At 60.8% G+C, this 47,412-nt stretch carries 40 protein-coding genes and 1 riboswitch; of the genes, 13 read left to right on the top strand and 27 right to left on the bottom strand.

The features are described 5' to 3' along the window. From PLJ71_13270 to PLJ71_13255, 4 genes are all read left to right on the top strand, one after another. Positions 1-477, top strand: a 477-nt coding sequence (locus PLJ71_13270) for a prolipoprotein diacylglyceryl transferase (GenBank protein HQM49652.1), incomplete at its 5' end; no start/stop codon positions are given. Positions 478-870: 393 nt separating this feature from the next. After that, on the top strand, positions 871-2,457 hold the full coding sequence (locus PLJ71_13265) for a cohesin domain-containing protein (GenBank protein HQM49651.1): 1,587 nt from the start codon (positions 871-873) through the stop codon (positions 2,455-2,457). 864 nt (positions 2,458-3,321) lie between these two features. Beyond that, on the top strand, positions 3,322-6,069 hold the full coding sequence (locus PLJ71_13260) for a chitobiase/beta-hexosaminidase C-terminal domain-containing protein (GenBank protein ID HQM49650.1): 2,748 nt from the start codon (positions 3,322-3,324) through the stop codon (positions 6,067-6,069). A gap of 149 nt (positions 6,070-6,218) precedes the next feature. Beyond that, the gene (locus PLJ71_13255; GenBank protein HQM49649.1) at positions 6,219-8,084 is read left to right on the top strand and encodes a chitobiase/beta-hexosaminidase C-terminal domain-containing protein; all 1,866 of its coding nucleotides are present in this window, start codon (positions 6,219-6,221) and stop codon (positions 8,082-8,084) included. Positions 8,085-8,136: 52 nt separating this feature from the next. Here the strand turns inward: PLJ71_13255 and larA are convergent, their stop codons facing one another. The 5 genes from larA to PLJ71_13230 form a co-directional block, all read right to left on the bottom strand. Further along, a complete protein-coding gene (gene larA / locus PLJ71_13250; GenBank protein ID HQM49648.1) occupies positions 8,137-9,435 on the bottom strand; it encodes a nickel-dependent lactate racemase in 1,299 nt (432 codons plus the stop codon). A gap of 16 nt (positions 9,436-9,451) precedes the next feature. Next, positions 9,452-10,201 carry a hypothetical protein gene (locus tag PLJ71_13245; protein HQM49647.1) on the bottom strand — a complete coding sequence of 250 codons (750 nt, stop codon included), beginning with the start codon at positions 10,199-10,201 and terminating at the stop codon, positions 9,452-9,454. Next, positions 10,185-11,270 carry a PilZ domain-containing protein gene (locus tag PLJ71_13240; GenBank protein ID HQM49646.1) on the bottom strand — a complete coding sequence of 362 codons (1,086 nt, stop codon included), beginning with the start codon at positions 11,268-11,270 and terminating at the stop codon, positions 10,185-10,187. Before PLJ71_13240 ends, PLJ71_13245 begins: the two co-directional genes overlap by 17 nt. Before the next feature lie 153 nt (positions 11,271-11,423). Further along, positions 11,424-13,691, bottom strand: coding sequence for a hypothetical protein (locus PLJ71_13235; protein ID HQM49645.1), 2,268 nt, complete (start codon positions 13,689-13,691; stop codon positions 11,424-11,426). 52 nt (positions 13,692-13,743) lie between these two features. Then, entirely contained in the window at positions 13,744-15,048 is a 1,305-nt protein-coding gene (locus PLJ71_13230; GenBank protein ID HQM49644.1) for a Gfo/Idh/MocA family oxidoreductase, read from the bottom strand. Between the two features lie 218 nt (positions 15,049-15,266). Here PLJ71_13230 and PLJ71_13225 point away from each other — a divergent pair, with 218 nt between their 5' ends. Beyond that, the gene (locus tag PLJ71_13225; GenBank protein HQM49643.1) at positions 15,267-16,835 is read left to right on the top strand and encodes a hypothetical protein; all 1,569 of its coding nucleotides are present in this window, start codon (positions 15,267-15,269) and stop codon (positions 16,833-16,835) included. A gap of 78 nt (positions 16,836-16,913) precedes the next feature. After that, on the top strand, positions 16,914-17,243 hold the full coding sequence (locus PLJ71_13220; GenBank protein ID HQM49642.1) for a (2Fe-2S) ferredoxin domain-containing protein: 330 nt from the start codon (positions 16,914-16,916) through the stop codon (positions 17,241-17,243). Positions 17,244-17,252: 9 nt separating this feature from the next. Here the strand turns inward: PLJ71_13220 and murB are convergent, their stop codons facing one another. Next, positions 17,253-18,125 (bottom strand): UDP-N-acetylmuramate dehydrogenase, encoded by an 873-nt coding sequence (gene murB, locus PLJ71_13215; protein ID HQM49641.1) that lies wholly within the window; start codon positions 18,123-18,125, stop codon positions 17,253-17,255. A 400-nt stretch (positions 18,126-18,525) separates the two neighbouring features. Between murB and PLJ71_13210 the strand changes: the two genes are divergently transcribed. The 7 genes from PLJ71_13210 to PLJ71_13180 all read left to right on the top strand — a co-directional run bounded on the left by PLJ71_13210 (position 18,526) and on the right by PLJ71_13180 (position 27,577). Continuing rightward, entirely contained in the window at positions 18,526-19,476 is a 951-nt protein-coding gene (locus PLJ71_13210) for a MoxR family ATPase (GenBank protein HQM49640.1), read from the top strand. Beyond that, positions 19,473-20,726, top strand: coding sequence for a DUF58 domain-containing protein (locus tag PLJ71_13205; protein ID HQM49639.1), 1,254 nt, complete (start codon positions 19,473-19,475; stop codon positions 20,724-20,726). The genes PLJ71_13210 and PLJ71_13205 overlap by 4 nt, the downstream gene beginning before the upstream one ends. Then, a complete protein-coding gene (locus PLJ71_13200; protein HQM49638.1) occupies positions 20,723-22,780 on the top strand; it encodes a transglutaminase-like domain-containing protein in 2,058 nt (685 codons plus the stop codon). Before PLJ71_13205 ends, PLJ71_13200 begins: the two co-directional genes overlap by 4 nt. Before the next feature lie 257 nt (positions 22,781-23,037). Then, complete coding sequence (locus tag PLJ71_13195) at positions 23,038-24,090, top strand: type IV pilus twitching motility protein PilT (protein HQM49637.1); 1,053 nt, start codon at positions 23,038-23,040, stop codon at positions 24,088-24,090. Between the two features lie 173 nt (positions 24,091-24,263). Beyond that, positions 24,264-24,935 (top strand): sigma-70 family RNA polymerase sigma factor, encoded by a 672-nt coding sequence (locus PLJ71_13190; GenBank protein ID HQM49636.1) that lies wholly within the window; start codon positions 24,264-24,266, stop codon positions 24,933-24,935. Between the two features lie 67 nt (positions 24,936-25,002). Beyond that, positions 25,003-25,644: a hypothetical protein gene (locus tag PLJ71_13185; protein HQM49635.1), complete on the top strand. Its 642-nt coding sequence runs from the start codon at positions 25,003-25,005 to the stop codon at positions 25,642-25,644. Positions 25,645-25,657: 13 nt separating this feature from the next. Beyond that, the gene (locus PLJ71_13180; GenBank protein HQM49634.1) at positions 25,658-27,577 is read left to right on the top strand and encodes a DUF4097 family beta strand repeat-containing protein; all 1,920 of its coding nucleotides are present in this window, start codon (positions 25,658-25,660) and stop codon (positions 27,575-27,577) included. Between the two features lie 54 nt (positions 27,578-27,631). Here the strand turns inward: PLJ71_13180 and PLJ71_13175 are convergent, their stop codons facing one another. The 21 genes from PLJ71_13175 to gcvT form a co-directional block, all read right to left on the bottom strand. After that, positions 27,632-28,453 carry a glycerophosphodiester phosphodiesterase family protein gene (locus PLJ71_13175; protein HQM49633.1) on the bottom strand — a complete coding sequence of 274 codons (822 nt, stop codon included), beginning with the start codon at positions 28,451-28,453 and terminating at the stop codon, positions 27,632-27,634. Positions 28,454-28,477: 24 nt separating this feature from the next. Further along, the gene (locus tag PLJ71_13170; GenBank protein ID HQM49632.1) at positions 28,478-28,834 is read right to left on the bottom strand and encodes a DUF488 domain-containing protein; all 357 of its coding nucleotides are present in this window, start codon (positions 28,832-28,834) and stop codon (positions 28,478-28,480) included. Between the two features lie 77 nt (positions 28,835-28,911). Next, positions 28,912-30,108, bottom strand: a complete 1,197-nt coding sequence (locus PLJ71_13165; protein ID HQM49631.1) for a hypothetical protein — start codon at positions 30,106-30,108, stop codon at positions 28,912-28,914. A 214-nt stretch (positions 30,109-30,322) separates the two neighbouring features. Next, the gene (locus tag PLJ71_13160; GenBank protein ID HQM49630.1) at positions 30,323-30,508 is read right to left on the bottom strand and encodes a hypothetical protein; all 186 of its coding nucleotides are present in this window, start codon (positions 30,506-30,508) and stop codon (positions 30,323-30,325) included. Between the two features lie 22 nt (positions 30,509-30,530). Next, entirely contained in the window at positions 30,531-30,680 is a 150-nt protein-coding gene (locus PLJ71_13155; GenBank protein HQM49629.1) for a hypothetical protein, read from the bottom strand. Further along, complete coding sequence (locus PLJ71_13150) at positions 30,677-31,546, bottom strand: hypothetical protein (protein HQM49628.1); 870 nt, start codon at positions 31,544-31,546, stop codon at positions 30,677-30,679. Before PLJ71_13150 ends, PLJ71_13155 begins: the two co-directional genes overlap by 4 nt. A 71-nt stretch (positions 31,547-31,617) precedes the next feature. Further along, complete coding sequence (locus PLJ71_13145; GenBank protein HQM49627.1) at positions 31,618-33,804, bottom strand: GH92 family glycosyl hydrolase; 2,187 nt, start codon at positions 33,802-33,804, stop codon at positions 31,618-31,620. 4 nt (positions 33,805-33,808) lie between these two features. Further along, complete coding sequence (locus tag PLJ71_13140) at positions 33,809-34,876, bottom strand: PilT/PilU family type 4a pilus ATPase (GenBank protein ID HQM49626.1); 1,068 nt, start codon at positions 34,874-34,876, stop codon at positions 33,809-33,811. A gap of 94 nt (positions 34,877-34,970) precedes the next feature. Next, entirely contained in the window at positions 34,971-35,954 is a 984-nt protein-coding gene (gene tsaD / locus PLJ71_13135; GenBank protein ID HQM49625.1) for a tRNA (adenosine(37)-N6)-threonylcarbamoyltransferase complex transferase subunit TsaD, read from the bottom strand. Further along, positions 35,951-37,603: a divergent polysaccharide deacetylase family protein gene (locus PLJ71_13130; protein ID HQM49624.1), complete on the bottom strand. Its 1,653-nt coding sequence runs from the start codon at positions 37,601-37,603 to the stop codon at positions 35,951-35,953. The genes tsaD and PLJ71_13130 overlap by 4 nt, the downstream gene beginning before the upstream one ends. Then, on the bottom strand, positions 37,603-38,406 hold the full coding sequence (murI, locus tag PLJ71_13125; protein HQM49623.1) for a glutamate racemase: 804 nt from the start codon (positions 38,404-38,406) through the stop codon (positions 37,603-37,605). Before murI ends, PLJ71_13130 begins: the two co-directional genes overlap by 1 nt. Further along, on the bottom strand, positions 38,399-39,082 hold the full coding sequence (locus PLJ71_13120) for a GerMN domain-containing protein (protein HQM49622.1): 684 nt from the start codon (positions 39,080-39,082) through the stop codon (positions 38,399-38,401). Before PLJ71_13120 ends, murI begins: the two co-directional genes overlap by 8 nt. Then, entirely contained in the window at positions 39,079-40,308 is a 1,230-nt protein-coding gene (locus PLJ71_13115) for an N-acetylmuramoyl-L-alanine amidase (GenBank protein HQM49621.1), read from the bottom strand. The genes PLJ71_13120 and PLJ71_13115 overlap by 4 nt, the downstream gene beginning before the upstream one ends. A 107-nt stretch (positions 40,309-40,415) precedes the next feature. Further along, positions 40,416-40,571: a hypothetical protein gene (locus tag PLJ71_13110; protein HQM49620.1), complete on the bottom strand. Its 156-nt coding sequence runs from the start codon at positions 40,569-40,571 to the stop codon at positions 40,416-40,418. A gap of 106 nt (positions 40,572-40,677) precedes the next feature. Continuing rightward, positions 40,678-41,094: a hypothetical protein gene (locus PLJ71_13105; GenBank protein ID HQM49619.1), complete on the bottom strand. Its 417-nt coding sequence runs from the start codon at positions 41,092-41,094 to the stop codon at positions 40,678-40,680. A 12-nt stretch (positions 41,095-41,106) separates the two neighbouring features. After that, the gene (locus tag PLJ71_13100; protein HQM49618.1) at positions 41,107-41,874 is read right to left on the bottom strand and encodes a hypothetical protein; all 768 of its coding nucleotides are present in this window, start codon (positions 41,872-41,874) and stop codon (positions 41,107-41,109) included. Between the two features lie 236 nt (positions 41,875-42,110). Beyond that, positions 42,111-42,866, bottom strand: a complete 756-nt coding sequence (locus tag PLJ71_13095; GenBank protein ID HQM49617.1) for a lipoate--protein ligase family protein — start codon at positions 42,864-42,866, stop codon at positions 42,111-42,113. Continuing rightward, positions 42,844-44,277, bottom strand: a complete 1,434-nt coding sequence (gene gcvPB / locus PLJ71_13090; GenBank protein ID HQM49616.1) for an aminomethyl-transferring glycine dehydrogenase subunit GcvPB — start codon at positions 44,275-44,277, stop codon at positions 42,844-42,846. Before gcvPB ends, PLJ71_13095 begins: the two co-directional genes overlap by 23 nt. A 25-nt stretch (positions 44,278-44,302) precedes the next feature. After that, the gene (gene gcvPA, locus PLJ71_13085; protein HQM49615.1) at positions 44,303-45,586 is read right to left on the bottom strand and encodes an aminomethyl-transferring glycine dehydrogenase subunit GcvPA; all 1,284 of its coding nucleotides are present in this window, start codon (positions 45,584-45,586) and stop codon (positions 44,303-44,305) included. After that, entirely contained in the window at positions 45,583-45,975 is a 393-nt protein-coding gene (gene gcvH, locus PLJ71_13080; GenBank protein ID HQM49614.1) for a glycine cleavage system protein GcvH, read from the bottom strand. The genes gcvPA and gcvH overlap by 4 nt, the downstream gene beginning before the upstream one ends. A gap of 13 nt (positions 45,976-45,988) precedes the next feature. Further along, a complete protein-coding gene (gcvT, locus tag PLJ71_13075; GenBank protein ID HQM49613.1) occupies positions 45,989-47,056 on the bottom strand; it encodes a glycine cleavage system aminomethyltransferase GcvT in 1,068 nt (355 codons plus the stop codon). A gap of 62 nt (positions 47,057-47,118) precedes the next feature. Further along, positions 47,119-47,208, bottom strand: a riboswitch (ZMP/ZTP riboswitch). Positions 47,209-47,412: the final 204 nt, after the last annotated feature.

The raw sequence follows: 47,412 nt of genomic DNA, 5'->3' as shown, positions 1-47,412 counted from the left end.
GCACTGATTGGTGCTTCCCTGGCTGCGTCAGCATTGAGAACGCCCATTCTTGCGGTACTGGACGCGCTCGTTCCCGGAATCGTCGCAGGGGGGGCCGTTGCTCGAATTGGATGTCTTTTCGCCGGCTGTTGCCGGGGTATCCCGTCTTCGACTCCCTTCTGGGGAATAATCCAAGTCTTTTACTGGTGGCCGGCGCTCGACATGGCCGCCTTGATGGCGGCATTGGCGGGTGTCATTTATTTGCGGGCCAGACAAAGCGCGAACCATTCTATTTGTGGAAGTGTTACGGCTCTCTTTCTCGTCGCATACAGTCTGCCGCGTTTCTTGCTGGAGTTTGTCCGCGATGCTCAGCACATTCTCTATCCCTTTACTTATGGTCACGTGATGGCAGGTGTCCAGATGATAGCCGGCCTGGGGCTTGTCTTATGGTTGCGCACGCAGCGTGCGCGCACTGGTCATCCCGGCCTCGATGCATAGTTCCAGAGGACGCATCAGGATAAGACCCTCAGGCCGGGCAGATTGGGCCGCGCGAGGCTTGCGAGAGGGGCCTCAGGGGAAGGAGGCGGTCCCTGGGGCTGATGGCGGCTCATCAAGCCCCGGTGTCATGAAATGGCCTCGCGGAATGTATTCTGTACGCAGGCGCCGCATATTCGACGCGATTTGGCGCCATGGAGAAGTCGGGAAATGGTATACTTCTCGCCGCATTGACACAGTCAACAGACCTGTGGGAGCCATTGATATGGCTATGTTTATACCAGCGCGCGCATTGAGGGCCGGCAGGGAAAACACAGTATGGGGCGTATGGCGGAGGCGGGTGGAGAATTCGTCTGTCGTCCCAGGGTTTCGCAAAGCTTGAGAACGGAGAGTGCCATGACGGATTTCAACGAAACGAGCCGCCACGCCGGAACCCTCGTGAGCTGTCTGGCTGTTTCCATAACGCTCATGCTCCTGGCTGCGGGAACTGCGTTCGGAGGGGAGGACCAAGGCCAAATCGAGATTCTTGTCGGGACCGCTTCCGGCGGTCCGGGAGATGACGTCGATCTTGGCGTGGAACTCGTAACGAATGGCGAACAGCCCTCGGTCATCGTGGCAAAGCTGGTATACGATGCGGTCCAGTTGAGTTTTGTCGATGTTGAAGCTGGGGAAGCCGCGACGCAAGCCGGCAAATCGGTCGCCTATGATAATAAAACCCCCGGACTCGTGAGTATCGTTGTCTTTGGGGGGACTTCCGCCATGGCCGACGGAAATCTCTTGACCGTAACCTTTGCCATAAGTGGCGCCGCGCCCCCAGGTGTCCTGACAATTGCGGGCGACGGTTCTGAAAGCGTTGCCGCGCCGGACGGCACGCGCATTCCTGTTGTCCTGGAGCAAGGCAGCATCACGGTGAGCAATTGCCCGGCCGCACCCGCGGGCGTGTCCGCGAGCGACGGCAAGTATACGAACAAAGTGCGCGTCACGTGGAACGCTGCCGCACGCGCCAGCCAGTACAGGGTCTATCGCGACGGCACGGCAATCGGCAACTGGCAATCCGCAACAATCTATGACGACTACGGCGCTCAAGCAGCCGAGGTGGTGTCGCGGTGTGGAGCCCAACCGGAAATCACGTATCACAAGCATACGTACGCCGTGAAAGCAAAAAACAGCTGTGGGGAGAGCGATTTCGGTTCGGCCGACACCGGCTATCGGGGCGCATCAAAGGCTCTCGACGCGGACCTGAAGGTCTACGAGGAGGCTCTGCCCTCTTCGAATATCACCCCGTTCTCGGAGCTGGCCGTCCGGCTGACCTCGGCCGAATCGATTGACCCGGCCACCGTGTGGGCCCGCGTCGAAGGGGATGGCTGGACCGAGGAAGGCGGTCTGTGGCGGCCCACAACTCCGGGCGACGATTCCGACGGCTGGGTGGTTTTTGCGCCCGCGGCGCCTTGGCCCGCGGATGAGACCGTGACCCTTACGGCAGGGGCTCTTGCGGTCACCGGCGTCGAGGTGGGTCCAATCAGCCGCGAATTTCACATTGGGACGGCCATTGAAGCCGCGGCATCTGGCGAGCCGACAATTGTGGAAATGAGCATCGAAGAGGGTCTCCCTGCGCTGGGTGCCGATGTGGTGTCGCCGGCCTACCGAATTGGCCCCAACGGCGTGTTCGGCCAGCCGGTCTCGTTCTGGATTCCGGTTCCCGAGGGCGCTGACCCGGACGCCCTGGAGATCTACTACTTCAGCGAAACGGAAGAGCATCGGGGCTGGTACCCGGCTGAGAATGTAATCGGCTGGATGGCGCCCGATAGCCGGGCCGTAGTCGAAGAAGACGGGCAGTTCTTCATCGAAATCCTGGTCAACCATTCGGGCATTGTTCAGCTTGCCGACGCCCAGAGCGCGAAGGTGCTGGCTGACGCCGGTATTCTCCTCGCATTTGTGGCGTTGTTGGGTATGAAACTCGCCCGGCCCAACCGAAACAAGTGAGCGCAAGCCTCCTGATGATAAGGCCAAATGGCGCGCCGCGCAGGTTGATCCCGGCGTGTGCGGCGTTGTTATTTGCGGGGCGTTTGCTGGATGACCAGACCTCTGGCGAGGCCAAGGAATTCTTGTTTCCTTACCAGGGTGGGGACTTTCGTGGAGTGTGCAGCGGGAGAAATGGCGGCACGGATGAAAAGTGCGCATTTTGTCATTCCCCACGATTGCCTTATCGCATGTTCCAACAACATGCACGGACATCTGTTACAAGATGGGGCGTGAATGTGTATTGTATGAGCAGAAACCCCATGTTCTGCAAAGAGTCCTTGATCCTGGCACTTGTCAGGAGTGGTATAATCGTGACATGTTATGGAGGGTGACGGGGCTGTATTCTCGATGCTTGGCATCGGATTGGCTCGGGAAGGGATTGTGATCCGTGGCGGAAGTGCAGAAAGGGCGCAGAATGTGCCCGGAGGGATGCACGGTTCATGCTCAAGGCAATCCTAAGTGTGAGAAATGGAGAAAGCAATGAAAAGTCCTAAGGAGACCCGGGGTCACGTCAGGTTTTTCACGTTCTCTTTGACGCTGATCGCAGCGCTGACATTCTTGACGGCCGGCCAAGCTAGTGGTGCAATACAGATTACCGTTGGGTCGGTTTCCCCCGCTGCTCCGGGAAGCAATGTTCAAGTTCCTGTGAATCTTATTGCAGGCTCTGAAGAGCCATCTACCATCGTATTGAAGCTGGAACACCACGCGAAGCTGACGTACAGGAGCGTTGTCTTGGGACCGGCTGCCAACAACGCTGGCAAAGCTGTCGAAGTTAATAGCAGCCCAGGTTTTCTGGGACTGGCTGTTTACGAGGGGAAGGCGTCAATGGATGATGGGCTTCTCCTCACGGTGACTTTTGCGGTAAGCAACGACGCAGCAGATAACGAGGTGTTGGATGTCGGCGGCACTGGTTCAGCTGCCAATCCCAATGCCATAGAAATCCCCCTTGTTTTGACGGGAGGCACGGTTACCGTAGAGGCGGTCGGCGCGGTAGCGACGCCCCAGTTCTCGCCTGCGCCGGGAAGCTATACCTCGGCGCAGAATGTGACGATCACATGCGCAACGGCAGGCGCGACCATTCGCTATACGACAAACGGCTCCGACCCCACGGAGAGTTCGACCGCCTACAGCAGCCCCGTGCCCATCAGCACCACCACCACCCTCAAGGCGAAGGCCTGGAAGTCCGGCATGACCGCCAGCGGCGTCCAGACTGGTGCGTATGCGATATCGCCCCCCGGCACGGTGGCGACCCCCGAGTTCTCCCCCCCTCCGGGAAGCTATACCTCGGCGCAGAATGTGGCGATTACATGCGCGACGGCAGGCGCGACCATTCGGTATACAACAAACGGCTCCGACCCCACGGAGAGTTCGACCGCCTACAGCAGCCCCGTGGCCATCAGCACCACCACTACCCTCAAAGCGAAAGCCTGGAAATCCGGCATGACGGCCAGTGGCGTGCAGTCCGGCACGTATACAATCACTCCCCCCGGCACGGTCGCGACGCCCGAGTTCTCCCCCCTGCCCGGAACGTATACCTCGGCACAGAATGTGACGATTAGCTGCGCAACAGCGGGCGCAACAATTCGCTATACGACTACCGGTTCGGATCCTACGGAAAGTTCGACGGTTTATACCGGCCCGGTGTCCATCGCCGCCACGAAAACCCTGAAGGCCAAAGCCTGGAAATCGGGCATGACCGCCAGCGCCGTGCAGAGCGGCAAGTATACGATCACCCCCCCGGGCACGGTGGCGACGCCTGACTTTTCCCCCCCGCCCGGAACGTACACCTCAGCACAAAATGTGACCATTACATGTGCAACGGCAGGCGCGGCAATTCGTTATACGACAAACGGCTCGGACCCCACGGAAAGTTCGACTGCCTACACTGACTCAGTCGTAGTGGCCATCACCAGCACGAAAACGCTCAAGGCCAAAGCATGGAAGTCGGGCATGACCGCCAGCGACGTGCAGTCCGGCATATATACCATCGCCCCCGCCGAGACCGTGGCGACGCCCGAGTTTTCGCCCGCGCCCGGAACGTATGACACGGCCCAGAGTGTGACGATTACCTGTGCAACCGGCGGAGCAACGATTCACTATACAACAGACGGTTCGGAGCCCACGGAAAGTTCGGCAACCTATGGCGCCCCGGTAGCCATTGCCAGCACAACCACGTTGAAGGCGAAAGCCTGGAAATCCGGCATGACCGCCAGCGGCGTACAGTCCGGCATATATACCATCACCCTCGCCGACACCGTGGCGACGCCCGAGTTCTCGCCTGCGCCGGGAACGTATGACACGGCACAAGATGTGACGATTACCTGTGCAACCGGCGGAGCAACGATTCGCTATACAACGGATGGTTCGGACCCCACGGAAAGTTCGACCGCCTACGCCAGCCCGGTAGCCATTGGCAGCACAACCACGTTAAAGGCCAAAGCCTGGAAATCCGGCATGACCGCCAGCGGCGTACAGTCCGGTACGTATACGATTACGTGCTCCGCGCCGTCCGCGCCGACCAACGTGTCGGCGACTGACGGAACGTTCACCGACAAGGTTCAGGTGACCTGGAACGCGGTATCTGGCGCGGACCAGTATCAGGTCTATCGGGACAGCACTGCGGTCAGCGGCTGGCAGTCCGGCTTGTCTTACGACGATACCGGGGCCCAAGCGCCCGTTGTGACACCCGCGAGCGGCTGCGGCGGCAAAGAGACCATCACCTACAAGTACCATAACTACCGGGTGAAGGCTAAGAACAGCTGCGGAGAAAGCGATTTCAGTGCAGCCAATAGCGGTCATCGAGGCGCTTCGAAGGCTCTGGACCCGGATTTGAAGATTCACGAAGAGGCTTTCCCCGCCTCGGCTGCCGACCCGCTTTCGGAACTGGCGCTCAGGCTGACTTCGGCCGAGCCCATAGATCCCGCCACCGTTTGGGCGCGCGCCGAGGGAGACGGTTGGTGCGAAGAAGGCGGATTGTGGCGGCCGACGGTACCCGACGACGATTCCGACGGCTGGGTGGTAGTTGCACCCGCAGCGCCGTGGCCCGCCGGCGGAACCGTGCTCCTTACTGCGGGGGCTCTCACGGTCACCGGCGCCGAAGTGGGTCCGGTCAGCCGCGCGTTCCAGCTCGGAGAGGAGAAGGAGGGCCTTGCGCCTGCCGAGCCCACAATCGCGGAACTGGCCGGGGACGCGGATTTGCCGGTCTTGCTTGCTGATGTGCTGTCGCCAGCTTACCGGATTGGACCGGACCGCGTGTTCGAGGAAGCGGCGCCGTTCTGGATTCCGGTTCCCGAAGGCGCTGACCCGAACACTCTCGAAATCTACTACTTCAGCGAGGCGGAAGAGCATCGGGGCTGGTATAGAGGCGAGAATGTGCTGGGATGGATGGCCCCCGATAGCCGGGCCGTTGTTGAAGAAAACGGCCAGCTTTTCATTGAAATCCAGGTTAACCACGCAGGGATCGTTCAATTGGCCGACGCCCAAAGCGTGAAGGTGCTGGCTGACGCCGGCGTTTTCCTCGCATTTGCGGCGTTGTTAGGCATGAAATTCGCCCGCCGCAACCGAAAGAAGTGAGCATAGGCCGCTCTCTCAGAAGCAGTAATTTGGTTGCGGCTGCGTTGCGAGGGGGGATATCCGCGGCCTATGGAGGCCATAGGCCGCAGAGGTATCATGGGCCTTCTAAGGGCCGAGGTAATCCCAAATGCAGACCAACGGAGAAAACAATGAAGGCTTCCTGTAAAGAGGTCCATGGGCGCGCCGGGCTTTTCACATTCTGTTTGGCGCTCGCGGCGGCATTCACGCTGGTAGCGAGCGGGCAAGCCGCCGGTCAGAAGGGCCCCGGCGAGGTTCAGATTGACGTGGAATCCGTGTCGGCTGCATTGGGGAGTTCCGTCAACGTCAATGTCAACATCGTCACGAACGGGGAACAGCCTTGCGCCGTCGTGCTGAGGCTGGTCTATGATACGTCGAAGCTGACTTTTGTGCGTGTCGCGTTAGGGGAAGCTGCCAGCCAGGCTGACAAGACTTTGGATTCTCTCAATAATTCCGGTGTCTTAGCGCTGGTTGTCTATGGAAAGACTTCTGTTATAGGCGACGGTTGTCTTCTCACCGTGACGTTCATGGTAAAAAACACCGCGCAGGCCGGGGAAAAGCTGTCCGTTTCGGGGGATGGTTCTGAGAGCGCCGCCGATCCCAACGCTGTCCAGGTCCCTGTCGTCGTGGAGGGAGGTTTTATCACAGTGCTGGATAGCGCGGGCATGGTCGCAACGCCGGAAATCTCGCCCTCGACAACCACCGGCCAGAGTTCATATCAAATCGTGTTGAGCTGCGCAACCCAAGGAGCAACGATCAGGTACACGATAGACGGTTCGGAGCCGCTAGAAACCTCGGCCGCGTATAGTGGCGCCTTCACGCTGGCTGGCGAACAGAACTCGCAGAAGACGGTGAAGGCAAAGGCTTGGAAAAGCGGCATGATTGCCAGCAACGTAGCTTCCAGAACGTTTGCCTTTTCGTGCTCGGCCCCGGCCGCACCTGCCGGCGTGGCGGCGACTGATGGAACGTTTGCCGACAAGGTCCGCGTGACGTGGAGCCCGGTGTCTGGCGCGGAGCAGTACAGGGTCTTCCGCGATGGCACAGCCATTGGCGACTGGCAGTCCGAAGCGTTGTACGACGATACGGGGGCCCAAGCCCCGAATGTGACGCCGGCGAGCGGCTGCGGCGGACAAGAGACCGTTACCTACAAGTACCATACCTACACCGTCAAAGCCAGGAATACCTGCGGAGAGAGCAATTTGAGTGCATCCAACAGCGGCTATCGCCGCAACGCAAAGGCTCTGGACGCGGATCTGAAGATTTACGAAGAGGCTCTGCCCTTCTCGAATGCCACCCCGTTTTCGGAGCTTGCCATCAGGCTGACTTCGGCCGAGGCCGTCGACCCGGCCACCGTGTGGGCCCGCGTCGAGGGGGACGGCTGGTACGAGGAAGGCGGCACGTGGCGGCCGACAGCCCCCGGCGACGATTCCGATGGCTGGGTCGTGTTTGCGCCTGGTGCACTCTGGCCGGCGGGTGAGACCGTGATCCTGACGGGGGGAGCTCTTACCGCCACGGGCGTCGAAGTGGGTCCCGTCAGCCGCGAGTTCCTGATCGGAGAAGAAAAAGAGAGCACCGCGCCTGCCGAACCCGCAATCGCGGAAATGACCGATAGTTCGGGTTTGCCGGTGTTGCTTGCGGATGTGCTGTCGCCGGCCTACCGGATCGGACCGGAAGGTGTCTTCGACCAGCCGGTGCCGTTCTGGATTCCGGTTCCCGAAGGGGCGGACCCCAATACTCTCGAAATCTACTACTTCAGCGAGGCGCAGGAGCACCGAGGCTGGTATAGAGGCGAGAACGTGCTCGGCTGGATGACGCCCGACAGCCGTGCCGTGGTCGAAGAAGACGGGCAGCTGTTCATCGAGATCCAGGTCAACCATTCAGGGATTGTTCAGCTTGCCGATGCCCGAAGTGTGAAGGTTCTCGCCGACGCCGGCGTTTTCCTCGCATTCGCGGCGCTCCTGGGCATGAGATTTGCCCGGCGCAACCGAAGGAAGTGACTGGGTATCCCACGACGCGCCTTGAGAGCCGATGGCGCCACGCGCGCGGCTTTCAAGTAATCTCAGGCAAGTCGTCCGCGAAGGGCACGGTGTACGAGGCGCTCGGCATGACGTAACAGGTGGGAGCCGGCACGCCCGCCGTGGCCAGTTCCTCGCGGGCGCGTTCGAGCGCATCCTGCAAAGACTCCGCCTTTCGCGCCCTCAGGAGAGCCACGTTCTGCGGCGCCAGATCGGTCACGAACCAGGTTATCGGGGCTTTCTGGATAGTCGAGAGCGCGGTCTGTCCGTTGATTTCGCTGCGGCGGCGCAAACCCTCGATAACAGCCTCGCGGCTGCCCAGGCGGAGCCATTTCTCGAACTGCTCGCCGCCCAGCCCTTCTTCGCACCGCGCAGCCAACACGATGCGGCCGTTCGGCTTCACCGCCTGATAGGCATTGAACAAGGCCTTGTGGGCCTGTACATAGTTCTTGGGAGGGCCCGCCGAGGCGATAACCAAGTCTGCCTTCTCCCCTATCCGGACCCCGAACATCCGCAATGCAAACGCCGCCGCCTTGCGGTGGGCGGCATCGAGTTCGCCCACGAACACGCCGGCGATTGCGCCGTCGCGGTTTAAAACGGTGTTGACTATACCGGCCGTCTTGATCATTCGTCCGGCTTCGAGCATGTCTTCGGCCACCGGATTGCCGTCGAGATGCCCAATCCGGACGTCGGGATTCAACTCCCCGCTTTTGGGATCCAGGTTCAGTGAATGGTTTTCGGAAATGGCCTCAACGGAGCTGATCCCGGGAAGAATGGACTTCCGCCCGCCTCCAAACCCCCCAAAATAATGCAACACGACGGCGCCGGTGACGAGCACATGGTCCGCCTCGAGCGCCGCTGTGTTGACCATCACCCTTGTTCCCCGCGAGGTGGTGCCCGCATAAGTCATCCGCGCGGCATCGTGGGGATCATGGCACGCGACCTGGTTCTTGAATCGTTGATACGTCTGTTCCCCGAGAAGCATGCGCAGTTCATCGCCGGCAGGCGGCCGGTGAATGCCCGTAGCCACAAGAAAACGAATGCCGGCGTCGCGAACCCCGCGTTCGCCCAAAGCATCAAGGAGGGTGGGCAGAAGCTGGTCCACGCAAGTTCGCCTGAAACTGTCTGATACGATGATGAGCACTCGCTGGCCGGGTCTGACGTGTTCCAGGAGGGGCGAGGATAGTCCGTGCGGACTCTTGAGGCCTTCTCGCAAGGCGGCGGCACTATCGGGCAGGGCTGGCGTCGGCGCCACATCCAATACGTCGAGACAGCGCCCCCATTCAAGGTTCGCCTCCACGGCGCCGTCGCCGTATGGAAACCGTATATGCATAAGCGCCTCGTACAAGTTAGAAATCGAAATCGTCGGTAGCGTCTTCCGATTCACGATCCATTATGCAGATAGCCCACGTGGCTGCGAAAATCACGCAATCCGCGAGCCCTCCCGGGATATCAATCAGCGGCCTGGCCCACAAATGGCCGACGGTTGCCGGCAACAGGAAAAACAGGATTACCACCAGCGCGCAACCGCTGAAGCCTACCAGAAGCAGGGTTGAAAATAATTGGCGGCCGAGCGGCGCCAGACTCTGGCCCAGTTCTTTCCATTTCAGTTCCCCGTGAAACATGATCGCCGCGCCGACCGGAATTGCGATGACCTGCAGGACCAGGAACAACAACAGCATAAACTGTCCCGTAGGATCGTCGTTGTCCGCGGCAAGCAGTTTGCCGGCGACGTTGCCCAACATAATGATCAGGAGGTTCAGCATCAGCCAGATCGAGAAGAACCGTTTCATGGCGTCGCCAATGCCTCTAATCCGCCACAGCGGCCGGTCCAGGTCCTGTCCCATCCAGGAGAATGCGACCGTCTGCGCGAACGCCCAGACCCCGGCAAGCACCAAGTCGGAGCAGAATTCGAGAAGCCGGATGGACAGTTCGGGGTCTTCGGGTATCGCGCTGCCGGTCAAAGCATACATGGCAGCCAGCTTCACACTGGAAACGCCCATGGTCAGGCCGGCATAAAGGCCGAGCGCGCGCGGGTTTCGCACAATGGCGCGAAAGGCTTCCGGGATAATGGCCAAGGGATCAGTGTTCCGGTTCATGGGCCTCTGACAGGTTCTGCTGACGCCGGATGATGTATCGTGCGATTTTGTCCCGCGTTTCGTCGTCTGTCGCGACGAAAGAAGCCCGCACGAAACTCCGGCCCCCAGAAATGGGTAGAGTCGACACGATTCGCGCGAAGATGTCGAACGGCTCCTGGTCGTCCAGTTCCAGTGCGATTCGAAGTAAGACCTGCCCGGGAATCGGTTGTTGCACCACGAGCGCGCATCCGCCCGCGCTCAGGTTGGTGATGCGTCCTCGCAGCTTTGTCACCAGCGGCCGCTCCGCCAGCCGTTCCAGTTCCTGATCATCCAGCGGCTTGCTGATCACGCCGATCGATGTCGTCTGTTCGTGCCGCATCCGGTAGTCCCGGCGGGTTTGCAGACGGTCCAGGGAAGCGCTGTGGAGAAAAACGAACGCGGGCGGTTCCTCGCGCAATCCCGCGCACTCGAGCGTGAACACGTAACGGGCATCGTCTTCCCGCCACAGACGAGCGCGCACCCCAGCACCGGCCCGGAGTTCCTTCAGCGAGGGCACCTCGAGGTCATCCAGCGAAATGTAGAGATACGCTTCATCCACGGATTCTACGCGCCCCATATGCCACCGGGGCATCGTATCCGAAGTCAATGCCAACGATACTATCTGGCTCGGTGACAACTCCCGGGTAGACTGTATGCGCTGTCCCAGCGGAACGTAATCCAGCGCCAGCGCCACGCGCACATCGTGCAACAGCGCCCCCATCTGGGAGTACTGCCCGCGATCCCGGGATGCGAGCAGCTCCCCCATGACTTGTTCCACGCATTGCTCGAAATGCTGGCGGACGGTGACGGCTCGCAGGGGCTCCTTGGGAGACTGTTTCCGGATCAGCGCGCGCAAGGCCTTTTGTTCCTCGGGCGTCAGTTCCTTGTCGCGAATGATGCTTTCGACGGTTTCCCATTCGTTAGCGCGCTGCAGACGGGTGCGTTTTCGCTGCCGAAGACGTTCGACAGAGAACGCCACAATAATCAAACCGGCGAAGAGACCCAGCCCCCAGAGCAATTGAGCGAGGGTGGCTTGGGGAAAATCGATCATGGACGGGTCCTTCCTGCAAAAGCTGCCGATTCCCTGCGGCGCTGATTATAGGGCGGCTTATGGCCAGATGCAATCATTGCCGGGAGTGAAGAAGACAAATACGGAGGCTGCGCCGGGCGAACGAAACCAATGGGCAAACGGTCTTCGCTCTTCCTACGCCATCACGTCCTCGTCGCCGACCGAACTCACCAGGATCGTTGTGGTTCTGTCAAGCAGCATGTTCTGGTATTGGCTGAACCATGCCCGCTCATGGCCCACGGGAGGCACTTCGAACCCCAGAAAGACGCAGTCCGCGTCGGAGGAATGCTGCCGCAAGACATCCGCGAACGGCTCCTCGCTCACGACCACCTCGACCTGTGCTTCCATCCGCGCATCCTCCAACAACTGATAGAGGTCCTCGCGGGCCGACTCGCGCCCGGCCTCGTTGCCGATCTGCCGGAGGAGGCGGATCTCGGTCTGCGCCCATTCCCAATTACGCGTCAACAGGTGCGCGAGGATGACCATTAATCCGCCGTTTTTGAGACCGCGCCACCAGACATCTACGCGTTTGGGCCCGCTGGGACACAGAATTCTTCCCTCACGAATGACCACCACGCTCAAGCCAAGGTTTTTGGCTCGGCAGAACTCGCGCAGGTGGGTTTTGACCCGGGCCGATTCTTCTGACCATCCGAAGATGGCCACGTTCGCGCGGATCGGTCCCGTGCTGAGGGCCTGCATCACGCTCGTCATGCCGTTTTCGAGATTGTCGTCAATGACCACGATAGGAAACGCGTCGATACTGCGCTTCCGGCAGAACTCGCGTAATTGCCGGACGGCGGTACGCCGGTGCGCGGCCAATTCCTCGAAGTTACCCACCAGAACATTCGCCAGAAACACCACGCCGCGTCCGGCTTCCATCCAGATTGCCAGCGTCACGAGGGCTTCGCGGCGTTCCGGACTGCTTGAAAAGACCACTGCTGTCGGACGCCAATTCCTGGGGGATTCTTCCATTTCGGCGAGGTGCAGCAGGTTGGCTCGCGCGGAACGGTATGCGAACCCGCGCCGCGCGTCGCCGAAAGTTGTATCGAGTTCCCGCCGCTCGATATGCCACACCAGTGCGCCCAGAAACAGAGTTGCCGCGACGGCTATCCACGGATTGATGAACAGCGCCGCCCCGAAACACACGACACTGCCCAGAAGCGCCGTGCTCCAGTGAAAGAACCGGAATCGTGGGCGAAACGACGGATTCCCGCTGATGCCCTGAATAAGGGCCGCTATGTTCAGCATCCCGTAGCTGTAAAGAAAAAACTCCGTAACGACCCGCGCCACCAAATCGAGGGCGCCGTCTCCTGCTGCCGTGGTAGCCCAGCAAATGACGCTGATGGTCATCAGACCGCACAGGACGATGCCGCGCCGGGGCTCGTCGTTGCCCCGCGAACCCTTCGCGAACGGCCGTAACGACGGAAGAACGCCGTCGCGCGCCGCCGCTTGGAGTACGCGCGGCGCCCCCATGAAATTCGATAGTCCGCAGGAGAGCGCCGCCGCGAATATCCCCGCCGCCACAAGGAACCCGAGTTGAAACAGGGCGTCTTCTTTCAGCGTGAGATAGGGTTCGGCCATCAGGCGCTCGCGCGCAAACGCGCCCCCCGAGATAAGAATCTGCATGAAATAGACCGCCAAACTCACCCCAATGGCCGCAAACGCGCCCCGGGGAAAACTTCTTGCGGGCTCCCGGAGGTCCCCCGATGCACCGACGCCTGTCATGATGCCCGTAACCGCGGGAAAGAAAATGGCAAACACTGCCCAGAACGAAACAGTCCCCTCGGCAGGATCGTCGTGCGAGATAGCCGTAAACCCGGGCTTGAGATTGGCCACGAAAGTGTCCGGCGAGAACCGAAGCGCCGAACCCGCCAGAAACACGAAGATGGATACCGCCAACACCGCCAGGATGCCGTACTGAGCCTTGGTGACCACCCATCCCGCGCCGACATATGTCGCCGCAAACAGGCAGGCCCCCGTAGCCAGCGCCACTGCCTGGCCATATTCCTCCAACACGGGGAACGTCCGGACAAGCGCCTCGGTGAACCCGAGCACATAGAACGCTACCGACAGGCCGTGGGCAAGAAACAACATCACTCCAATGACGCTGCCGAACTCGGGGCCCAGCACCCGGCTGATCAGGTAATACGCTCCGCCACCCCGCACCTGCCCGTTGGTGTTCACGGCGCTCGTGGACAGAGCCGTCAGCAACATGATCGATTTCGACAGGAGAAGAACGGTCACAGCCCCCAGAATGCCTGCATGGGCTACAACAAGATTGGACCGCATGAACAGGACCACGCCCAGGCTTGTCAGGAGACAGGGCGCAAGTATCCCGCCCAACGAGCCGGACTGGCCTCGGCCCGTTGCGTTCGTTTCCGCAGTGGCACTATTCTCGCTCATAAGGCTGTTCTTGTGCGCGTTCTTGGAACATTGTTGCTTTGGGACAGGTGTATCAGGCGGTCACCCCGAACACCGGCTTGCGGGTCTTCCATCTTTCGCGCGTGAAATCCGGCACGCCGACCGGCGCGCTGCCCTGTGCGATGGATTCCCCCGACAGCCCCACGACGCTGCTCATCGTGGCGGAATCGTAGACATCGAGCGGCGTTTGTTTCTTGTTGCGAACCGCATCGAGAAACAGCGACAGTTCGAGGTAATCCGTGCCGCCGTGACCGCCTTGGCCGCCGCCCTCGCTCCACCAGGCATGGTTGTACTTTTCCTGGTACGGCGGGAACGGTTCCCATTCGTGATATCGGGGGCTCTGTCCCGTGAGATACACGGCGTTGCGCTGTTCGTTGTACAGCCCCAGCGTCCCTTGGATGAGCCACCGGTTGTCGTATGGGCGCGGCAACTGCATATCGTAGTTCACGATGACCGTCTTGCCCCCGTGGGTTTTGATGGTGGTCGTGACGATGTCGCCCTGGGCAAACTCTTTCTTGGCATTGGGGTGGTCCGGCCCGAACTTCCGCGCGAAATAAGCGTTGATGCCCCGCTGCGAGGTTGCCGTCGACGCGAGAGTCGCGAAAGCATCACCGCAGTTGATGTCCATCCAGCTCAGCACCGGTCCGAGGCTGTGTGTGGGATACTGGTCGCGGTTGTACTTGATCAGAAACTCGGCGGGCCACCGGTCATTGCCTTCCGCGTCAAAAAACCAGTGGTCGATGCAATCGTGAGAGTGGGCGCAATGGCAATGAACCATCTCGCCGAGCAATCCCTGTCGGATCATATTGAGGACGGCGAGGTTATCCTGGCGGAAACTCCAGTTTTCCAGCATCATGCACGGCACGCCGGTCTGCTCGGAGGTATTGACCAAGTCCCAGCACTGGGCCACATCGAGCGCTGCGGGCACCTCGACCCCCGCATACTTTCCGTGGCGCATCGCGCTCACCGCCATGGGCGTGTGCCACTGCCAATATGTCGCGATGATGACCGCATCCAGGTCGTCCCGCGCCATCAACTGCTCATACGCCAGATCGTCTCCGCCGTATCCCTCGGGTTTGGGTTGCCCGGCCTCCTCTATAAGCGCCTGGGCACGGGCGAGGTGCTCCGGATTGATGTCGCACACCGCCGGAATCTGCACCCCCGGTATCCCAAGCATGGTCCGGGTCAGACCTGTGCCCCGGTTACCCACGCCCACAACGCCCACGCGGACCGGTTTCGGCTGTCCCGCACCTTCTTGACCTGCCGCCGACAACACTATCCCCGCCGACGCAGCCACACCCATCCCTACAAACTCCCTGCGCGACCAGTTTCGTGTCATTTCTCGAGCCTCTCTTACGCAGCCTTCCTTCAATCCCCAACGAAGGAATTTGAGTGTAGCTATTTTCCGCCTACAGGGCAAGATCGCAGAAGACGAAAGCAAGGCGCCGGCCGGAAGCGTGCCCGAGAGTCTCCAAACGCCTGAGTTACCAATATCTTGAGTCGATCAACTAGAATGCGCCGCAAGTGCGGGTCTGAAAGTGTTTTGGAGAGGCCCTTATGAATCCATCGAAAATGCATCGAACAGCGCGGATGTGCATGGCTGTCCTTGTGCCTGTCGTGGCGTACGCGGCAGCGGGGGAATCCTCTGCGCAGACGGAAGAGTCTCTTGTCAAAGCCATTGTCGAGCCCTTGGAAGAACTTGGAGTATCGCTTAATCCGGACGGCAATATCGCCCTCAGGAATGGCCTCATCGAAGACGTGGAGACCCACACGGCGCACAAATTCCGCGACCTGATCGTCACGGACATTTTCGAAGAACGCTGGCCGGGTCCCGACGGCCAAGAACAGACGGTCGTTGTGACAGCCGAAATCTGGACAAAGGCAATCCAGGCCGCCCTCGACCAGAGCGGCTGCGCATTTGTCCCCGGCCGCCCACAACCCTATTATCTCGATAGCCCCATCATCATGCGTTCGGGATACAAGCTCATCCTCGAGCGGACGGCTGAAATTCGATTGAAACCCGGTTCGAACTGCTGCATGGTCCACAACGAGCACCTTGTTTCGGGTCAGAACGGTCCCGTTTCCACAGGCTCCGGCTCCGACTCGGACATCCTGGTCGCCGGAGGTATCTGGACCACCCTGGCGACATCCCCGGCTCAATCCAACGGCAACGTGACCGCCCGCGCTCCGGCCGTGCCGGACTTCAATTCGCACGGCGTCATAGTCCTGAGCAACGTGCGGCGGGCGCTGGTTCGAGACTTAACAGTCCGACAGTGCAGACCCCACGCCATCCAGTTGAGCAATTGCGAGGAGTGGTGCGTCGCCAATGTGCGGTTTGAAGAGCAGCGCCGGGACGGAGTCCATATCAATGGCCCTGCGCGGCACGGCGTCATCCACAACATTCGCAACGCGCGAGGTACGATGGGCGACGACATGATTGCTCTGAATGCCTGGGACTGGATGAACACAAGCATGTCATTCGGCCCGATCCACCACATTCTGGTGGACGGGGTATCGGGAGACTCGGGCGATGCGCCGCAAGCCGGCCAATGCTCGGAGATCCGCCTGCTTGCGGGGACAAAGCACTATCCCGGCGGTGCAACCCTCGCCTGCGACATCGAAAACGTCGTCATACGGAACATCCAGGGCATTCGCACGTTCAAGATGTACGATCAGCCCAATCTCGAACTCGGACGCGAAAACGATTTCGCCGACCCGATCGGCCAATTGCGAAACCTGCATTTTCGAAACATCGCCCTTGACCGCCCCTCCTCTCCCCCCCTGTTCCAAATCGCGATGAACGGTGACGGCATCTGCATTCAGAATGTGGCCCTCGGGTTCGCGCCGCCTCCGGATTTCAAACTCGTCCAGGTCGGCCCCATGTCGCAGACGTTCACATTTGGAGCAAACGACCCGGCGAAGTGGGTCGAGATCTTCTCGCCCGACAAGGACTGCACCGTGCGCGGTCTTACTATCGAGAACGTCACCGCGCCTTCCCCGGCCGAACAAAGCCCAGCCGCGATTGATCCTGGAACGCTGATCACAGTGATTCGACAGACCGTCAACGAAGACTATCCCAATTCGACGCCGCGCGGAGGCGTCGGGAAAGGAATCCTGCTGCCGTGAAAACAGCCCCAACACCATCCGTTCTACTATCAAGATGCCGCGAGCACTGCGAACAAAGTCAGATTAAGGATGCCGCTTATGGAGAAACAGTCCCTGCCCTACAACAAAATCATCTTCGTGTGCGTGAACGAGCGCGGACCCGGCGAACGGGCATGTTGCGCCAACAGCGGCGGCGCGGCGCTGCACGCAAGACTCAAGGAAATGGTCAAGGAACGCGGACTTCGCGGGCGAATTCGGGTCAGTAAGTCCGGCTGCATGAACCGATGCGAAGCCGGACCCAATATCATGGTGTTCCCCGACAACGTCTGGTATTCGCACGCCGGCGAGGGCGACGTTGAAGCCATTTTCGAGTGCCTGGTCGAATCCCTCCGCGCCGAGGGTCAGTTGCCAAAGGCCTGCGAAGGCTGATCTCCGGGCTTATTCGATCACGACGACCTCGCGCTCAAGCGACACCCCGAACCTTTCTTTCACGGCCTTCTGGCAGAGGAGCATGAGCCCCATGATGTCGTCGAAGGTCGCGCCGTCTTCGTTCATGATGAAATTCGCGTGCATCGGGCTTACGACAGCCCCGCCGAGACGCCTTCCCTTCAGGCCGCACGCTTCAATGAGCCGCCCGGCATGATCGCCCTCGGGGTTCTTGAAAACGCTTCCGCAGCAATACCCCTGGGGCTGGCTTTCGCGGCGGCGGACCATGTAATGCTCGTACACCGCCTGCTGATCCTTCGTCGACACACGGAATTGAAAGACACCCTGCAGGATGACGTGTCCGGGCGGACAAAACGTCTGGCCCCGGTAGCCGTAAAGCGACGGTTCCATAAGAACCGTACGGCTTCCCTCGGGGCCAATCACCTCGGCGCTTTCGAGCCACTGGCACGTGGTGCCGTTGATGGTGCCCGCATTCATGTACATCGCGCCGCCGACGGACCCGGGGATACCGGTGAGGCCTCCCACGCCTTCGTAGTTGTGGGGCAGCATCACGTCCTGCACCAGATCGTTCAGTTCCACGCCGCATTCCACGCGGTACCGGTCGCCGCCCAAGGCCTCGATACCGTCGAGGCCGACGGTGATGAGCGCCGCGCCATCGAAACCCTTGTCGCTGATGAGAACGTTCGAACCACCGCCAAGGATCAGCGTGCGCAAGGGTTGCCCGGCAAGCCAAAGGTAGGCGTCCTGAGCCTCCTCGAGAGTCCGCGGCAACAACGCCCACCGCGCCGCCCCTCCTACGCGGTAACGGGTCAACGGCGCCAGCGGATACTCGGCTTCTGCGAACTCGAACGGCGGTGTTTCCATGCCCTAAGAATACCGCAAAGACAGGCGCGGTTCCTATGGGGGCATCGGTCCTCCAGGACTTGTATCTTGTTCTTTACAGCAAGGCCAATGCTTCGCACGAAGAGACCGGATTGGATAGCCAACGGCGCGAGGTATGCCAACCCAGCCCGAAGACCACGAGAAGCACGCCTGCAATCCCGCTCCATGCCCAACATGCCCGGTGCGCCAACGGCGCGAGACATACCTACCCGGCCTGAAGGGCCAGGGACGCAGGCTGGGCTGCTCCTGCAGGGCTGAAAGCCCGAGACATCATGGAGTCCGAAGCTTGATGACAGCGCCTGAAATCTTTAGCATGCTTTCCGACAGCCTTAGCCGCGGGGGACGCACGAGGCCTCCAGGGGGACTGCACAGGAGATTACACATGACTCAAACCGCTTCCGGCCAGCTTATTGAGAAGGTGCAATCGCTCAAGGACAACCTCGGACAGGTGATCCAGGGCAAACCCGAGGCCATCGAACTGCTGGTGACGGCCCTCCTTGCGGGCGGCTCGGTGCTCATGGAGGACGTGCCGGGCGTCGGCAAGACCACGCTGGCGAAGGCCCTGGCGAAATCCATCGATGCGACGTTCCACCGTGTACAGTTCACGCCCGACCTGTTGCCCAGCGACATCCTGGGTTCGTCGATATATAACCCCGCGAACGGGACGTTCACCTTCCGCCAAGGACCGATCTTCAGCAATGTCCTGCTGGGCGACGAAATCAACCGCGCCTCGCCGCGCACCCAGTCGGCTCTGCTCGAGGCAATGAACGAGATGCAGGCGACCATTGAAGGCACGAGCTATCCCCTGCCCGCCCCGTTCCTCGTGATCGCCACCCAGAACCCGGTCGAGTACCACGGCACCTACCCCCTGCCCGAGGCCCAGCTCGACCGCTTCCTGGTGCAACTGGACCTGGGCTATCCCGAGGCGGACGCCGAAGTCAGCATCCTGTACGCCCAGGCGGAATCGCACCCCCTCGAACGCATCTCGTCCGTGCTTACACGCGAAGACGTCATAGCCATGCAGCGCGCCGTGCGTAAAGTCTCGGTCGAGCATAGCGTTTCGCGTTATGTGGTCGAGATCGTCCGGCGTACGCGCGAGAGCGAACTGCTCAAGCTCGGGGTGAGCCCGCGGGGCTCGCTCATGTTGTTCCGCGCGGCCCAGGCAGCCGCATTCATCGATAACCGCGGCTACGTCATCCCGGACGACGTCCAGCGTCTCGCGCCAGCGGTTCTGGCCCATCGCATGGTGCTCACGTCCAAGGCGAAATACGCCGGTACAACGAAAAAGGAAATTATTCGGGAATTGTTGGAAGAAGTCCGGGTACCGACATGAAACGGCGGCGGACCGATAGTCTGGAACGCTTCACCCGGTTTCTCTGGCTGTACAAACTGACGCCGGCCGGACGGATTCTTGTCGCCACGGGGATCATCACGGGCACCCTGGCCGCGCCGTCACTCGAGATCCCCGCGTTTCAGACGTTTCTGACCCTGTTTTGCGTGGGTTTCATCGCGTTTCTGGTGAACCTCTTCGCCCGTCCCCGCGTCGAGGTAACCGGACACTTCCCCGACAAAGCCACGGCCAAGCACCCGGTCACCGGCGCCTTCGTCGTGCGCAACAAGGGACTGTTGCCCGCCCTCCGGCTCGGCGCGGGCTATTTCGGCCTGCACCGCGCTTTGAAACAGCAACAAATCGAGCGGGAACTACCGAGCTTGGGGCGTCATGAGGCAGCCACCCTCCCCATCACCCTGGAACCCTTGCGCCGGGGGCTCTATCCTTTGCCGAAGCTGCGGGTGTTCTCGACGTTTCCGTTCAACATCTGCCGCACCGGAAAGGCCCACAACAGCAAGAGCAGCCTGCTTGTGCTGCCCGATTTCCATCCCATTGCGGGCGTTGACGTGCCCATCGGCACCCGTTACCAGCCGGGCGGCATCGCGCTGACCTCCGACGTGGGCGAATCGCCCGAGTATATCGGAAACCGCGAATACCGCGAGGGCGACCCCATCCGTCACATCGATTTCCGGGCGTGGGCGCGCATTGCGCAACCCGTCGTGCGCGAATACCAGGAAGAGTACTACTGCCGCGTCGTCCTCGTACTGGATACGTACATACCTCGAAACCGCTGGCTGCGCCCGCGCGGAGGATTCCGGGATCTCGAGGCAGCGGTAAGTCTGGCAGCGTCCGTGGCGGACGCCCTGTCGCGCGGCGAGTACATCATCGACATCTTCGCGGCGGGACCCGAGTTGTACGTGTTCCGCGCAGGCCGCCACACCGCTCACCTGGAAAACGTGCTCGAGATTCTGGCCTGTGTCGATGAGTGCCGCACCAACCCCTTCGACAAAGTCGCTCCGGCGCTGACAGACGAGCTGGGCAGCATCTCGACCGTCGTCTGCGTGCTGCTGGATTGGGACGCGTCGCGCGAGGCCCTCATGCGGGCGGCGGTCGAGGCCGGCTGCAGCACCAAGGTTATCCTTGTGCGCGACAAGCCGCCCGCCATGGATTACGGCCCTGCCGAGGATTGGCTTGGCCCCATTCTGAGCCTTTCTCCGTCCGAGGTCTTCGCTGGAGGCATCGAACAGCTATGATGTGGCGGCGGCTCATCACGTTCGGGCTCATCGCGGTGCCGGCAGCCATGACGGCGCTGTTGTCCATGCGCTACTACTTCTCGGGCGCGCTCATAGCGGTGGCGCTCGCGGGCGTGCCCGGCGCATGGCAGATCCGTATGCGGCGCGACCGGCAGGTTCTTCTGCTCGTGGCGATCATTATCGCGTTCGCGCTGAAATACCGGTTGCTTCCGCTGACCACGATCGGCAACTCCACCCTGCCCTTCTTCTCGCTGTCGCCGCTCATGGAATACTCGTTCGCACACGCCATGGCCCAGGGGCTGCTGACATTTCTGACGGCCCTGCTTTTCCTGCGCCGCGAGAAGGGCTTGCCGTTATACGTACCCCTGTTGTCGGCCAACGCCATGGTTCTTGCGGGCAACATCCCTTCTGTAGGAACAGGCGCAGGCAAGCCCACCTACCTCTGGCTGTCCCTCGTTCTGGCCAGCCTCACCGCGTTGTATTTCATGACCTTTCAGACGCGCTTCCCCAATGGCCCGGACCGCCGGTCACGCGCGACCTCTATGGCCACGCCGGTATTGCTGGCGGCAGCCCTCGCGGCGGGCGCCGTATCAAGCCAACTGCTGTACCGGTACCGTAACGACATCGATGGGTTCCTTGGACGGCTCACTTACCGTATGAACCAGGGCGACACGGTCGGTTTCTCGCGGAACGGCCGCCTGGGAAGTGTCGCGGCGATGCAGGCAGAGGGCGGCGCCGCCGTAGCCCTGCGCATCTTCTCTGACACGCCTCCCGGCTACCTGCGAGGCATGGCATTCGACACGCTCCAGGGCGCTAATTGGGATATGCGCGGCCAGACCTTTCAGGCCAGGGCCGTTGTGCCTTCCGCCCATGCCCCCAAACCCGAACCCGGCGAAGAGTCGTTCCGCCTGCGCGACACGCCATCCGAAACCGGCCCGTGGCGCACGCTTGGCATTTTCCCTTCAGGAAGAGCCCAGTATGCGGCGTTCAGCCCCCTCGGGGCCGTATATATGTATGCTCACCGAGGAAGCCTTTCAGTGGACAGCGAGGGGACGCCTGTCAGCAGTTCCATCCCGGAACGCGCTTCGTACCGGGTGGCCGTCCCCGAGAACCCGGAGTTCAGCGAACTCTCGGATGCGCGGCGGGAACAATTGACCGCCCTGCCGGAGACCACTGACCCGCGCGTGAGGGAGCTGGCGAGCCGTCTCACGCGCGAATGTCGTACCGCCCGCGAGAAGATCGAGGCCGTCACGCAGTTCTTCACGTCCAACTTCACCTATCAGCTCGGCATCGAGATCCCGGAAGACGAAGACCCCATCACCTACTTTCTGCTCAACCGGCCCCCGGCCCACTGCGAATACTTCGCGAGCGGGGCGGCCGTGTTGCTGCGTCTGGCGGGAATACCCGCGCGCTATGTCACGGGTTATATGGTGGGGGCGAAGAATACCTACGGCGGGTATTGGATCGCGCGCGACAGAGACGCCCACGCTTGGGTCGAGGCGTACGACCCCGGCCGCGGATGGGTGCTGGTCGAGGCCACGCCGCCGGGGGGACGTCCCTCGCCCGAGGGCGGACGCCTGCGCCAGCTCTGGGACTATCTCAAATACCGCCTGCAAGCGTTCCTCGAGGCCTGGGCCCAGGGCGATTTCAAGGCCATGCTCGCAGCGGCGGGCGTACTGTTGGGGGAGCTGCTCAAAGCCCTGTTGACGAGCCCCTGGACTTGGCTCGCCCTCGCCGCCGTGGCCGCCGGGCTGGTGCGGCGGCGCTGGAAACGGCGCGCGCCGGCCGCCGGCCCGCTCATCCCGCCCCAGGTCAAGACTTGCCAGAAGATGCTCGCCCGTATGGACGGCCACGTCGCCGCTATGGGCCATACCCGGCCTCCACACGAAACCCTGAACCGGTTCGCTGAACGCCTCGAAGAAGCCGAAATGCCACGGCCTGCCGGGTGGTACCACGCCTACGTCGAGGTGCGCTACCTGCAAGACATCCCCGAGAAGGCCTTGGAAAGCCTCGCAAGAGAGCTGGAGACGGTCACGTCTCAACGAAAGGCATAGCGGAAGGAGTCCTCTGGGCCGGGCGGGTATTTCAGGGTTTTGGGGAACCTACGCGTCTCATTGGTCCCATTCTGGAAGTAAGAAGCGGGGTGATTGCATCGGGGCAACCGTGACGCTATGATGGAAGTGCTGATCAGAAACAGCGCAGGGGACCCGGAATTCCGTTTGATGGGGAGAATACGTTTTTCGCGGGATTCTCGAGAGGATGCGCGTCGCAACGACGCGGCCAGAGCCGCGCGTGCAGGAAAGGTGAGATTATGCAACTGGAGTCTTTGTTCGAGCTCGTTGCCAAGCAGAACGCGTCAGATTTGCTCATCAGCGCGGGAGCGCCCCCGATGTTGCGGGTGAACGGCCGCCTGTACCGGACACGGAATGAGGCCTTGACGGCGGAAGACAGCAAGAAGCTCATCTACACCGCCCTGAGCCCGGAGCAGAGGAAGAAATTCGAAGAAGAAAAAGAACTCGACTTTTCGTTTGCCGTCGGCCGGAAACACCGGTTTCGCGTGAACATCTACTACCAGAAACAGGCCGTCACTGCGGCGTTTCGACCGATTCCCGAGAAAATCCCCTCCCTGGACAAGCTGGGGCTTCCCGAGGTGGTCGAAGCGCTGGCGCAGCGAAAACAGGGTCTGATACTGGTTACGGGCCCCACCGGACACGGGAAAACCACGACCCAGGCCTCCATTATCGACCTCATCAACAAGACCCGCGAGTGCCACATTATCACCATCGAGGACCCCATCGAGTTTGTGCACCAGCATAAAAAGAGCATCGTGGACCAGCGTGAGGTCGGCAGCGATACCAACGGGTTCATCGAGGCCCTGAAATATGTGCTGCGGCAAGACCCCGACGTCATCCTGATCGGCGAAATGCGCGACCTGGAGACTATTCAGGCGGCCTTGCGCGCAGCGGAAACGGGACACCTGGTGATGGCCACCTTGCATACGAACGACGCCATCCAGACGGTGGACCGTGTTATCGACGTGTTCCCGGCGGCCCAGCAGCAACAGATCCGGTTCATGCTCTCCATGACCCTCCTGGCGGTGGTATCTCAGCGCCTCATCGCGCGCGCCGACTCCGAAGGCCGGGTGCTGGCGGCGGAAGTGCTGCTGAACAACACCGCCGTAGCCAACCTCATCCGCGAGGGAAAGACGCATCAGGTTTACAGCATCATGGAAACCAACTACAAGGAGGGCATGAGCACGATGGACCGCGCTGTCAAGGGATTATACATGGAGGGTATCATTTCCTACGACGACGCGTGCGCTCACGTCCAGAACGCCAAGACCATCATGGACGTAAATGGCTGATACAAAAAGATTTAACGCGAACCATGGCCGGGTTGGGCCGCACACGTTTGTGACAGCCGCATGATGTGTGTATAATAGGCGTGTGTTTTGGGAAGATAAGTGGAACCTTTTTAAGGATATAGGCATATATTGCGATGTCAGACAACGGTCACAACGAAGGAAGTAACGACGCGATGGCCGAGGCCCTCCAGAAGACTTGGCAAGCCCCTCCGCAGGTTGGGCTTAGGGTCATCGGACGGGAAGGCTTTCCCTTAGCGGAGCGCTCCGACGAAGACGTGATGCTGGCGTACGGCGAAGGGTCTGAGGATGCGTTCGCGGAATTGCTCAAGAGGCATCAGCGGGGGGTGATGAATTACATCTTCCGGATGGTGCAAAACCGGCAAATCGCGGAAGAGTTGACGCAGGAAGTGTTTCTGGCGTTGGTGAAGAACGCCGAGCGCTATCAGCCCACGGCAAAATTCACCACCTACCTGTACACGATCGCGTCAAACATCGTGTCGAAAGAATGGTTGCGCCGGAAGCGGCGGCCGAAGTTCTTCAGCATGTCCTCGTTGTTCAATTGGAGCAAGGACGAGGAATTTAATGCGCTGGAGCATTTCGAGGATGAAAAGGCCGATGTGCTGACCTCGTTCCAGCGAGGCGAAGTGTCGGAAGCGGTAAACGAGGCGTTGCGGCGTTTGCCGGAACACCAGCGCGAGGTATTCGTGCTTCACCGCTTCCAGGACCTCTCGTACGACGAGATTTCGGAGGTAACGGGCGTGCCCGTTGGAACGGCAAAATCCCGCGTGGTGCGCGCGGAGCGTGCGCTGAGACCGCTGTTGGCAAAGTTTAGGGAATACCTTTAGGACGAAGGAGCAGCCTGGTCTAGCTGAATAAACGGTTATGTTTGGGCATCCTGCAAGACATGAATTGATGCATTATGCCGAAGCCCTCGTGGACGGCAAGCCGCTCTCGGCCCGTATCGGCGGGCACGTTGCATCGTGCCGGGCCTGCAAGGCAGAGGTGGAGGCGCTGCGGGAATCATTCGCCTTCCTGGCCTCGGCCCCAGCGCTCGAATGCGCGCCCGGTTCCTCGGAACAGATTCTCGCGCAGGCGCGCCAGCTGCGTACCGCTGGCAAGAAGAAAGGCCGCTTCCTGCACACGGCTTTCGTCCTGGCGAAGGGCCTGACTTGCGCCGCGAGCGTTATCATTGTGGCGGCATGGGTGTTTTCCGCCGCTCTTGGTGAGCCTGCGACAGACCAGTTCACAGCGGCAACGCCGGGAACCAGCCTTATCGCGGGGCCCCCTCCCATACCCTCTCCGGAAGAACTGCAACGCAAGGCGTCCGAGATACAGAGTCTCGCCTCGGCGGTTAACGCGCAATCCGACGCCCCGGCAAGCCTGTGGGAACGCCAGCACCGGCACATGGTCCTGGCGTTGCATGCTGATCGGACGGCGGCGCTGGCGGCGTTGAAACGCAATCCGGGCTGCGCCCGCGCAAGCCGTCTCGCCACAGCCAACCTGGAACGTGAGGCACAGGCATTGAGGACGCTCTACGTGGAACAAGGCCGGTAAACGGCCGCGAGCAATGTACAAACCCCGCTGGACACAGGTCAAGATCGCGCTCTTGACCCTTTTTTTTGTATGCGGACAAGCCTGTGCCGCCGAGGACGATCTTGTCGGACGCGTGGGCGACATTTTCGAGTCCATCGCGGGTTCCCTCCAACAGATGGGGAAGCGCAGCGAAGAGATTGTGAAGCCGCCTTTCGGGCCGTGGCGTGATTTCAATACGGGCCCCATGCCGGGAGCGGCATCCTATCCGTTCGAGGAACTGTTCCCGGTCCGTTCGCGCGCAACCATCATCATCGACAATGAATTCGGGGAGATTCGCGTGAACTCCTGGGCCGAGCAGGTGGTTCAGGTCAACGCCGATATTTCGGTAGGCGCCGAAACAGCGGAACTGGCCCATCAGATTGGCCGGTCCATCGACATCAGCGTGACGCCCCGCGAGAGCGGCCTGAGCATTCGCACAGTCTTGCCGGATACCCGCGAAATGGGACGCACCCGCGTCGAGGTCAATTACGTGTTGACCGTCCCGCGCGACGCGAACATGGTGTGCCGCAATCATTTTGGAGACACCTTGCTTCAGGGCGTGGGCGGTAATGTAGCCGTTGATTCGGCATACGGCGTCGTGGAGTTACACAATATCGGGGGCGAGGTCAACGTGCGTGCCCGTGGCGAGGCGCTCCAGGCCTATGGTCTCGCCAAAGGCGGAACGTTCGAGCTTCTGGGCTGCCAAGCCGAGTTCAGCAATGTCTCCGGAAACCTCCGGGCAACCAATTTCATGGGTTCCGTGATTCTCCGCAAACTGGGTCCGGAAGCCAACGTGGACATTACGAACGCAAACGGCCCGATTCATATGTACGTCTCGGAGTTTGACGCCCCCGATCTTCAGTGCGAAGTGCTTTTCGGAACGTTACGCTCGCATATTCCGCTCGAGCAGAACGTCGTGGGCGATTTGGCGTACGGCCGTAACCAGAACGTCGAATCGAAGCGGCGCGTAGCGCTGAGGACCTCGTTCGACGAGATCCTCATCGTGCAGGAGGGGCGCACGGAATTCGACAATCCAACGCCGGAAGACGCGAAGCTCTTCGAAAGCGTGGTCGAGAAGGCCTCGGCGTACGAACCGGGCATGGAAATTGCCGTAGACGCCATCGTGGGCACTGTGCGCGTCGAGGGTACGGACGACCAGGAAGTGCAGGTCATGGCCCGGAAACACGTGCTGCTCCAGTCCACCGAAAACGCTCCGGCGGCACTCGAAGCCCTGGGCGTCGGCGTCGAGAGACTCGATAACCGCATACACGTGCGCACAACGGCCCGGGACGATATGACTGCCTTGGGGTGCTCATACTACCGGGTTGACCTGCTGGTCCGCGCCCCGCGCACGGCCCCCCTGACCTTGCGCGCTCAGAACGGCGACACAATTGTGCGCGAGTTTAGCGGTCCGATGAATATCGTTCAGACGCAAGGGCGCGCCGTGGCCGAGAAATGCACGGGACCGGCAGAGATCGCCAACCAGGGCGGCGACATCCAGGCTTTGGATTGCGGCGGGGCCGTAACCATAACCGCGACGAAAGGCACGGTGACGACACGCTCAATCGCCGGGCCGCAGCAGATTACCTGTACGGAGGGCAAGACGGTCGCCGATGCGCCCCTGGGCCCTGTGACCATCCGCCAGCACGGCGGCGATGTGCGCATTATCGCCCTCGGAGACGGGATCCAGGGCAATTACGACGTCTCCACTGAACGGGGCGATATCAGCATTGTCGTGGCCCAAGGCTCCGATGCCTCGTTCTACGTGGAAACCGCCGGAGGGGAAGTGCATTGCGGGGCGTTTCCGCTTCAGGGCAGCATCGAGGGCAACGTCCGGAAATTCGCGGGCCGATTGAACCAGGGTCAATATACCGTCAAGCTTCAAACCAGCGAGGGTAACGTTATCATCGACTGAAAAGAGTTGGGATTCCACGGCCCTCTCCCACGTTCGACGCCGCAGGATATCGCCTCATTTCCCGGGCAACCCGATGCCTGTCACCTCCAAAGCGCAGCGGGGACAGTCCGTATAGAAACGGAACACGCCCATTGCCTGCAACTGGCGCATGCGTTCCGCGTCATTCACAGTCCACGCGCCTGGTTCGAGAGCTGCGTCCTTGATTGCCTTGACAACGTCTTCTGTAAGCGCTTCGTGATGGACCACGATACTCTCGAAACCACATTGCCGGGCGATGTCAAGGTCGCGCGCCAATTCAAAACCCCGTGACCAGTCCCAGAACACGTGCAGGGAGGACTCCAGCTCCTTCACGCGCTTCATCTTGTTCAGGTCTCCGTCGTTGAAGCCTACCCAGGCCTTGGCCTTCATGCGCTTCACTAGCTCGACCGCCTCGTCAACGATGGGGTGTTTGGGCTGGATGCTCACGCGCGTGCGATGCTGCGCCGTGATGAGCTTCAACACTTCCTCCAGCAAAGGCGCGCGCTGCGGAGGACACGCCTCAGCCGATAACTCATGCTCTGTGCGAAACGCGTGCGCGACATCGACCGTTGCCAGTTCGTCATACGTCACTTCCGCAACCGTGACCGTCCGGTCGCCAACCCGCGCCGTATCCGCATCATGGATGACAGCCAGCTTGCCGTCTTTGGTGCGGTAGACGTCCAGTTCAATCCAATCCGCGCCGAGTTTCAGCGCGCTCTCGAATGCCGGCAGCGTGTTTTCCGGATACTCGGCCGCGTTTCCGCGATGGGCCGTCACACCGTTGGTGAGGAAAGTCTTGTCCGTGCCTGCTGCGACAGTCAAAAACGCCCCCGCGAGTAGCAGTGCTTCCCGGCGCATACCATGCTCCAATCCAAGCGCCGCCTATTTCGCCAATTCCTGCTCGAGGTATTCGCGTAAGACGGCGGCGTTGCTGTGTATCTCATCTTTTGAGCCAAACACCAGGGTTACACGTTCCGTGCGCGCTTTTTCGAGAAGCAAAGCAAACGCCTGCCGGTTGCTGGACAGCTCCAGTTTATAGCGCTTCTTGAACTCCTCCCATTTGGCGGGATCATGGCCGAACCATTTGCGAAGTTCGGTGCTGGGAGCGACGTCCTTGTTCCATGCGTCCAGCTTCGCGTCCTTTTTCGAGACGCCGCGCGGCCAAACGCGGTCAATCAGCACCCGGTAACCGTCGCTTCCAGCAGGTTTGTCGTAGACGCGTCGTACCCCAATGCTCATGGCTCATCTCCTTTTGCCCGGTCATGTCCTGGTGAGGAAAAGCAGCATGCCCTTCGGCGCGCCCGCTTCGTGTCCGGTCACTCCGGTAGAGCCTGCTGCCATGCCTCGGGTAGCGTCGCCACGCACACGTCTGGGGAGCCCAGCATGTGCGACGTAAAGATAACCTGTCTCCCTGCGCGGTCCCACCCAACATGAGGATGCTCGCCCGTGCCGTAGGTGCGGTGGCCGGCCGTAAGCAGCCGCGGACGGCTGGTTTTCCCCTCGAATACCATGATGTCGCCGTGCCAGTTGTCGGCGGCGACCCAGCGGCCGTCCTCACTGCCGGACGCGTGCCACCAGTTGTGTTTGGCGATTTCCGCGTCACTGCCCTCGGGCCACCACGCGCCTTCGCCGATGATGCGGACCTCGCCCGTATGCGTGTCGAGCAGTTTGACGTGGGCGTCTTCGGTGGGTTTCGGATGCACGCCGCCGCAAAACAACATCTGATCCTTCACCCACCACGACTCGTGGGTCACCAGTTCGTCCGGCCACGCTTTGTAAGGGTTCCTCGGAATGCCCTCCCGGATGTCGATAAGCATGAGCCGCTGTGGCGCGCCCGCGTAACTCAGCACATGAGGAGCCGTCCGGCTCCATTGGACGTGCACCTGATACGCATTCGGATCGTCAAAACGGTACAACTCGCGGCTGGCCCCGCTTTCAACCTCGATGATAAGGATAGCCGGCTTATCCCCCGTGTCAGCCCCGCGCACCCCAAGGCTCAAGCGTTTCCCGTCGCAGCTCTCGTTCAACGCCGTGTTGGGCACGACCGAGGGCAACTGGCAGATCATGCGCTCGGTGACCGCAACTTCCGAAGGCTTTGCTGACGGGTTGTCAGGCACGGTGATTTCCACAGAGACTTCCAACACGTGGTTGCCGCGCATCGCGTAGAAGCGGCGTCCCGTGAGGGCCGCTGTCGCGCCGCCCAGTGCGCCATCCGCCGTCGTGAAACTCACCAGTTCGCCAGTCGCGGCAATGTACCCCATCACCCCCCCGTGCTCGCGGTTGGAAACGAACAGAATCATCGACCCGTCGGAAAGCCACGAGCGGTCGTGGAAATACAGGTTTGTGTCCGTGCTTTCGGCAGTTGTCAGGAAGGTCAATTCCGCGCCCGTTTGCGGATCGGTCAAGATTCTGTGCTCGGCAGGAAGCACGAGGGCTTCATAAGACCCTTCAGCAAAAGCCGCCAGACCGCTCACTACCATGATTCCGAACAAGACCGCATGCGTATTCATCATGGATTCCTTTTCACATCAAGCTATTCGAAGGCTACGATGATAACCAATGAGGAGAGACAATCCCAATCGCTGAGAATATTCCCTGGCGCGGCCCTTGCCCACAACCAGACTGGTATTCTTGAAAAGCCGGTTCCACACGCCGGAGAAACCAGCAGAGGCCGCGAGCAGGCGCCGTGTCCGCAACGCGATTGCGCGAAATGGTTCTTCCCTGCACTCACTCCGCGGTCCAGAAACGGGCTTTGCTGCCGCCTTTAGCAGCCTTGATTTCAAGCTTTGCGCCGCACTTGGGGCAGAAACCCGCGAATGCGGTGCCGGCAGCGTTGAGGTAGATGCGCATATAGACATGGCAACATTTGAAGAGAACGCCGAGGTAAGGCCGCTTCTGTCTATTGGGCGGCATCAGACATCTCCGTTCGGGGCATTCACTTCGAGTCTTCCGGCTCTTCAGGGTCCTCTTTCTTCGGGACCGCCACGGAGCGGCCCGAGAACGCCTCGAGCAGGTCCCAGCCGAACCACACAAATCCGGCCGCCGTCAACCCTACAAGGACCGATATGATAAGTACGATATTCATGGATAATCCTCTTTCATCTGTCCCGTGTAAGGAACGAGGGGAGGCACGGGAAGGTCGGGCCAGGAATGGCCGGACGCGCGGGGCGTCTGCCGGCTTTCTCCCGGCTCTTGAAGCCGCACGGCCTGAATCTCGTCCCGCAAGCGCTGCACTTCCGCCTGGAGCGCGCTTATCTGCGCGAGGAGAGAGGTGTTGAGTTCCCGAAGCGTGCGGTTCGCTTCGGTCAACGCTTGACGGGAAGCCCGCAGTTCCTCGAGAGAGGCATTTTCTTTCGCTGAAGCCGGATGTTCCGCTCTCGCTGCCGGCGCCGGCATTTGGGCTTTCTCCGCGGGCTTCGCCGTCTCAAAGATGCTGCCGGCCTTGGTCTGGAGCACATCCTCGACGGATACGCCGTCGAACCACGCGGTTCCTTCGCCGAGCAGTACGCAGCGGAGCATGACGAAGTCGGTTTCGTTCGGCACGGGAACCTGCATCTCGACCTCGGTCCAGTCGGTATCGCCATAAACGGGTGTAGCGTTTCCGGTCGAGTTGAAGGCGAGTATGCGAAGGGGACTGCGCTGAAAACATTGCAGCCACAGGGCGGCCTCGGTGGCGGCCTCGGTCTTGATCCAACCCTTCACTCGCAATTCCTTGTTGCGCAGATTGGTGGTGATGCTCTGGCTCCAGTTGTTGGCCGGTTCCTTTTCGTAAGCCGTTTCGTTGTGCAATTTGACGGAGCGGCGGCCTTCATTGTGGACATTCTCGTCAGCCTCGCCATAGCTCCCTTCCTGAGCCATGACAAAAAGGTCCCACCGTACAGGTATGTTGCCAATGACAGCCTCGAATCCGGGATTCACGAGCAGGTTCCCGGACGCAGCAACCACAGCCATCAAACACAGCGACATCATTTCCATGAAAGAAGTCTAAGTTGGCAAGCGACGGAGAGTCAACGGAGCCATGCTCACCAGGGACTCTTTGCAACGGCGCCCCAACCATGACTGGGCTTGTCACCGAGCGTCAGTTCAAGGATTCCGCCCGAAACGACTTGTTCATGACTCAGCCAAGGGGCCGAAACGGTTTTCCCGTTGAGTTTGGCGGCGTGAACATACCACGCGTCGGGCCCCCACTCGCGGCACACTATGCGGAATTGTGTTCCGGCGGCGGTTTCCAGGGTCATTTCCTCGAACAACGGCGCGCCAAGGAGGTAGAGCGGCCGGCCCACGCACAAGGGGAAGAGGCCGATGCTCGAGAGAACATACCATGCCGCCATACACCCGTCATCATCGTCCATTTCGGGGATAAGACCGTCGGGCCTGTTGCGAAAGGCCGGGCCTTCGTAGGGTCCGGGCAGGGCGTTGTGGGTGCCGTAACAATGGCGCATCGGTTCGGTCAGTATGCGCCGCACCCAGCGCTGGCTGAGCCAGGGCGTCCCCGCCGCGGCAAACATCCACGGCGCATGGATGCCGGGTTGGTTGCCATGGTTGTGGAGGTCGTGCGCAAAGAAGTAATCCAGCTCCCTGATGAACCGTTCGCTTCCTCCATACAGTTCGATCAGACCGGGGACATCGTGTACCACGGCCCAGCGCCAGTGCCACATGGATCCCTCATAGACATACTTCTCTTCGATGACAGAAGGGTCTTTGGGAAAATCCAGCCACTCGCCTTTCTCGTCGCGCGCGCGAAAGAATCGGAGCGATTTATCCCATACGTTTCGGTAATAGCGGCTTCGCTCGTAGTAGGGATGGCGTTCCTGGCTCTTGCCCAGCGCTTCCGCCATGGCCAGCACCGCCCAGTTGTCATAGGCGTATTGGCAGGTGATGTCGGGACGGCGCGGCACATATCCCAACCGATCCCGGTCCCCGGCAAACTCCATGTCGGCGATGGCGCGCATCACGTTGAAAGCCGCCTCAGGCTCCGGACTCCCAACGTCCTTCAAGTGGCTGTCGAGAAGCACCACGTTCGACAGTTCCATACGAACGTTCGGCACTGGGGCGTAGCCGTGACAGTCAAACAGCTCCTCGCCCGGAAGAAAACCGAGACGGAAATCGAGCGTCTCGGCCAACGACAACATCATATTTGGCATGAGTTCCGGTGTTATGAGGGCAAGCAGGGGGAATTTGGTGCGGTACGTATCCCACATGGACCACCCGTGGTAGAAGACACGGTCCCTGGGGGGCCGGTGCACTTCCCCATCATCGCCCATATAACAAGCGAGGCTGTCGGTCATTTGGAAGGGCGACAGGCATGAGCGGTAAACAAAGCTATGAAGCAGACGTTCGTGCTCATCCTGCCCGCTTACCTGTAGCCGGCGGAGGATCGTGTCCCACGCATCCTGCGCGATTTCCCGTACGAGTTCGAAATGCCAGCCGGCGGCTTCACGGTCGATATTTCTGCGAGCCTGCGCGGCACTGATGGCGGAGAAGCCGATCTTGATTCCCAGGGGCCGCGTATGACGGCGGTTGAAACGCGCGATGACCACCAACCCTTCATCGTGCACATTGGCGCGCACGGACATTTCATTGCGGTAGCGCGGATACAGGTCGATGCTGGACGCGGGATGCTGGAAGCGAATCCAGAAGAACAGACGGTACCAACCGCAGGCATTCATCTGTTCGGCGGTGAATTCTCCCGCGATCTCGGTCGGGTTCACGAGCACACAGTGCGCGTCCCGGACGGGCGTGAATCCCCGGCATAAGTCAATCAGCAGGGTAGGGTCGCCGCGTTCGGGATAAAGATAGCGATGAACGCCGACATGATGAGACGCGGTCAGTTCCGCTTTGATCCCGGACTCGAGCACAAGGCTGTAGTACCCGGGGCAACAGGTCTCGGATTCTTTGCGGAAGGGCTGACGGTACGCGCCGGGCTCCAGGCTTTCGGGCTGCGCCACGAGGGGCAGGACCGAGACATTCCCGCCCACCCCCGCATTGCCCACCCCGCTGAAGCGCAGATGCGAGAAACCGACCACCGAGCGGTCTTCGTAATCGTACCCCGAATGAGCCGTGCCGGAAAGCGCCCCGGGATACGTGTCGGGAGCAAGCTTGATCAGGCCAAATGGCATCTCAGCCCCCGGATACATCTGGCCACGATCGCCGGACGTTCCGACAAACGGATTGACCTTCTGAAGAATCCCCGAGAGCGGTGGAGCCATTGGTTTAGCGGAATCCCTCCATACGAAGCTTCAGATCTCGAGGGCTTGTTGAATTCTCGAGGGCAGTCTCCGCGTCGATCTTCTTGTCCTTCCAGAGATTGAATAGCGCCTGATCGAAGGTCTGCATACCATACTGCTCGTAACCGTCCTCGATCAATTTCGTGATGTCGTTGAAACTCTTTCCCTGTTCGATGTATTCGCGGACTGTGCGGTTCCCCACCAGAATCTCGGCCGCGACGCACCGGCCATATCCTTCCGCGGACTGCAACAGACGTTGTGAGCAGATCGCCCGCATGACGCTGGCTAGTTGTTTGCGAATCTGCGGCTGCTGATGGGGTTCGAAGAAATCCATAATGCGGTTGAGCGTCTCCACCGAATTGACAGTGTGAAGCGTCGAGAACACCAGGTGGCCCGTCTCCGCGGAAGACAACGCGGTGCGCACGGTCTCGGCATCGCGCATCTCGCCGATAAGGATCACGTCAGGGTCCTGGCGCAACGCGCCGCGCAACGCGTTCGCGAAGGAGAGGGTATCCTGGCCGACTTCGCGCTGGGTAACAATGCCGATCTTGTCCCGGTGCAGAAATTCCATCGGGTCTTCCACGGTGATTGTATGGACCGGCCGCGTACGATTGATTTCGTCGACCATGGCGGCAAGCGAGGTGGACTTGCCGCTCCCCGTGACTCCCGTAAACAGCACCAGGCCGTTCATGAGTTGGCACACTTTGTGCAAGATGGGCGGCAACCCCAGTTGATCGATTTCCTTGATATTAAGAGGTATCGTCCGGAAAACGAGCCGCGGGTCGCCGTCGTCAAAGCAGGCATTGACACGGAACCGTGCAATATCCTTGAGCATGTAAGAAGTGTCTAACTCCTTGACTTTCTTGAACTTCTCGACCTCCTGCGCCGGAACGATCTCGGCCAGCATTTTCATGATGTCATCTTTGGTGAGTGACGAACCTTCCAGGCGGGTCAAGTCTCCGTCGATTCGAAGAATGGGCGGGTTATCCGTTTTCAGGTGCAGGTCGGAGGCGTTAGCTTCGACGGCTTGCTGTAGAAGATCGTAAAGTCTCATCTGCGGGCGCTCCTCCATTGAAAATGCGTTTCGTGGGCACTCCCCCAGGCGATGTACGGCACCTAAAGCATACCATGTTTCCCGTCCATATGCTCTATACAAGAGGCAATCCCGGGTGGGGCCGCGTCCAGGTGTTTCCCAGAAAACCATGCTTGAACCGGGAGTACCCGGCGGCGGCAATCATGGCGCCATTGTCCACACACAGTTCAAACGGGGGCATGCTCACGGGGATCCCGAGTTCACATGCCAGGCGCGCGCGCAGAAGCTTATTTGCGGCAACGCCTCCGGCAAGAACCAAGCGGCTTGCTCCAGTCTGCTCGATCGCCTGTCTTGTCTTGAGCAGCAGCGTATCCACCGCGGCAGCCTGAAAACTGGCCGCTATGTCTTCACGCGACACTCCGCCCTCGCGCAGCCGGTAGAGCACCGCCGTCTTCAGGCCGCTGAAACTGAAGTCCAGAGTTTCGGTCTGGGTCATGGCGCGGGGAAAATCGCATGCGGCGGGATTGCCTTTTTCCGCTTCACGCTGAATGGACGGCCCTCCGGGATACGGCAGCTCAAGCAGGCGGGCTACCTTGTCGAACGATTCGCCTACCGCATCGTCGCGCGTAGCCCCCAAGAGACGGTAGCTATGGGGCCGTTCGCACCAGATCAGCGACGTATGCCCCCCGCTGACAACCAGCGTCAGAAACGGAAACGCCGGCGGGTTATCCGCAAGGAAAACAGAGAATATGTGACCTTCAATATGATGGACGGGCACGAACGGCTTGTGCCACGCATATGCAAGCGACTTGCCAAAGCAGACACCGACGAGAAGAGACCCCATCAGGCCTGGACCGTTCGTTACCGCGATCGCGTCGATATCCCCGGCAGTGCACCCGGCGTCCTCGAGGGCTTTGTTGACCAGTTGCGAGATGCATACGATATGTTGCCGCGACGCAATTTCCGGAACCACACCGCCGAACTCCGCGTGCACGGCAATCTGCGAAGCCACCTCGTTGGACAGAATGCGCCTCCCCTCCTCGACGACGGCGGCCCCGGTCTCATCGCACGACGTTTCAATGCCCAGCACACGGATCATTGGACCAACTCCGACACGTGCACGAGGCTGACGCCATGGGTTTCCAGATAGCGCACCATCTCGGGGAGCATGGCCGCCGTGGTGCTTCGGAAATGACAAATCCCGATGGCGCTCCCAGCGGTCCTGGCCGCCTCGGCCAACGCAGCGATTTGGTTGCGCATATAGCCGGGGTCGGCTTCCTCGTCCAGAAACACCGAACGGGCCGCGACGGGCACCTCAAGCTCGCGGGCAACTTTCTCGGCCACCGTCTCGGCCGTGGTGCGGCTGTCTACAAAGAAAAGGCCGTGCTTTTTGAGTTCTTGAAGAAGACGCCTCATTGCCTCCTTGTCGGCCGTGAACTTCGATCCAGTGTGGTTGTTCATGCCCTTGGCGCCCTGGATTTCATCGAGAGCAGCCAACAGACGTCTCTCGATCTCCGCGGAGCCCATGGCCGTCGTAAGCTCCCCGGGATACGCATTGTTGCCATTCCCGGACTCGAGAGGCATGTGGAGCAAGAGTTCAAAGCCGCGGGATAGAGCGGATTGGGCCATATCGGACGCGAACGGCGTGCCTGGCAGGATCGCCAGGGTCAGCCGAGGGTCCATGGTCAGGATGGCGTCCGAAACAAGCCCCCCATGGCCTCCGTCGTCTACGATGATAGCGGCACGCGGCCTGCCCTGGGCAGAAACCGTCTCCAGTAACGGGCTTGCCGCGCCGCCGGACAGGTAGCCCCGCGCCTCAAACACAAAATCGGACGGGCCCGGGTCGAAACCGTACAAGCAGCGGAACACCAACGGCGATTGCCGGTAGAGCAGCCAGGGATCTTTCACGAAGTCTTGTTCAGAAGGAACAAACAGGCTTGCGGCTTGCTCGATATCCACGCGAACAACCGGACGGCCCCGCCAGAAGACCTGCAACGCCCCCGGTCCCGTTTCGAAGGCAATCTCCGGCGCGGCATCCCCCCGGTTTTCAAGCAGGGACGCCGACAGGAGTTCGCGCAAGCCGATTGCGCTGACACTCGGTCCGCCGTTCAGGTGCAGCGTATGCGAACGCCATCGGGCAGGGCCGTCCTGCCGGTCATCCACGGCTGTTTCCGCCACATCAATGACATCCGGAGCGGCGGCCAGCGCAGTCCGCACGCCATCAGCCAGTTCGTCGCATGCGGACCGGAGCTCGTAACGTTCCGCGCCGCCCATGATGCGCACAACAGCAAATTCGCGATTCAACATGGAGAATCGCAGTTCGGAGATTGAGGCGGAGGGCGCCTCGGCTTCGGCAATCGAGACATTCTGAAGCGCCATGCCCTGTTTGAGTGTTGTTATCACCCCGTTGGCCGCCATGTTGGCCGGAACGCCCACGTCAAACGCGTAAAAAGTCCACGTCGCGCCTTGGTCGCGGCGGATGACGGGGTCATGGCGCAAGACGCTCGAGTCGGGCAGATGACACATCGCCAGCAGGTCTTCGATATGGCTGGCCATGGCGGAGTTCAGCGGGCTGATGTTGAACGGGCGCGAGATCATGTACAAACGTATGAGGATGACGCTTGCGGCGGCGCAAACGGCTACGGCGGCCAGACCCGCAAGCGAGATGCCCCACCGGGACGCGGATGTCGGCACGCGGCGGCTAACCGATTCGGGCTCCCCGTTTTGGAACTGTGACGGCTCCGGCATCACACGTCCACCCATTCCACCGGGCTGATGGCGCGGCCAAGGAAACGCGCTCCCACGCGCGCGAAGCTCTCCGGAGCGTCCGTCACCAGGAAGGAATACTCCGGCGGCGCATCACAGTCACGGGCGAGGCCTAATCCCGCCAAGGTGTCCGCAACGGCATGAGATGTAGCCTCCGCGCTGTCAACAAGGGATACGGCCGGACCCACAGTCTCCTGGATGATGTCCTTGAGCAATGGATAGTGGGTGCAGCCGAGCACAAGAGTATCGATGCCGTTTTGAAGCAGTTCTTCGAGGTAGGTGGCGGCCACTTGTCGCGGCACGGGCCCGTGCACCCAGCCTTCTTCGGCAAGAGGCACGAACAGGGGGCACGGTTTTGAGAACACCCGCGCGCCGGGAGCCATCGCGGAAATCGCGTCATCGTACGCCTGGCTCGCAATCGTGCTGGCCGTGCCGATAACGCCAATACGGCCGTTGCGCGAAATGCCCACCGCGGAACGAGCTCCCGGCATGATGACCCCGATTACAGGCACGTCCAAGTCATGGCGCAATGTTTCCAGGGCGTGGGCAGACGCGGTATTGCAGGCGACTATGAGCATCTTGACGCCCCGCTCGAGCAGTACCCCCGCGCACCCCGCGGCATAGCGTTGAACCGTTTCGCCGGATTTCGTGCCGTACGGCACGCGCGCGGTATCGCCAAGGTAGATGATGGACTCGCCAGGCAGACGCGCCGCCACCCGCGCCAAGACCGTAAGCCCCCCCACTCCGGAGTCAAAAATACCGATGGCCGCATCGGACTCAGCCATTTTGGGGTTCCAGGGGCTCGTTACCTGCAAGCCAGTGCGGATCACGAACGAGCGGACTTGCCCAGTCGCAGTGGGCGTCCTTAAAAGATTCCTCGGCGGACGCGCCTTCGATGAGAATCTGGACTTTGGCCACCGGGGTGGCGTCCGCACCCAGCAGTTCGGGTGCTGACAGGGTGTGGACGATGCTTTGCAGAAAAAGCATTTCGCTCGAGACGCTGGGCTGCTTGCGCAATCCGGAGACGGTCTCCATGCTCATGTCGACAATCAGTTCGCCGTCTTCCATCACAAAGATCCCCTTGACGCGCGTGCCGGGAGCGGCCACGGGAGTAAACATGCCCTCAGGCCCCTGGATCAAGGCATCAAGGGCGGTGTGATAGTTGGCTATGGTGTCCTCCCCGAGGGTCAGGACCCGGATTTCGGGAACCAGGAGCCGTCCGTCCTCCGAGGCGAAAAACAAAGGAACGTCGCGACGGGTCTCTGACAGCGCCGGAGTCTCGGCGCCGGGTTGGGCGCTGCTTGCCTGGGCGCCGGCCGGCAACACGGGAAACGGGCTCTGGCCTTGCTGCACCATGTTGAAGACAATCAGCGCGAGCGCCATAACCAGGATGACCGTCAACATGGCCCAAAGGCCCAGCAAAGCCTGTTTCAGGAAACGCTGGCGATCTTCGGCCTTCATGGTGTTGCTCCGTTCTCGGAAACGCGGCCGGCACATGTCCGCACGGCATCCGCGATCGCCTCTGCGATTTTGGTCTGATAGGCCTGGTCGGCAAGCTTGGTTGCCTCTTCACGGTTTGTCAGGGAACCAACTTCGACCACGAGACAAGCCCTATTGACCTCATCGAACAGGCGGCAGGGCGTTACCCGTATCCCACGGTTAACAGCGCCGGTGGCTTCGGCAAGTTTACGCGCCAACACTTCCGCGATAGCCGCGCTCTCCGGAGCGTGTTTGGCTGCGCCTCTGGCTTGGACTTCCGGGTTGCCTAGAGCCGCGCTGAGCCTTGCGTCAGGCGGCACAAACAGTTCAAATCCATGGGCAGAGGGCGACATGCTCGCGCCGGCATGGATACTAATCATCAGGTCGGCATTCTGGGCATTTGCGAGACGGGCCCGGACCTGCAACGACGGGCTTGCGTCCTGCGAACGCGTGAGGATGGCCCGCCCCTCAAACGACGCCTGAAGCAGGCTGGCGGCCTGTTGGGCGATCGCCAGGGTGAGGTCTTTTTCTTGTATTGCGGAGCTCTGGCAGCCGGGATCGGTACCGCCGTGTCCCGCATCGATAGCGACGACCGTGATTTGGTCCACCCGGGTGTCGCTTGTCTGCTGCCTTGTGCTGAGCGAATCGATATCCGCAAGCGGAACCTGTTCCGACGCACCGGGAAGAGACAGGTCTTGCATGACGACCGCCTCGGGTTCGCTAATCGATTCCTGGGGTTTCTCGGCTGCAGGCGCCTCGAAGCTGACGCGCGCGCCGAAAGCATCTTCAAAGAAAGACACCACATCGGCCAGAGCCATGAGAATATCCCTGTTATCACGGAGGATGTTGTGGCTCAACTGAAATTCCTTAAGCGAGGCATTGACGCTGTTGTTGTCCAGACGCACCCAGGCGCTCTTACCGAGGAAGTCGAGCTCGACGCGTTCCGCAAGAACGGTTGCGCCTCCGCCGAACTGCTGAAGAACGGCGTTAACGGGCACATACGCGACACCGTCGATGGTGCGCGGTTCCACGGTCGCTTCCCGCGTTGCATTGGCCACCGGCGCTTTGAAGGTGATACTTGTGACCGCCTTCTGCGCAGCGAACACGTCCGGAGCCCTATGCAGGGCGCCGGCGAATACCGCGGCCACAACCACAAAGAGCGCGACGCTCGATACCGCCTCGCCCCGTAAATATCTGGCATTGAACAACAGCCCTTGTACTCCTCTATGCCGGGAAGGTTTCCGCAGAAAAGCGAGAATCCACAACCACACCTGTTTGATACCAGACACGCGCGCGCGGTTCCGTCCGCAACCCGCTATTTGTTGAGATTGATCACGCGCTGCCGGACAAAGATGCTGTCCTCGGGCGCATGATGCCCCCCCCACCCTCTGGTGGTCAACGCCAGGAACACACTAAACGCCACAAACAGGCCGATAAGAATCCCAAGCCCGATCTTATCACGCGTGGTCATAGAAGAAGGCTCCGTGGCAAACAGCCATTCTCCTGCGGTCCTGCCTGCCCTACTCCTACAACAGGCAGTATACCACCGGTTCGAGCAAACAGGTCAACTTGCGGTTTCAGTCGTCGTCAAGCCATCTCCGGAGATTCATGCTCGTGCCAATCTCGACTCTCTTCTTCTTGGCGAGTTTAATACTGGCCTGGGCCCTCGCGACTTCCGCATTCAGTTTCTGAAGGCATGCCTCGCACAAGCGTTTGCTCAAGCTGATGGCGGGCGCTCCGCAACGGCCGCAAACGGCTTTGGCAGCAAGTTCGGGCGTGGAGGCAATGCGCCCCTCGTCAAGCAAGCGCAGGATGCAGGCCAATTCAACCCCAGTGAGTTCGCCAAGCTGTTGGGCCGTTAGAGTCGGATGCTCCTCGAGCGCCCGCCGCAAAGTCTCGTAATCCGCGTCCTCATCAACCTGGCATTTGTGGCACACGGGGCCCGTCGTCTTGTTGAACATGCATTCACATCGTGGGCACTTCGCTAGCGGCATGGTCTCTCTCCCCTAATTCGCCCAATCCACGGAAACATCCCCGCTCCCAATTTCCATGTTCCCGAGGATGCCCGCCTTCAAAACATACCCGTCCGCGGAAACATTCACGCCCACCACAATACTTCTGACCGGGCGGCCGGCCTCATCCCGCAACGCCGTCACCGGGGAAGGGTAGACAACCCGGAGCCACGTACGCTCCTTGACAGGACACGCCAAGGCATCGCCGCGTGCGTCCTCGCGCGCATCCACGCCGATGACCTCGAAGGTAGCGCCGGGCTTGAAGATATACTTGTCTTCCACGCCTTCGCGGCGAAGCCGGTTGCCTTCCAGCGTGCGTGTCTGGATGTCGCGGCGCAGTTCCTCGCGCGCCGCTTCCAGTTCCTCCGGCGCATTGGAGCGAAGCCGAACCCGCTTCAACCGTTCCTGCATCCAGTGCGTCATGCGGATCACCTCGTCCGCGCGGCCCTCCTGAAGCGCCCGGGCATACTGAATAGCGATGCATTCAGGCAGAGAATCCGGGACAACGAGCATGCCCTCAGCCACCGATTGTTCAAACGACGTATCCTGGAGATTCAGCGCGAGAAGCGTCTGGCCGGTGTCCGAGGACATCTCTTCCAATGCGGATTCTTCGGAACCCATCTCGATTGCAGGGATGCGCTCAATGGAAACAGCATTCAGGTCGCGGACAGCGTAAGCCGCCCACACCGTCACACCAGCGGCGGCAGCAGCCGTCCCGACAGCCACAACCAGTGGCCAGATCTTTGGTGCTGCAATTCTCATCTTTTCACGTCTTGGCCACAGGGTTACCCGCGTATCCACACGGCACGGGGGCGTCGCTTTGCTGGCAACCCTTGGCGAACCCCTTCATCCCCTTGTACTTGGATGATGCCTACCGACACATCACCTCTAATAACTATAACACAATATGCGGCAAAAGAGCGAAATGTCAAGAAATCACCACCGTATATTTGCCGGAAATCTGGGTTTTTCAGGATGTGAACTCAAAGAATCCGCTGTTATCGGCGGTAGGTCCAGGAATATTCACTGTACTTGCGCGAGGCGATCTCCCGGACTTCAAGAAATTCGATGGGCAGCGGCTCGACGTCGGCTGAATGGGCCTCGAACGCGTCGCGTATAGCGCCACGCAATTCGTGAGGACCCAGGGGCAGCGTCGACACAAATGCGCTGTGGGACCGCGCGCCGCGGTAGGCCGGCCGCTCTTGGGGTTCGCGCAGGTAACGCCCCATGGACTGCCAATCGACGTGGTACAGAAACGTGCCGTGGTGGAGAAAAAAGTGTTTCCGGCGTTTCTGCGCGTTGCCCGAAACCTTCAGACCCTCCACGGCGAGGTCTGAAATGCCCTCGAGCGAGGCTCGCACCCCGCGTGTTTCAAGCGCCTCCCTGAGGCGGCCGAGAATATGGCAGTAGGAATCACGGATGTTTCGGAGCGAGGGGTGCCGATCATAGGAGAGGACCAGACTGAGGTTCAGGGAGCCTGGCCCCTGCAACACGCACCCCCCCGCCGAACAACGCCTCAAGACAGGCACCCCGTCTCGGACACAAGCCTCGTGACGCACTTCGGCGAGGATACGTTGCGACACGCCCACGACCACGAACGGGACCGGGCTCTCCCAGAAACGGAGGCTCTCCCCGGCAATGCCCCGTTCGGCCGAATTGAGAAGCACCTCGTCCAGCGCGAGATTGGATGCGGGAGCGTGAAACGAGAGGTCGAGCACGCGCATGGCGGGGCTAGACCCTGCAGTTGAGTTCACGCGCGGCCCGCACTTCGTCAAGACGGCCGACGGGAAGAGACACGGGCGCTTCGTGAAGAGTCTCGGGATTCACTTCCGCCATCCGGGCGAGCTCGAGCAGCGCCTCGCAGAATGCATCCAGGGTTTCTTTGGATTCGGTCTCCGTGGGCTCGATCATCATGCTTTCCTTGACCGTCAGGGGGAAATAGACGGTAGGCGCATGAAACCCCCGATCAAGAAGGGCTTTGGCGAAATCGAGCGCCCGGATTCCGTGCCTGGCCTGCTGCGCGGCCGAAAACACGCATTCATGCATGAACGGCCCTGCAAAAGCGGGCTCGAAAGCCTCTTTGAGCCGCGCACTCACGTAGTTGGCGTTCAAAACGGCATGGCGCGCGACGTCCCGCAAGCCGTTCGAGCCCAGATGCAGGATATAGGCGTATGCCCGCACCCCAATCATGAAATTGCCAAAAAAAGGAGACACCTTTCCGATGGACTTCTCCGGCATGGCCAGGCCGAAGGCGTCTCCTTCGCGTACCACGCGCGGTCCCGGCAGGAAGTCCACAAGCTTTTCCCCGACTCCGACGGGGCCCGCGCCGGGGCCGCCCATGCCGTGGGGCGTGGCGAAGGTCTTGTGCAGGTTGAAGTGCATCACATCGAAACCAAGGTCGCCGGGCCGGCACTCGCCGATGATGGCGTTGAGGTTGGCGCCGTCGTAGTACATGAGCGCATCCGCGGCATGGGCTAGCGCGGCGATTTCGTGGACCCGGGGCTCGAACAAGCCGTGGGTGTTGGGACAAGTCAGCATGACGCCCGCCACGGACTGGTCCAGCTTCTCCTTTAACGCCTCGACGTCAAGCGTGCCGTCCGGAAGGGACGGGACCTCCGCGACCTTGAACCCCGCTATCGCGGCGCTAGCAGGGTTGGTGCCGTGGGCCGAGTCGGGTACCAGGATCGTGTCTTTCTTGTTGCCCCTCGCTCGATGATACGCCGCGATCAGGAGCGTGCCCGTGAGTTCGCCGTGGGCTCCGGCAATGGGCTGCAGGCTGACCTCGCGCATGCCCGCAATCTCCGCAAGCAGCCGTTCGAGCTCGAAGATCAGCTCGAACGCCCCCTGGCATAATGGCCACATGGCCCGAGACGATGCCAGATGGGGGTGCAGCGAAAGAAAGCCGGGCTCCCCCGCCGCCGCTTCGGCCAACTTCGGGTTGTATTTCATGGTACACGAGCCCAACGGGTAAAAATGGGTATCCACGCCGAAATTGCGGTGAGACAACCGCGAAAAGTGCCGCACGACATCGAGTTCGCTGACTTCGGGCAATGCAGCGGGTTCCTGGCGGCACAACTCAGCGGGAGGCGACGTTTCAGGCACGTCCAGGGCGCCGAACATGATGGCTCTTCGACCCTCGCGTGACTTCTCGAATATCAATTCCATGAAATGGCTCCATATCTGATACCGGTTAACGGGAGGCCCGGGCGAGGGCGTCTGCAAACGCGTCGAGTTCCGCACGGGTCCGCTTTTCGGTAACCGCGATGAGAAGGTCCGTATCCTTTCCTTTTCCGACAGCATGCAGCGGCAGGCCGGCCAAGAAGCCGCGTCCGGCTAAATCGGCGCAGACATCTTCGGCGTTGCGCGGCAGCCGCACGGCGAACTCGTTGAACGTGGGATGCTCGCTAAGGAACTCGAGAAAACCCAGGCGCTTCTTGAGGTACTCGGCTTTTGAGTGACAATGCGTGGCTGCTTCGCGCAGTCCTTGCTTGCCCAGAAGACACAGGTAAATCAGTGCGCGCAACGCCACGAGCGCCTCGTTCGAGCAGATGTTCGACATGGCTTTCTCGCGGCGGATGTGCTGTTCGCGGGCCTGGAGAGTCAACACGAACCCGCGGCGGCCCTGGCCGTCCTCGGTGGCGGCGGCCAACCGGCCGGGCATACGGCGGATGTGCTGCTTACGCGTGGCCAGAATTCCCAGATAGGGCCCGCCAAAACTCAACGGCACGCCCAGACTCTGCCCTTCGGCAACGGCGATGTCGGCGCCCATGGCGCCCGGAGTCTTAAGAAGGCCCAATGACAGCGGGTAGAAGGACACTACCAGCAGCGCCCCGGCATCATGGCATTGCCGGGCAAGCGGCGCGAAATCGCATATGTCGCCAAGAAACGATGGATTCTGGACGATCACACACGCCGCATCGGAGGGATCGCTGCCGTCACGAAACTCGAGCCCGAGGTTGGCGGTCTGCGTGGCGAGTATCTGGCGGTAGAAGGGATTGAGCGACTCGTGGCACACGATGCGGGACCGGTGCGTAACCCGCACGGACATGGCCGCGGCCTCGAAGACCGCGGTGCCCCCGTCGTAGAGCGACGCGTTGGCAAAGTCCATTTCCGTTAACCGGCATATGGCGGACTGATACTCGTAGATGCTCTGGAGCGTTCCCTGGGCGGCCTCGGGCTGGTAAGGGGTGTATGCGGTCGCGAACTCGCCGCGCGCGGTGAGCGCGTCGATCGCCGCCGGCACAAAATGGTCGTAGTAGCCGCCGCCCAGGAAGCACACGTTGGAACCGTTGTTCCGGGCGGCCATCCCCGCCAGCGTGGCGCGTACAGCCATTTCGGAGAGCCCTTCGGGCAAATCCCATGATTTCGCCCGGAGATGGCCGGGAATGCTCCTGAACAGCTCGTCTATACTGGTAATCCCGATGGCCGCGAGCATGTCTTCCTGTTCAGCCTGAGTAGTAGGGATGAAACTCATTCATCAAGTCCCTCTACGTACAGGGCATAGGCTTTCGCGTCCATAAGCTTGTTAAAGTCACGGAGATTTCCATCGGCGATCTTGAAGAACCATCCTTCGTCGTAAGGGCTCTGGTTGACGAGTTCCGGCCGGCTCTCGAGTTCGCCGTTGACTTCGCTTACGTGGCCGCCGATGGGCGCGTAGACGTCGCTTGCAGCCTTCACCGACTCCACGGCGCCTGCGGCCTTGCCCTGGTCGAGTTCCATGCCCACTTCGGGCAGTTCGACATAGGTCACGTCGCCCAATTGCCCGGTTGCGTGCTCCGTAATGCCGACAGTGTATACATTGGCGCCATCGTCGCGAATCCATTCATGCTGGCGCGTATACCTGAGTCCTTCGGGGAAATCCATGGCCGCTATCTCCTTAATTCCTGCACGTTCCGTTTCTGTAAAAGGGAAGTTGTGTTGTTTCGATTTCAAATCGCCGCGGGCCCGTGGCCAGGGCCGTGCCCGGCTTGGCCAGCTCCTGCGGAAGATAAGCCAGGCCTATCCCGCAACCCACGGAGGGCCCGTAGGTGCCGCTCGTGACCAACCCCACGGCGTCATCTTCTTTGTACACCTCGAAGCCGTGGCGCGGCGCACGGCGCGAGTCCGCACGGATGGCCGTCAACACCGAAAACGCCCCTCTTTCCCGCTGTTTCTCGAGCGCCGCGCGGCCCGTGAACTCTTTGCTCCAATCGACAAAAGCCTCTTGGCTTGCTTCGAGCGGACTGCGCGTATCGTCGAAATCCTGGCCGGACAAGGAGTACCCCATCTCGAGACGGAGCGTATCGCGCGCGCCGAGCCCCGCAGGGGCCACGTCCGGGTGTCTTAAAAGCGTCCGCCACAGATGCACCGCGAGGTCGTTCGGCATGAACAACTCGTATCCCAACTCGCCGGTATAGCCGGTACGGGAAACAAGGAGCGTGTGTCCCTCCCACTCCGCCCGAAACAACCCGAAATAGCGGAGGTCCGAAGCAACCGGCAAGCCGATACGCACAAGAATTTCGCGAGACAACGGCCCTTGAATATCTATCTTCGCCGTTTCGTCTGACACGTCTCTCAGACCGGGAACGCGCCCGGCAAAGAGTGTCGCGACGCGTTCCAAGGGTCCCGCATTAGTCACCACAAACAGTTCGTCTTCGGCAACACGCATCGCAATAAGGTCGTCAATGATGCCGCCGCCCTCAGTGAGCAGGAAACCGTAGCGCGCCCGGCCAACCGCGAGGCCGGCCGCGTTCATGGTTACGAGCGCGTCATAGGCTTGAATACCCCGTTCGCCTTTGATGCAGAACTCGCCCATGTGGGAACAATCGAAGAGGGACGCTTTCGCACGGGTATGTTCGTGTTCGTTAAGGATGCCGGCAAATTGGACTGGCAGCGCCCATCCGGTGAAGTCCACGATTTTGCCGCCGAGTGCCCTGTGTTCGTCAAATAGGGGCGTTTGGCGCATGCTGCGCCTCCTTTGTGTGGTCAACCGTAGAGTAAAGACCGCACCGGCGAAAACTCCTCCGGCACGGTTGCCCAGGCGCGCGGCACGATTCCCGGTCCCCGCCGCTTCCCCGTGGTCCCTTCCACGTCGCATCGCCAGTTACGGCGGGCCTGTGAACGCGTACACATTGCCACCGCCGCGCCGGAGATGTCAATAAGAAACAGAGCGGAGCCGAACGGCTGCATCTGCCTCGATCACCAACGGAAAGGCAATACGTATGAGGCCCAAGTCACCATGGAAAGGTCCCGCGCCTGTGCAATGGCCGGTCGCGTAAGATAGCGTCTGTAAATTTTGGGTAGACAAAAAGGGCCATCGTT

The organism is Candidatus Hydrogenedentota bacterium, assembly GCA_035416745.1.
Lineage (GTDB): Bacteria > Hydrogenedentota > Hydrogenedentia > Hydrogenedentales > SLHB01 > UBA2224.
The sequence above is the reverse complement of the archived record's forward strand: the minus strand, read 5'-3'. Positions and strand labels throughout refer to the sequence as shown.

Bases quoted from the DNA above. Each gene is read 5' to 3' on its own strand.
- PLJ71_13265 (HQM49651.1), top strand. From the start codon at position 871: ATGACGGATTTCAACGAAACGAGCCGCCACGCCGGAACCCTCGTGAGC.
- PLJ71_13260 (HQM49650.1), top strand. From the start codon at position 3,322: ATGGATGATGGGCTTCTCCTCACGGTGACTTTTGCGGTAAGCAACGAC.
- PLJ71_13255 (HQM49649.1), top strand. From the start codon at position 6,219: ATGAAGGCTTCCTGTAAAGAGGTCCATGGGCGCGCCGGGCTTTTCACA.
- larA (HQM49648.1), bottom strand. From the start codon at position 9,435: ATGCATATACGGTTTCCATACGGCGACGGCGCCGTGGAGGCGAACCTT.
- PLJ71_13245 (HQM49647.1), bottom strand. From the start codon at position 10,201: ATGAACCGGAACACTGATCCCTTGGCCATTATCCCGGAAGCCTTTCGC.
- PLJ71_13240 (HQM49646.1), bottom strand. From the start codon at position 11,270: ATGATCGATTTTCCCCAAGCCACCCTCGCTCAATTGCTCTGGGGGCTG.
- PLJ71_13235 (HQM49645.1), bottom strand. From the start codon at position 13,691: ATGAGCGAGAATAGTGCCACTGCGGAAACGAACGCAACGGGCCGAGGC.
- PLJ71_13230 (HQM49644.1), bottom strand. From the start codon at position 15,048: ATGACACGAAACTGGTCGCGCAGGGAGTTTGTAGGGATGGGTGTGGCT.
- PLJ71_13225 (HQM49643.1), top strand. From the start codon at position 15,267: ATGAATCCATCGAAAATGCATCGAACAGCGCGGATGTGCATGGCTGTC.
- PLJ71_13220 (HQM49642.1), top strand. From the start codon at position 16,914: ATGGAGAAACAGTCCCTGCCCTACAACAAAATCATCTTCGTGTGCGTG.
- murB (HQM49641.1), bottom strand. From the start codon at position 18,125: ATGGAAACACCGCCGTTCGAGTTCGCAGAAGCCGAGTATCCGCTGGCG.
- PLJ71_13210 (HQM49640.1), top strand. From the start codon at position 18,526: ATGACTCAAACCGCTTCCGGCCAGCTTATTGAGAAGGTGCAATCGCTC.
- PLJ71_13205 (HQM49639.1), top strand. From the start codon at position 19,473: ATGAAACGGCGGCGGACCGATAGTCTGGAACGCTTCACCCGGTTTCTC.
- PLJ71_13200 (HQM49638.1), top strand. From the start codon at position 20,723: ATGATGTGGCGGCGGCTCATCACGTTCGGGCTCATCGCGGTGCCGGCA.
- PLJ71_13195 (HQM49637.1), top strand. From the start codon at position 23,038: ATGCAACTGGAGTCTTTGTTCGAGCTCGTTGCCAAGCAGAACGCGTCA.
- PLJ71_13190 (HQM49636.1), top strand. From the start codon at position 24,264: ATGGCCGAGGCCCTCCAGAAGACTTGGCAAGCCCCTCCGCAGGTTGGG.
- PLJ71_13185 (HQM49635.1), top strand. From the start codon at position 25,003: ATGCATTATGCCGAAGCCCTCGTGGACGGCAAGCCGCTCTCGGCCCGT.
- PLJ71_13180 (HQM49634.1), top strand. From the start codon at position 25,658: ATGTACAAACCCCGCTGGACACAGGTCAAGATCGCGCTCTTGACCCTT.
- PLJ71_13175 (HQM49633.1), bottom strand. From the start codon at position 28,453: ATGCGCCGGGAAGCACTGCTACTCGCGGGGGCGTTTTTGACTGTCGCA.
- PLJ71_13170 (HQM49632.1), bottom strand. From the start codon at position 28,834: ATGAGCATTGGGGTACGACGCGTCTACGACAAACCTGCTGGAAGCGAC.
- PLJ71_13165 (HQM49631.1), bottom strand. From the start codon at position 30,108: ATGATGAATACGCATGCGGTCTTGTTCGGAATCATGGTAGTGAGCGGT.
- PLJ71_13160 (HQM49630.1), bottom strand. From the start codon at position 30,508: ATGCCGCCCAATAGACAGAAGCGGCCTTACCTCGGCGTTCTCTTCAAA.
- PLJ71_13155 (HQM49629.1), bottom strand. From the start codon at position 30,680: ATGAATATCGTACTTATCATATCGGTCCTTGTAGGGTTGACGGCGGCC.
- PLJ71_13150 (HQM49628.1), bottom strand. From the start codon at position 31,546: ATGGCTGTGGTTGCTGCGTCCGGGAACCTGCTCGTGAATCCCGGATTC.
- PLJ71_13145 (HQM49627.1), bottom strand. From the start codon at position 33,804: ATGGCTCCACCGCTCTCGGGGATTCTTCAGAAGGTCAATCCGTTTGTC.
- PLJ71_13140 (HQM49626.1), bottom strand. From the start codon at position 34,876: ATGAGACTTTACGATCTTCTACAGCAAGCCGTCGAAGCTAACGCCTCC.
- tsaD (HQM49625.1), bottom strand. From the start codon at position 35,954: ATGATCCGTGTGCTGGGCATTGAAACGTCGTGCGATGAGACCGGGGCC.
- PLJ71_13130 (HQM49624.1), bottom strand. From the start codon at position 37,603: ATGCCGGAGCCGTCACAGTTCCAAAACGGGGAGCCCGAATCGGTTAGC.
- murI (HQM49623.1), bottom strand. From the start codon at position 38,406: ATGGCTGAGTCCGATGCGGCCATCGGTATTTTTGACTCCGGAGTGGGG.
- PLJ71_13120 (HQM49622.1), bottom strand. From the start codon at position 39,082: ATGAAGGCCGAAGATCGCCAGCGTTTCCTGAAACAGGCTTTGCTGGGC.
- PLJ71_13110 (HQM49620.1), bottom strand. From the start codon at position 40,571: ATGACCACGCGTGATAAGATCGGGCTTGGGATTCTTATCGGCCTGTTT.
- PLJ71_13105 (HQM49619.1), bottom strand. From the start codon at position 41,094: ATGCCGCTAGCGAAGTGCCCACGATGTGAATGCATGTTCAACAAGACG.
- PLJ71_13100 (HQM49618.1), bottom strand. From the start codon at position 41,874: ATGAGAATTGCAGCACCAAAGATCTGGCCACTGGTTGTGGCTGTCGGG.
- gcvPB (HQM49616.1), bottom strand. From the start codon at position 44,277: ATGGAATTGATATTCGAGAAGTCACGCGAGGGTCGAAGAGCCATCATG.
- gcvPA (HQM49615.1), bottom strand. From the start codon at position 45,586: ATGAGTTTCATCCCTACTACTCAGGCTGAACAGGAAGACATGCTCGCG.
- gcvH (HQM49614.1), bottom strand. From the start codon at position 45,975: ATGGATTTCCCCGAAGGACTCAGGTATACGCGCCAGCATGAATGGATT.
- gcvT (HQM49613.1), bottom strand. From the start codon at position 47,056: ATGCGCCAAACGCCCCTATTTGACGAACACAGGGCACTCGGCGGCAAA.